Here is a 57,671-nt window from a genome sequence, read left to right on the forward strand (position 1 = left end):
TGAGCGAAGAAGCCGACCCGCGCTCGCTGGAAGGCAAGGCGCACCTGGTGACCCTGGCCGCGCCGCTGATCGACAAGATCCCCGGCAACAACCTGCGCGCCCTGATGCGCCAGCGCCTGAGCGAGATCACCGGCCTTTCCGGTGAAGCACTGAGCCAGGTCGCCAGCGCACCGCGCAGTCATGCGCCGAGCACCACCAGCCAGGCGCCCAGTAGCGATTACCCGGATTACGGCGACATCCCCGACAGCGCCTACTACGACAACCTGCCAGACGTCGGCGGCTACGAGCAGCCCGCCCCGCCTCATCAACAGCACTACGAGCGCAATAACGAAGGCGGCAAAGGCAGCTGGAAGAAAGACGGCGGCGGCAAGTGGAACAAGAAGGGCAAAGGCGATTTCGCGCCACGTGCCCCGCGCACCGCGGTGAGCGTCGAATCACCGCACCTGATCGCCCTGCGCACGCTGCTGCACCATCCGCAGCTGGCGCAAAAAGTCGAAGATGTCAGCCATTTCGCCGACGAAGACGACACCTACGCCCAGCTTCTCGTGGCCTTGGTCGGTGCCCTGCAGAAAACGCCCAACCTGCGTTCACTGCAACTGATCGCCCGCTGGCACGGCACCGAGCAAGGCCGTCTGCTGCGGGCACTGGCAGAGAAGGAATGGCTGATCCAGGGCGACAACCTTGAACAGCAGTTTTTCGACACCATTACTACACTTGCAAACAGTCAATCGCAGAGGCGGCGTGAAAAGGCGCTCCGCAGCATCATTCATAAAAGCCCCAGCGAGCTCACAGACGAGGAAAAGACATTGCTCAGAGAGCACTACAGCCTGGCCTCCTCCTAGAGCAGCAAGTCCCCAACTGGCGCCTAAAGCCAAAACCGAGGTATAATCCTCGGCTTGTTTTCAGCCCGCCAAGACCTTCAGTGGATAGGGTGTTATGTCCGTAAAAGCGCAGCAGCAATCTCGTATCAAAGAGTTGATCACCCTGGGTCGTGAGCAGAAGTATCTGACTTACGCAGAGGTCAACGACCACTTGCCTGAGGACATTTCAGATCCTGAGCAGGTGGAAGACATCATCCGCATGATCAACGACATGGGGATCCCGGTACACGAGAGTGCTCCGGATGCAGACGCCCTGATGCTGGCCGATGCCGACACCGACGAGGCTGCAGCCGAAGAAGCCGCTGCCGCCCTCGCTGCTGTCGAGACCGATATCGGCCGCACCACTGACCCAGTGCGCATGTACATGCGTGAAATGGGCACCGTGGAACTGCTGACCCGCGAAGGCGAGATCGAAATCGCCAAACGCATCGAGGAAGGCATCCGCGAAGTCATGAGCGCCATCGCTCACTTCCCCGGCACCGTCGACGGCATCCTCGCCGAGTACACCCGCGTCACCACCGAGGGCGGTCGTCTGGCCGAAGTCCTCAGTGGTTACATCGACCCGGATGACGGCGGCGTGCCTGACGAAGCCGCCGCCCCCGTACCGGTAAAGGATGGCGCCGCCGCTGAAGAAAGCGACGACGACGAGGAAGACGGCGACAGCGACGACGAGGAAGAAGAAGGCGACGGCGGTCCAGACCCGGAAGAAGCCGCACGCCGCTTTGGCGCCGTCTCCGAGCAACAGGACAAAGTCCAGAAAGCGCTGAAGAAGCACGGCCGTGGCAGCAAGCAGGCCACCGAAGAGCTGGCCACCCTGGCCGAGCTGTTCATGCCGATCAAGCTGGTGCCCAAGCAGTACGACGCCCTGGTAACCCAGGTGCGCGATGCTCTCGACCGTCTGCGTGCACAAGAGCGCGCCATCATGCAGCTGTGCGTACGTGATGCGCGCATGCCGCGTGCCGACTTCCTGCGCCTGTTCCCGGGCAACGAAATCGACATGGACTGGTCCGCCGACCTGGCCAAAGGCAAGGCGAAATACGCCGAAGCCCTGGGCAACCTGCAAGCCGATATCCAGCGCTGCCAGCAGAAACTGGCTGACCTGGAAGCCGAGTGCAGCCTGAGCCTGGCCGAGATCAAGGACATCAACCGTCGCATGTCCATCGGTGAGGCGAAAGCTCGCCGCGCCAAGAAGGAAATGGTCGAGGCCAACCTGCGTCTGGTGATCTCCATCGCCAAGAAGTACACCAACCGCGGCCTGCAATTCCTCGACCTGATCCAGGAAGGCAACATCGGCCTGATGAAGGCGGTGGACAAGTTCGAATACCGTCGCGGCTACAAGTTCTCGACCTACGCTACCTGGTGGATTCGCCAGGCGATCACCCGCTCGATCGCCGACCAGGCGCGCACCATCCGGATTCCGGTACACATGATCGAGACCATCAACAAGCTCAACCGCATCTCCCGTCAGATGCTGCAGGAAATGGGTCGTGAGCCCACTCCGGAAGAGCTGGGTGAGCGCATGGAAATGCCTGAGGACAAGATCCGCAAGGTATTGAAGATCGCCAAAGAGCCGATCTCCATGGAAACCCCGATTGGCGACGACGAAGATTCGCACCTGGGCGACTTCATCGAGGACAGCACCATGCAGTCCCCGATCGACGTAGCCACGGTCGAAAGCCTCAAGGAAGCCACTCGCGAAGTGCTGGCCGGCCTCACTGCCCGTGAAGCCAAGGTTCTGCGCATGCGCTTCGGTATCGACATGAACACCGACCACACCCTCGAGGAAGTGGGCAAACAGTTCGACGTTACCCGTGAGCGTATTCGTCAGATCGAAGCCAAGGCGCTGCGCAAGCTGCGTCACCCGACGCGAAGCGAGCATCTGCGCTCCTTCCTCGACGAGTGATATCAGAACCCCCGGCCCAGGCCGGGGGTTTTGCTTTCTGGGCAGTGTGCCCGAGCACTCGCCAGCCACAGGCAAGCACGGGCACTGCAATCAAACTGCCATCCCGGCAATAGCCGATCTACACTAGAGCGATACTGATCTCGAAACGAGGCTGCTATGCCCCGCTTGCCGGCCATTGTGCTGTTGTGCCTGGCGTATTGGATGACCCCGGCCCTAGCCCTGACACTCAACGAGGACGAGCGCACCTGGCTGGCAGCCCACCCCGAACTACGCCTGGGTGTCGATGCATCCTGGCCACCCTTCGAATTTCGTGACGAACAGGGCAACTACCACGGCCTGACCGCCAACTATGTGCGACTGATCGAAGAACGCCTTGGCGTCGAGCTGCAACCCGTCGAGCCCAGCAACTGGAGCGCGATACTGGAGCGAGCGCGCAGGGGCCAGGTCGACCTGCTTCCCGGTGTGATGTCGACACCCGAACGCCAGGAATACCTGACCTTCACCCGCCCCTACCTGGACTTCCCCATCATCATCCTGGCCCGCACTGGCGGACCTCAGCCCAAGCAGCTCAAAGACCTCTACGGCCTCAAAGTCGCCGTCGTCAGCGATTACGCCCCGCACGAACTGCTGCGCCAGCAACACCCTGACCTCAACCTGCTGCCCCTGCGCAATACCGCCGCTGCGCTGCAGGCGCTGGCGACCAACGAGGCTGATGCCATGGTCGGCGACCTCGCCTCCAGCGTCTGGAGCCTGCGCCAGCTCAAGCTCGACGGCCTCTATATCAGCGGCGAGACGCCCTATCGCTATCAGCTGGCAATGGCCGTACCCCGTGGGCAGACCATGCTGATCGGCATTCTCGACCGCCTCTTCGCCGAACTCAGCGCCGAAGAAATCGCCGACCTGCAGGAACCCTGGGCCGGCAGCGTGCTGGACAAACGCAGCGTCTGGCACGAAACCCTGCTCTACAGCCTGCCCGCTGTGCTTGGCCTGCTGGCGATCATCGCCATCATCCTGCGCATCAATCGCCGCCTGAAACGCGAGATGCGCAACCGCGAAGCGCTGGAGCAGGAGCTGCACAACCGCGAGCAGCACTTTCGCGACATGGTCGAAAGCCTCTCGGCCATCACCTGGGAGACCGAGTCCAGCGGGCTCACCTACACCTACGTCTCGCCCCATGCGGAAAAGCTGCTCGGCTATCCCCTGCACGAATGGCTGGAGCCCGGTTTCTGGCAACGCCATCTGCACCCGGACGATCACCAGCGCACCCTGCGCAACTGCCTGGAACAATGCGCAAGTGGTAACGACCATGCCCTGGAGTACCGCCTGCTGGCCGCCGACGGGCGCACGGTGTGGGTGCGCGATATCGTTACCCTGCTGCAGCGCGACGACCGCCAGGTGATTCGCGGTCTGATGGTCGACATCAGCGACGCCAAACAGACCGAGCAGGCGCTGCGCCTGTCAGAACAGAAGTTCGCCTCGGTGTTCCAGCAATGCCCGGACATCCTGATCATCACCCGCCGTGTCGACGGCGTGCTGCTGGAGGTCAACAGCACCTTCGTCGAGCAAACCGGGTTTAGCGTCGAACAATCCATCGGCAAAACCGCCACCGAACTCGACATGTGGGGCGTGCCCGGCATCGGCCCGAGCCTGCTGCTGCGTCTGCAGGACGAAAGCCTGCGCAACCTGGAGATGCCCTTCCGCCGCGCCGACGGCAGCCTGTTTACCGGGCTGATTTCGGCCAGCCCCTTCGTCCTCGACAACACCCCCGCGCTGGTCGTGGTGGTACGCGACATCAGCCAGCTGAAGACCACCCAGCAAAAGCTGCAGATATCCGAGGAGAAGTTCGCCAAAGCCTTCCACGCGTCGCCTGACGGTCTGCTGATCACCCGCTTGCGTGACGGCCTGCTGGTAGAGGCCAACGAAGGATTCAGCCACATCACCGGCTACAGCCTCGACGAGATAGCCGAACAAAGCACCCTCAGCCTGGGCATCTGGGCCGACCCGAAAGATCGGGAACGCCTGGTGCAACGCATTCGCGAGCAAGGCAGCGTGCGCGACCTGATCGCCCCGGTGCGGAACAAGAGCGGCCACCTGCGCCTCTGCGAACTCTCCGCGCAGCCGCTGCCCATCGGCGGCGACGAATGCCTGCTGACCATCGCCCGCGACATCACCGAACGCCAGCAGATGCAGGAAGAACTGCAGCAAGCCGCCACCGTTTTCGAAAGCACCGCCGAAGGCGTGATGATCACCGACCTCGAGCAGCGCATCACCGCGGTCAACCGTGCGTTCACCCAGATCACCGGCTACAGCGAGGCCGAAGCCCTCGGCCAGCGCCCCAGCCTGCTCGCCTCCGGGCAGCACGACCAGACCTTTTACGCCGCCATGTGGCACAGCCTGGCGGCCGACGGTCACTGGCAGGGGGAAATCTGGAACCGGCGCAAGAACGGCGAACTGTACCCCGAGTGGCTGACCATCAGCGCCGTGCGCAACAGCGATAACCAGACCACCCACTTCGTCGGTGTATTCGCCGATATCTCCAGCCTCAAGCACGCTCAGGCACGCCTCGACCACCAGGCCCACCATGACCCGCTGACCGGCCTGCCCAACCGCCTGCTGTTCGAGAATCGCCTGCGCAGTGCGCTGGATGGCTCACGCGCCGACGACCAACTGGGCGCCGTGCTGTTTCTCGACCTCGACCGCTTCAAGCAGATCAACGACAGCCTCGGCCACCCGGTCGGCGACCAGTTGCTCAAGGCCATCGCCGCGCGCCTGAAACTGCAGCTGCGCGATATCGACACCGTGGCCCGGCTCGGTGGCGACGAATTCATCATCCTGCTGCCCGGCCTGCAACAGCCGCAGGACGCCGAACAGGTCGCGCAGAAACTGCTCGAATGCTTCGGTGCGCCGTTCCAGCTCGACAACCACGAGTTCTTCATCAGCGCCAGCATCGGCATCAGCCTCTACCCCACGGACGGCCTCGACGTCGCCACCCTGGTGAAGAACGCCGACGCGGCCATGTACCAATCCAAAGCCAAGGGCCGTAACCGCAGCGAGTTCTATACCCGCTCGCTGACCTTCCAGGTAAACGAACGCATGGCCATGGAACAGGAACTGCGCCGCGCCCTGGAACGCGACGAACTGTGCCTGTACTACCAACCCAAGTTCTGCCTGCGCAGCCAGAGCCTGGTCGGCGCCGAAGCACTGGTACGCTGGCCGCACCCGGTGTTCGGCGACATCCCGCCGGATCGCTTCATTCCCGTCGCCGAAGAGAGCGGATTGATCCTGCCACTGGGCGACTGGGTGCTGGAACAAGCCTGCCGCCAACTGCAGGACTGGCAGGAAAGCGGCCGCGGCTTCGGTACCCTCTCGGTCAACCTCGCCGGCGCCCAGCTGCATCAGCCAAGCCTGCTGCCGCGCATCAGCGCCCTGCTGCAGCGCTACAACCTGGCGCCGGAGCTGCTGCAACTGGAGATCACCGAAAACTTCATCATGAACCAGGCTGGCGAAGCGCTGGACATCCTCCACCGCCTCAAACAGCTCGGCGTGCAACTGGCCATCGACGATTTCGGCACCGGCTACTCCTCGCTCAGCTACCTCAAGCGCCTGCCGCTGGACGTGCTGAAGATCGACCAGTCCTTCGTCCGTGGCCTGCCGGACGACCCACACGACCTGGCGATCACCCGCGCCATCATCGCCCTGGGCAACAGCATGCAACTGACGGTGATCGCCGAAGGCGTGGAGACCAAGGCCCAGGAACTCTGCCTGGCCGCCGAAGGCTGCCTGCAGATCCAGGGCTACGTGGTCAGCTGCCCGCTTTCTGCCGAGGCCTTCACCCGGAAATTTCTCCCGCCAGGTCAAGCGGTTGGCGCTGGCGAGAACGCGCCGGTATAATCCGCCGGCCTTCTGGGGGCCTATAGCTCAGTTGGTTAGAGCAGAGGACTCATAATCCTTTGGTCCACGGTTCGAGTCCGTGTGGGCCCACCACCTTCAAAGCCGCGCATTGCGCGGCTTTCGTGTTTCTGCACATCTCATATGTAATGCGCCGGCAGCCACCCAGCCCCCGGGAAAGCTGCGAAGCTATTGCCTACATCCCAACATGTAGCCCAAGAGCCACAAAAAACGATTAGTAGGCGTATCTTGTAGCCCAAAAGACACAAAAATGAATCAGGCTGCTTGTATAGCTGTAGCCCACGAGCTACATTTTTCTGCATTACCTGTATTTTTGATGCCCAGGGGCTACAAATGACCTCTCTCCACGACGTTTCCGAAATGCTGAAACAGGCGCGCGGTGACGCAAAACTGAGCCAGGAAGCGCTGGCCAGTCGTGCTGGCGTCTCGCGCACCACCGTAGCCCGTATGGAAACCCTGGCCAAAGGCGATATGAGTGTCTCGGCGCTGGTTCGGCTATTGGAAGCGGCAGGTTACGACCTGAAGCTGGTCAAGGCCGGACACCAACGCACGGTCGAAGACATCCTCGACGAGCAACGCTCAGGGAGTGCTTGAGCATGATCCTCGACGTCCACGTCAGCTCACGGCGGGTGGCCAAGCTCTATCGGGAGCGCGATGAATATGTGCTGAAGTACCTGCCGGGCACAGCAGCGGAAGACTTTGTCAGCCTGACGATGCCGGTACGGGAAGAAGCTTGGCGCTGGCCGCGCGACCTCTTCCCGTTCTTCCGGCAGAACCTGCCCGAGGGGTATCTGCTGGGCGTTATCCGCGAAGAATTTGGCCCGCTGCTCGATGGTACCGACCTGTCCCTGCTGGGCGTGGTGGGCGGCACCGGCATCGGCAGAGTCTCGGTCACGCCAGAGGGTGTTGAGCCCGGCGTCGAAATGGCGCCGCTGGAGATAGAACACCTGCTCAAAGCGGAAAACACCAGCGAACGGTTCGCCGCACTGGTGCGGCAATACGCTCGGGTCGCCGTATCGGGGGTCGTGCCAAAATTCATTGCCACTGACGCCATCGACCCTCGTGAGCCGCTGGGCAAGCCGACCCTGCGCACCGGCTTTCACATCATCAAGGGCTCTGACGAAACCACCCCTTTTCTGGGCTTCAACGAGTTCTACACCATGCGCGTACTGGAGCGACTGAACGTCGTGCCGGTCGCTGCCTGCCGCATGTCTGACGACGGCAAGGTCCTGGTAGTGGATCGCTTCGACGTGGACGAACACGGCATCCCCCGCTATGGCGTTGAGGATGCCTGCGGGCTGCTGGGTTTACCGCCCCATGAAAAGTACGCTCCCACCACCGAGCGGGTTTGGAATGCCACACGCGCCTACATCCCCGCTGACCGCCTGCAAACGCAGCGCGAGCACCTGGGCTTGCATCTGCTCACCAACTACGTGGTACGCAATGCCGACTGCCACGCGAAGAACATCGCGCTGTTCTACTCCTCCCTATCTGACGTGGGCTTCACGCCGGTCTATGACCTGGTGACCACTCAGGCCTACCCGCGCTTTGCCAGCAACCCGCCAGGCCTGTCCGTTGGAGGCAGGCAAACCTGGACACCGGGTCGATCCCTGGAAACTTTCTTCAAGGCCGTACTGGGCATTGCCCCGAGCAAATACGCAGCCATGCTCGAGCAACTCTGCGAGTCCGCCATAGAGGTCGGCAACGAAGTGATCGAAGCCGCGAAGAACGAGCCCGCCTGGCGCGACGTAGCCAAGCATATGGTGCATGCCTGGAACGAAGGCATGGAAACAGTCCGCAGCCCCAAAGCCGCCGCACACTTTCGTGGCCTGGATAGCGCCATCGAAGACGCCGGCTTCTCCGGCCCGCGCAAACCTGAGCGCAGCAGAGAAGTGATTGGCCGCTCCAAATTGCTGGCGAAGAAGCGCTGACCAGCAAGCGACACGGCAGCCCAACGAACGTCAGGTGAGAACACGGTGAGCCAGATAGCCCTTATTCGGCTCACCAAATGAGCCGAATAGGTGCGCTAATCGGCTCATGAACAAAAAGGGCAACTCCCTTGTGGGCCGCGCTCAGCCCTGGGCAATGCCTCCAAACCTGGCGTAACCGCCTAGCGGCCATAGGACAATGGTCGCGATCCTCTTGAGCGATTGAAAGCAATTAGCCATTATCCGGGTGTGCCAGGCATCTGGATTTCGGCACGCCTGCTCGCTCGTACAACGAGCGCCACCCAAGCGGCTCCGCTCACGGAAGAAAATATGGACGTCGGCCTCATTCTTCGCCCGCTTATAGACAGCCTGTTCTGGCTGATCCCAGCAGCCCTGCTGATCGGCCTGCTCAAATCGCCGTGGGCCAAGGGGCAGATCGGTGAGCTGCTGGTGCGCCTGTTCGCCCATTGGCAGCTGGACAAACAGACCTACCGTCGCCTGCATAACGTCACCCTGAACACGCCGGACGGCACCACGCAGATCGACCACGTATTCCTCTCGCCCTACGGCATCTTCGTGCTGGAAACGAAGAACATGAGCGGCTGGATCTTCGGCAGCGAAAAGCAGGCGCAGTGGACGCAGAAGCTCTACAAACGCACCTTCAAGTTCCAGAACCCGCTGCGGCAGAACTACAAACACCTAAAAGCTTTGGAAGCCACCCTTGGCGTCAATCCCGAGCACCTGCACTCGGTCATCACCTTTGTCAGCGGCAGCACCTTCAAAACAGAAGTGCCGGCCAACGTTACCCAGGGCATCGGCTTTATCCGCTATATCCAGTCATTCCAGCAGCCGGTATTCGGCGAGTCTGAAGTCGACGCCATGCTGCAAGCCCTGCAAACCGGCCGCCGCGCACCGACCCTCGCCACACATCGCGAGCATGTGCAGAACCTCAAGCGGCGTAGCGACCCAACAGCCGAGCGACAATGTCCGAAATGCGGCAGTGCGCTGCTGATACGCACCGTGAAATCAGGGGCGAAAGCGGGGCAGCAGTTTTGGGGATGCTCGGCGTTTCCGAAATGCCGAATTCTGCAGAGCCTTTAACAACCACCCATTGATACGCAGGACGCTCATCATGCAATCAATAACGGCTTCATCACACTCTCAGCTCTGCTAGCTGAGCAAAGCCACTAAGCTCGATTCAACATAAGGATGGAGTTGTATGAAGGGCTCGAAACACGGCGCCTCACGCGCGGGGTCGCATGCCGGGCGTGGCTTTCGATACCAGGATGCCGCCGGCGTCTGGCTGGCAACTCAGTGCTGGAGTGAGGAACTGCCTTACGGCGAGGTAGTCCCGGAAGGGCTGGACGACTACGAGCTTCGCGGAGCGACGCGCTCTGCCCTTGTTCAGGTGAAATCACGCCGCGACCACTTGGGACCGTTCTCAGCCAGCGAGGCGGCAAACTTCGTGCGTGAGCTTTGGTATCGAAGCGAGGGCGCATCCTCGCCCCTTACCGGTGATTTGATCTTGCTTGTAGAACAGCCGATCGCAGGTGGCCCCACTACCGATCACAGGCTGGCCGATAACCCGAGCCTGGCCAAGGCCATGGCTAGCGATCCAGGCTGGAGCTCACTCGCACCTCGTACTCTTGTTTGGATTACCCCCGCGCCCTTTGAAGTCGCCCTGAGATCCATCAGTCGAATGATGTCCTGCACTCCCTTGGCTGCACAGGTTCATTACGCTGAGCTACTTAGCCGCATCGGCAACTTGGCCGATGCCAATGGCTTAATCACAGATAACCGCTATGCAGGCCTGGCCGTATCTGACGTGGAGGCTTGTGTGCGCAGGATCGAGCCGATCCTTGACCTAAGTGGCATGGAGGCAGCACTACGCGACGGACTCTGCGAAGCGCTCGATTTCCTGACCCCCACGGATGACCCCGGCTTTTATCAAGGCATCAATACACGCCCCGGACACCTCGCGGCCGGTCTGGTCGCCGAACGCCCGGAGACGCGCAGCATAGTTCTCGACGCTCTGGAAGCCAGTGGTGCCACGTTGATCGTGGGCCAATCGGGCAGCGGCAAATCGGCGCTGATGTGGGAGGCGGCACGTGCGGTCCGGCATACCGTGCGCTGGTTCGAAATCAAGCGAGGCGATGCAGCCGACGCACACCTCTTCATGCGTCTAGCCCAGGCATTAAGAGCATCCCCTAACGCACCGATCGGTTTCATCTTGGACGATGTCGGGCGCGGAGGCGGCAGCCTTTGGGATAGTTTGAGTAAGGAGGTCGGCGGCGGTAGCGGGATTTTGCTGCTCGGCTCAATCCGAGAAGAAGATGTGTTTATGCTGACTGCTCGGGCGCGCGCAAAAGAGGTTCGCCCTCCCGTTGAAGAAGCGGTGGCAGAACGAATTTGGCACCGGCTGCGCGACCAGGACCGGACGTCTTGGATGGGTTGGCGCGAACCCTGGGAGCGAAGCGGCGGACTCCTGCTCGAATTCACACATATCTTGACGCGTGGCGAACGGATCGAGACTGTTCTTGGTGAGCAAGTGGATCGACGGCTGCGCGAATCTCGCGATACCGAGCTGGCCATCCTTCGCGTTACTTCGCTCGCCAGCATGGCGGGCGCCACAATTGATGCTGAACGGCTGTCCACGACGCTGGATATCGCACCTGGTGATCTGAGTCGAAGTCTACGCCGCCTGATTGATGAGCATCTCGTTTCGGCGAAAGAGGATGGACGCATCGGAGGCCTTCATCAGCTACGTTCGGCAATGCTCTTCGACCTTTGCCATGCTTACCCACCACCGCCGCCATCACGAACGGTGACAGAGGCGGTTCATTCCGTGCATAGCGATAGCTTGGAAGCCTTGGCCGCCCACGTGCTGGTGAGTCACCCCAGCGCGACAGGCGCTTTCGTCGCGGCCCTCGCCTCACGGCTGGAGAAAGAGCGCGATCCCGTCGCTCTGGTCACAGCACTGTACGGCATGGGCCAGGCGCACATAGAGGCAACACTACGGGCTTGGGTAGCAGAAGTTCTGTCGGACGGACTGGAACCGTCGCAAATCACCCTAGCCGCCATGTTCGCAGTCGCGAACACTGATATCTCCCCCATGCCAATACCGGATCGCCTGAGGAGTGCCATAGGAACATTACGCCCCAGATCAGCTGCGGACCCACGAACGAATCTACTGTCCGCCCTTTCTCGAACCTCCTTGCAGCAGATTGTAGCCACCACCGACGCCCACCGCCTTCGAGCACTCATAGGAGCGCTAGTCGGCATGGAACTGCCGGAGTCTTTGCGATCGGCACTGCTGGCGGTGAAGCCCGATTTCGAAGCAGTCGATCTTAGCGACGTTGCTGATCTGCTGGGCGCGATCCATCTGATAGATCCACGCATCGCATCAAGCTGGGTGGAGGCACCGGTGCGCAATCGTTTACTGGAGCGCGTCCCATGCGAAATTCCCTGGGCAGGGCCGGTTACAGTCGAAGCAGCACCCGAAGGGCGTCTTCTACGCAGCGTCATTTACTACGTTGCCCCCTCCGTTCAGGCTCGACTCAACGATGAAGTGGCACCACTCTGCGCCACGCTGCTTGGGCTTGACCCCAGTGCAATGGTAGCGGCCGTCGACGCACTGGCGGCCGACGGCCGTCCATCCGGATTACCGGATGCCAGCAAACGTATCCCTCGGGAGAATATCGCGCCCACCGCATTGCCCGCGTGGAACCAACGCTGGATCGCCGCGGCAGCAAGATTGGTTGGCAACGAGAGCTACACCGACTATCTGCATCGCTCGTATGGAATGCTGGAACGCTTGCTACCCGTACTAGAGCGCATAGTGGATACCACTCTGCGCGGTAAGCCGCCTCAAGCGAAGATTCTTGAGCGCTTCGGCAATATTCACGACGCTTCTCGCCAACTGACTCCGCCACGAGACGCAGCCCCCAATTGCAGCGCTCCGACAGAGCACAGCACACCGCTGCAAAATCTGCTTTCCCATTGCTCTGCCGATTTGATTCTACGCTTCATCAAGTTGCCGGATGGCTACGGTGCATTTGTCCTATGGACCGGCTATTTGCTCAAAAACGTGCAAGAGGCGCGCGAGGAACCTTGGGAACTTTTAGGTAAATCGCCTGCAAAGTCGTTGGATCGTTTGGAGAGCCTGATCGCTTCGTTGCGGCTGCTGGCCATTGAAGCTGGCACGCAGGGCGCCAAGCTGACGCAATGGATTTCCATCGCCCGTAGCGCCTTACCGGACGACGCTTTGCGTAGTGTCAAGATGGCCGTTGAGCGCAAGCTGCAGGCAAGCTCAGAGAGCTATCTGCAGGGTATTGAAGCCGAGCTTAGACGACAAGCTATCGAGCTTGAATTGCATACGCGTCCAGATTGGGAAACTCCCCTGCCCTGGCCGAATAGAGTCTTCCTGGCAATCGCGGATATTTCATCACCCAGCGATTGGCCGGCATGGGTTGAAGCACATGCCGCCCAGGTTCAGTCGACCATTGGCGAAGGCCGCCAGGTCTGGTTTGTCCCACGTATCGATCACCTCGCACTATCGTGTCTGACGATAAAAGGACGGTACTCACTATTTGCATCGCCGTACTCTGGGGACGACTGGCTAGATACTCTCCAGCAGCCGCGATTGAACGATATTCTGACCCGAGAGGCGCAACGAAGCATTGAGCTGATTACAGAGCTTGACGGCATGCGCCACTTCAGACTGGGAGAAAAGGATAGATCCCCTGCTGAGCAAGCCGTACGGCAAGACCATGAACGACAGCTCGCAGTGGCTCTCAAGGCATTCGAGGCGCAGGCCGAGGGAACGTCAGTGCAGATGCAGTTGCGGAAATTCAGCGAGGACGTGGCAGCCGGCAATGTCGCCCTGGCGGAGGGCCTAGCAGCACTGCTGCGTAACAGACTGACTTCCGATTGGGCGGCACTGCTCACACTTCAGAACGCTTTGTTGGAACAGGATCTTGCTGCTGTTGGATGTGGGCAAGGTGCAGACAATCCGCACGGAGGGAATCGAACATGAAAACAGTGAGCATCGACCTGGACAACTGCTACGGCATCAAGAAGCTGCAAGCTGAATTCGATTTTTCTAAAGCAAAGGCCTGTGCCGTCTATGCGCCGAACGGATCTATGAAGTCCTCACTCGCGCAGACCTTCCAAGATGTCGCAGACGGTGTCGCCTCCAAGGATCGCATCTTCCCGGCGCGCGTGTGCAGGCGCGAAATCAAGGACGAGGCCGGTGCGGATCTACCCAAGGAAGGTGTACTCGTCGTTCGTCCATATGACGAGGTTCTGGGGCACTCACCGAAGACTTCAACGCTGCTGGTCAACCCTGCGCTACGCCAAGAATACGAAGCCCTCCATGCCGATATCGACGCGGCAAAGGAGACCTTGCTGAAAGCTCTCAAAGAGCAGTCTGGCTCCAGGAGGGACATCGAAAAGGAGTTGTCGTCCACCTTCACAGCACGTGACGACCAGTTCTATGTTGCGCTGAATCGTATCAAGGACGAGATTGCTGCGCTGCCCGACGCCCCGCTCGCGACAGTCGCCTACGATGTCGTGTTCGACGATAAGGTGCTTGCTCTACTCGCCACGGATGAAGCGAAAGCTGCCATTCAGGACTACATCAAGAAGTACAACGAACTGTTGGCCGCATCGACCTACTTCAAGAAAGGCACATTCAACTACTACAACGCAGCGACGGTCGCAAAGCAGTTGGCCGACAACGGCTTCTTTGAGGCGAAGCACTCCGTCACCCTAAATGCCGACGCCAAGCTAGAGATTACCAGCCAGAAGGAACTCGAAGAACTGATCGCCAAAGAGAAGGATGCGATCTCTAATGACGAGGAGCTGAAAAGGAAGTTCGCGAAACTCGACAAGCTAATCCAGAGGAACGTCACGGTCCGCGACTTCGAAGCCTACCTGCTGAACCATGAAGAGTTGCTGGTACGGCTAGGCAACGTACCAGCTTTCAAGGAGGACGTTTGGAAATCCTACCTCAAGGTGCGCCTCGAGCCATTTCAGGATCTGCTGAACAAATACCAAGCAGCCCAGACCAGACGCAAAGAAATCGAAGAGCAGGCAGCGAAAGAGCGCACGCAGTGGGAAGAAGTGATCGACATGTTCAACGATCGCTTCTTCGTACCGTTCAAGCTGGAGGCAGTTAACCGGCTGTCCGTAATCCTCGGTCAGGAGCCGATGCTAAGCCTCGACTTTACGTTTGAAGATGGGACAGATAAGGCCGCTGTTGACCGCAGCTCACTTATGCAGGCCCTCAGCACGGGGGAAAAAAAGGCCTTCTACGTGCTGAACATCCTCTTTGAAATCGAAGTGCGGAAGAAGGCACAACAGGAAACACTCATCATCGTCGATGACATTGCGGACTCGTTCGACTACAAAAACAAGTACGCCATTATTCAGTACCTGATGGACATTGCCGAAGACCCCCACTTCAAGCAGATCATCCTCACCCACAACTTCGACTTCTACCGGACTATTCAGAGCCGGTTTGTTCGGTACCCAGACTGCTTCATGGCGTCAAAAACTGCCGCAGGCTTGGTGCTTGAGCAAGCCGCTGGAATTCAGAACGTATTTGTCAAAGACTGGAAGCCAAATTTCGCTGCCGAGCCGAAGAAAAAGATTGCCTGTATCCCCTTCATGCGCAATCTCATCGAATACACAAAGGATGCGGCCGACCCCGATTTCGTCAAACTGACGTCGCTGCTGCACTGGAAGGCCGACTCCGATCAGATCACCATTTCTGACCTGGATGTGATCTTCAACAGACTGTTCGGACAAAATGTTGCTTCGGCCGAAGGTGCAAAAACTGTGATTGCGCTCATCGAGGATGAGGCCAGTGGGTGCCTAAAGGCTGCCGAAGGTATCAATTTCGAGAACAAGATCGTGCTTGCCATGTCGATCCGTCTCACCGCCGAACGCTTCATGGTCAAGCGCATCAACGACCCGGCCTTCGTCGCGGGAATTGACTCGAACCAAACACCAAAGCTGCTGAAAAAATTCCGGGAGCTGTTCAGTACAGAGCTGAAGACGCTCAGAATCCTTCAACGTGTGGCCCTAATGACCCCCGAGAATATTCACCTGAATTCCTTCATGTATGAGCCCATCCTAGACATGTCCGATGGACATCTGCGGAAACTGTATGGCGAGGTGATCATGCTCGCCTGATGTCGAACCAATAGCTGGTCTTTCAGCCTGAGGCGATACCAACCGTTTAGAAACTGACCGTTTCGCGGTACAAAAAACAGTACACTGGCGGTACAGTGCCTAGCTTCTGCAGGTTTCGCAAAACTATGCTCAAGCCCAGTAACCACGCTACTTTCAGCTTATTTTTCTTACAGTAAGCTGCTCACGATTTTACTGGGTTTGAGGCATTTCTAGGCAACTCATAATCCTTTGGTTCACGGTTCGAGTCCGTGTGGGCCCACCACCTTCAAAGCCGCGCATTGCGCGGCTTTTTGTTTATTGCTTCTCGTCGTAATCGTATCGTCGCCACCCAGCCACTTTCCCTGAACCTTTCCCACCCCATCCAGTCAGCTCTAGAACCGTCGCGCTCCGCGGCGCCAGCAAAGGATGCGTGTTATGCGAGACCGCACCAGCAGGATCGCCGTTTCACCGCCGCACCTCGAACAGCTATGGCAGCGTTATCAGCGGGTGCGTACTGCCAGCGAGCGGCTCTGTGAGCCGCTGGAAGCTGAAGATTATGTGATCCAGAGCATGGCGGACGTCAGCCCGCCGAAATGGCATCTGGCGCATGTCACCTGGTTCTTCGAGGCGTTCGTGCTGCAGCCCTTTCTGCCGGGTTATCGCCCGCTGGATGAGCGCTACGACCATCTGTTCAATTCCTACTACAAGACCCACGGCACGCCCTTCGAGCGGGCGCGGCGTGGGTTGTTGTCGCGGCCGACGGTAAGCGAGGTGTACGCCTATCGCAGCCATGTCGATCTGGCCATGGCGCAGTTGCTCCAATCAGGCAGCGAACTTGCCGACGAGGTGCTGCAGCGGGTCGAGCTGGGGCTGGAGCATGAGCAGCAGCATCAGGAGCTGCTGCTGATGGATATCAAGCACATCCTGGCGCAGAACCCGTTGCGGCCGGTTTACCGGCATGACCTCAAGCCGGTTGGCGCGGCGGCCGGCGACATGCGATGGATCGAATTTCCCGCCGGGCTGCGGCATGTCGGTCATAACGGCGAGAGCTTTGCCTTCGATTGCGAGCGGCCGCGCCATCGGGTGTTCGTCGAGGCCTTTCAGCTCGCCAGCCGGCCGGTGAGCAATGGCGAGTATCTGCAGTTCATCCGCGATGGCGGTTATCGCAGCACGGCGTTGTGGCTGGCGGACGGCTGGGACCACATCCAGCGCGCAGGCTGGCAGGCGCCGCTGTACTGGCAACGCGAGGGCGACGACTGGCTGGAGCTGACCCTGGGCGGCCCGCGCGAACTGGATCTGGATGCGCCGGTTTGCCACCTGAGCTACTTCGAGGCCGAGGCCTTCGCCACCTGGGCGCAGGCACGTTTGCCACGCGAAGAGGAATGGGAAGTGGCCGCGCAGGACGAACCGTTGTGGGGCAACTTCGTCGAGAACGATCACCTGCAGCCGGTGGCTGCGGGCGCGGGTGATGGCCTGCAGCAGCTCTATGGCGATGTCTGGGAATGGACCGCCAGCGCCTACCGCCCCTACCCCGGCTTTCGGCCGCTGGGCGGCAGCCTGGGTGAGTACAACGGCAAGTTCATGTCCGGGCAGATGGTGTTGCGTGGCGGCAGCTGCGCCACGCCTGAAGACCACGTGCGCCCCACCTATCGCAACTTCTTCTACCCCACCATGCGCTGGCAGTTCTCCGGCCTGCGCCTGGCCAAGGAGCTCTGAGCATGGCATTGGCAATCCGTACCCACGAACAATCCCTGAGCCCGGAACAGGAAAGCCTGCGCGAAGAAGCGCTGCGCGGCTTCGCGGCCAGCCCGAAGGCGATGTCACCGAAGTTCTTTTACGATCATCGCGGCTCGCAGCTGTTCGAGCTGATCTGCCAGCAACCGGAGTACTACCCGACGCGCACCGAAGAAACCATCCTGCGCCTGGCAGCCAACGATATCGCCGAGCTGGCTGGGCGCAACGCCAGCCTGGTGGAGCTGGGCAGCGGCGCCAGCCGCAAGATCCGCCTGCTGCTCGAAGCACTGCGCCCGACGCGTTACCTGGGCATCGATATCTCCCGCGAGTTTCTGGATATCTGCACCCGCCGTCTGGCAGCCGACTATCGCTGGCTCGACGTGCATGCCCTGTGTGCCGATTTCAGCCAGCCGCTGAAATTGCCCGCCGAGGCGCTGGGGCAACGGCCCTTGGCGTTCTTCCCCGGTTCCAGCATCGGCAATTTCGATCCGCATGAAGCCCGCGCCTTTTTGCGCAACCTGCACCGGGCGCTGCCGGCCGGCGGTGGCTTGCTGATCGGCGTTGATCTGGTCAAGGACCGCCAGGTGCTGGAGCGCGCCTACAACGACCAGGCCGGGGTGACTGCAATGTTCAACCTCAACCTGCTCGAGCGCATTCGCAACGAGCTGGACAGCGATATCGACCCCCGCCGCTTCCAGCACTGTGCCTTTTACAACGAAGCCGAGTCGCGCATCGAGATGCATCTGGTCAGCCGGCAGGCGCAGCGAGTGCGCATAGAAGATCGCGCGTTCGACTTCGCTGCTGGCGAAACCCTGCACACGGAGAATTCCTATAAGTACACGCCGAGCGGCTTTCGTGAATTGGCGGGTGAATGCGGCTTCGCCTCGGTCGCCATGTGGCGCGACCCGGCGCAGTTGTTCAGCGTGCATTTTTTGCGGCGGGAGTGAGGGGGATTCGTCAGGGAGAAATGGCGAGCCGTCGCCAGGGGCGGGATAAACAAATTGCTGTGCGATCTTCTGCCCTCTCCCCCAACCCCCACCCTGTGCCCCAGCCCTTCGCAGAGCTCAGGTCGCGACAGCGGGCGAAGCAGTGCTTCGCTGTTTCCGCTGTCGCCCCGCAAGCGGGAGAGGGGGGGGCAAAGCGCGTTCGACATTAGTAGGCGAGCGCGCTCGGGACAGGCCTCAGCGTTTGGCGATGATATACACCGCGTGCACGATGCCAGGGATGTAGCCGAGCAAGGTGAGCAGGATGTTGAGCCAGAAGGCGCCGCCGAAACCGACCTGGAGGAACACGCCCAGCGGCGGCAGCAGGATAGCGATGAGGATACGAATAAGGTCCATGCGGTACTCCTTTACATTCCATAACGGGGTACCTGAATAGACTCTGAGCAGCGCCTGGCAGTTCATTCGCGGCGAGCAAGTCAGCGGCAATACTGAGAACCAGACGCTGGCGTCGCCAGGGATATGACTTTAGTCTGGCGCCAAGATGGAAGCGCCCCACATGCCTGAACAATCACAACAAGAACGCATCATCGTCGCCGACGACCACCCGGTTTTCCGCGATGGCCTGTGTCGTATCGCCCAGCGCGTCTTCCCTAAGGCGTGCGTTCTCGAAGCCGGTGACATGGATGAAGTGCTGAGCCTGGCGCAAGTCAGCACGGCGCCAAGCCTGTTCATGCTCGACCTGCTGTTCCCCGGCCAATCACCGCAGGCCATCAGCGCGTTGCGCCAGACCTTTGCGCGCAGCTCGATCGTGATCGTGTCGATGGTCGACAACCGCGAGTTGATCGATGAAGTGATGAGCGCAGGTGCGGACGGTTTCATCGGCAAGGCGACGCCGCCGGATGAAATCGCCGATGCGTTGCTGGCCGTGCGCGCCGGGGAGTTCGTCCTGACCCTTGGCCCATCTGGCGTGCCGGCCTTCGCCGAGGACCGTCATCTGCTGGAGCAACTGACGCCACGCCAACAGGAAGTCTTGCTGCTGGTGGTGCGCGGCCTGTCGAACAAGGAAATCGCCCGCGAGCTGGCGATCTCGCCCTTTACCGTGCGCATCCATGTGTCCTCGCTGCTGCGCACGCTGGATGTCAGTACCCGCGCAGCGGCCGCCGCCAAAGGTGCCAAAGCCGGGCTGGTGTAAGCATCACGCGGCCTTGAGCTTGAGTTTCAAGGCCACCAAAAGCGACCGCAGCTCGGCGGGCTGTACCGGTTTCGACAGGATCGGGATATCGCTGTCACCCACCTGCTCCTGCACGCGACGCACATCGTGCCCGGTCATGATGATCGCCGGCACCTTGCGTCCACTGCTGCGCCGCACGTGCTGGATGCAGTCAGCCCCCGAAGCCTCGGTGCCGAGGTCGAAATCCGTCACCACCAGATCGAAATGCGCAGAGGCATCGGGCAGCGTGCTGAAGGTGGCGACTTCACAGCCCCATTTCTGCAGCAAGGTGGCGGTGGCCAGCAGCACATTCTGGTCATCCTCGATAAGACACACACGCAAGCCATCGAGCATGCGCGGCGCCTGCAGGGTGCTGCGCTTGGCGGAGGACGGCTCGCTCGGCGCCTCGACGCGTTGCAGGCCATCGATCACCGCCCGCGTACCGCGCTTCTCCACGGAGCGAATGCTGACGCGCATGTCCATCAGCGTGCCCAGGCGTCTGACGATGGCCAGGCCCAGGCCCATTCCCTCGACGTCGCTGTCGCGCTGCTGACGCACGCGGTAGAACTCCTCGAAGACGCTGTCGAGATGGCCGGCGGCGATGCCGCGCCCCTTGTCGTAGACCTCGATGGCGACGCCTGGCCCACGACGCCGACAGGCGATCAACAGCGGTTTGCCCGGCGCATATTTCAGGGCGTTGGACAGCAGGTTCTGCAGCATGGTGGTGAGCAGCACCGGGTCGGCACGCACGTACAGCGGCGGGCAGCGCAGGCGCATCTCGACCCCGGCCCAGCGCGCCGCTTCGGCGTTTTGCTGGATGAGCTGCTGCAGCAGGCTGCGCAGCTCCAGCGACTCCAGATGCGGCACCACCTTACCGCTGTCGAGCGAGTACATATCGAGAATGGTGCGGAACAGGCGTGCGACGCTGTGCAGCGATTTGTCGATGTTCTCCACCAGGCGCCGCTGCTCGGTGCCCAGGCTGCTGTCGCGCAGGCAGGCGGTGAACAGGCTGATGGAATGAATGGGTTGCCGCAGGTCGTGGCTGGCCTGGGCGAGAAACTGCGATTTGGCGCGGTTGGCGGCCTGCTCGGCCTCGGCCGCCTGGCGCGAGCGTTTGAGCAGGACATGCATATAGGTCGGCGCCATCAGGGTGGTGAGCAGCAGCGTGACGATCAGGTAGGGCTGGGACTGCCAGTACGCCGACAGGCTGGCGACCAGCGTCAGCGACAGCAACGCCATCAGGGTGGCCAGCAGCAAGTAGCCGGAACCGTAGCGCAAGCCATAGCCGATGGTGATCCACAACAGAATCGCGTAGACCGGCAGCATGGCCGTGCCGCCGCATGTCAGGACCACCGTGATACCGGCATAGTCGGTGAGCATGGTGATCAGCCGACGCCCGCGATAGTTGCCAGGACGCCGCCTGATATCGAACCAGATCAGCGTGGCGACAACGCTGAAGACGCACTCCAGGACAAAGATCTTCCATACCAGCGCCGGGTTGATCAGCGAGAAATGGTAGAGGATCACGATGTAGCAGGCCGCGACCGACATGAAGATCAGCCGCACCCCGGCCTGGGCGCGTTCGGTGTCGTAAGCGGCGGATACGGTCCCAGACATGACGTTTCCCTGCTGATTACAGCTCATGTTGTGCTGCCGGCACCTTAGGCCGGAGCCTGCAGCCAGCGCAAGGAACTGGTTGGCAGGCACAGCGACACTAGTACACCCGCACTATTTCGCACGGCCCCACCCCTTCCTAAAATCCGGGCAACGCCTCGGCACTGGGTCGAGGACCGGTCATTGAAGGGAATATCTGATGAACATCAAAGGAGCCCTGGGCGTCCTCATGAGCGCCACCGTGCTGGCCTCGCTGAGCGGCTGCCTGGCGCAGAACACGCAAACCCAGGGGCTGCAGAACACCCAACTGGCTAACGACCCATGCGCGCCGACCGCCACCAGCAACCTGATCGCCACCGGGCGCAGCCTGCTGGATATGGCCAATACCGTGCTGGAAACTCAGCAGAGCTTCAATGGCAACTCGGCGACCTATGCGAAACGCATGGAAGTGGCTGAGAACGCGCAGAAGGTCAACCAGGGCAACAACGTGCTGAATAATATCGAGAACCTGTCAGGTGCCGGCCAGCAGCCCTGCGTGCCAGCAGCCGCGCCGGCCAGCGCAGCACGCTAGCCGGCACTCAGAGCCGCACGTCGAATTTGTCCAGTAGCAGTTCGGTCGGCATGTCGGTGCTGACCAGTTGATTGCGGCCGCGCTGCTTGCCGCTGTATAGGCGGCGGTCAGCGGCGCGGTAAAGCTCGGCGGCGCTGCGACCGTCTCTGGGCCAGGTGGCCAGACCGAAGGTGGCGGACAGCGTGATCTGCTCGCCGTCGTAGTCCAGCGGCTGTTCGGCAATCTGCTTGCGCAACTTATCCACCAGCGGGTCAGCGCCGGTGTTGTCGGTGTGACTGAGCAGCAGGCCGAACTCTTCCCCACCCAGGCGACCGAGAAAGTCGGTCACGCGCAGACGCTGCTGGAGGATCTGGCAGATGTGTTGCAGCGCCATATCACCCGCCTCGTGCCCCCATTGGTCGTTGACCTGCTTGAAGTGGTCGACATCGAGCAGCACCAGAACCAGATGCCCGCTACTGCGTTCAGCCTCCTGAATGCTGCGTTGCAGCGCGTGCTGAAAGCTGCCGCGGCTGGCCACGCCGGTCAGTGAATCGGTCTGCGCCAGGCGCTCCAGCTCCTCGTAGGCCTGCATGCGCAAGCCGTCGTAGATGTGCACGAACACCAGGATCAGCACGCCGCACAGGGCGGCGTTGCCCAGGTCGATCAGGCCGCGGGTGTCCAGGGTCAGGTGATTGTCGGCGAAGTACAGCAAAAGCCCGGCGAGCATGAACGGCGCGGTGAGCAGGAAGGCGCGCTGCTTGCCTAGCAGCAGGTAAGCCAGCAGCGGGATCATGTACAGCCAGACGAACGCCGCTGATGAGGCATCCGGCATGACGATGATGTAGAGGATGAAGCAGAAGGTCGGGATCAGGTACAGGTAGATCCACAGGTACAGATGGCGGGCGCGTTCGATGCGCCAGGCGCCGAACAGCAGCAAGGCGGTGCACAGCACTTCGAGGATGGCGAAGGGATAGTTGCCGGCCAGGGCCTGCAGCACGGCAAAGCCGCCCAGGGTCAGGCCGGTGGCGAGCAGGATGGTGCGCATCAGCGCACGCTTGCCTGATTCGCGCAGCCCTTCGCAGTGCCCCGCGCCTACGTCCCTGTGATCGTTATAATTGCCGTCGCCCATTTTATTGCCCAGCGCCGCCGCCCTCAGCGGTACGCAGCCCCCCGCTGCGCACCATCAGGCAACTATAGACGGCCTTGCCTGTTTTACACCGCATAACCCAGCACACGCGGCAGCCACAGAGCGATTTCCGGGAAGATCGCCACCAACAGCAGGGCACTGGACATCACCACGACGAACAACGCGGCCCAGCCGACGGTTTGTTCCAAGCGTATCTTGGCGACCTCGGCCGTGACCATCAAGTTGATCGCCACCGGAGGGGTGAACTGGCCGATGGCGATGTTCATCGCCAGCAGGATGCCGAACCACACCGGGTTCCAACCGAAGTGCTGCATGACCGGAATCAGGATCGGCATCAGGATCAGGTAGATGGAGATGGCATCGAGCAGCATGCCGGCCAGCAGCACGGCGAGCATCACCAGCGCCAGCAACACCCAGCCGTTATCCGACAGCGAGATCAGCCATTCGGCCATATGGCGGAAGGTGCCAAGCATGGTGCCGGCCCAGGCGAAGATGCCGGCCAGGGCGATGATCAGCATGACCACGCCGGAGATCACCCCGGCCTCACCGCACAGGCGCCAGAGGCTGCGCCAGTCCAGCTCGCGGGTGACGAACAGGCCGACCAGCACGCCATAGGCCACGCCGACCACAGCGGCTTCCGTGGGAGTGAACAGGCCGCTGCGCAGGCCGCCGAGGATCAGTATCGGAGCGAACAGCGCCGGCAGCGCCTGCTTGAAGCTTTCCCCCAGCGGTGGCCGCTCGCTTGCTTCCGGCGACTCCCAGCCATAGCGGCGCGACAGCAGCCAGGCCGGCAGCAACAGCACCAGGCCGGCGAGAATGCCGGGGAACAGGCCGGCGGCGAACAGCGCGCGCAGATCGACGCCTGGCACCACGATGGAGTAGAGAATCAGCGCGATGGACGGCGGAATCAGGATCGCCGTCGAAGCCGAAGCGGCGATCAGCGTGGCGGAGAACGGCTTGGGATAGCCCGCCTTGGTCATGCTCGGCAGCATAACCATGGCCACGGCAGCGGCATCGGCCGGGCCTGAGCCGCTCATGCCGCCCATGATCAGACAGACCAGCACCGCGACCATGGCCAGGCCACCATGACGCGGCCCGATCAACGCTTGGGCGAAGCGCACCAGCCGCAGCGCCACGCCGGCTTTCTCGAACACCAGGCCGGTCAGGATGAACAGCGGAATGGCGATCAGCGGGTACTTGGCGACGCCGTTGTAGGTGTTGGTGCCAAGGGTCGCGAGCATGTCCGGCGACAGGCCGGCGATGATGCCAATGGCGCCGGACAGGCCGAGGGCGAAGGCCACCGGCACACCGAGCGCGAGCAGCACGACGAAGCTGAAGATCAGCCAGAGATCAGGGCTCATCGCTGATTCTCCCGCGCAGGCGATCCAGGGTGACCTGGGTCAGGCGTACGAATACCAGCAGCGCCAGAATCGGTAGCCAGATCACGTACCACCAATTGGGCAGGCCCAAACCTGGCGACTCGGAATCCCACTGGAATTCCCCCCAGGCGAATTGACCGCCGTACCAGCACACCAGCCCCAGCACCAGCGCACCAGCCAGCCACTGCAGCAGGATCAACGGCGTGCGCAGGCGCGGGAACAGGCGCTCGAGCAGGCCGATACGAATATGTCGGTTGCTGCGCATGGCCACCGAAGCACCGGCGAAGGTGAGAATGACCAGCAGGAACACCGAGATTTCCTCGGTGAAGGCGAAAGAGGCATCGGTGAAATAACGCACCACGACGTTGGCCAGGCTGATCAGGCTGATGATCACCAGGGCCAGGGTGGCGAGCACGCGCTCCAGCGGCGCGTCGACTTGCTTGCTCATAAAAACCTCGAATGACCGACTTGGCGTTGTTCAGCACAAGTGCCGCTGGCCCTCTCCCCCAGCCCCTCTCCCATAAATGGGAGAGGGGAGCTGATGGGTGTATTGCGACAGACTTGCAGCATCACGCCCCGAAACCCTTGGGCTTCCGGTCAGATAAAACGAATCAGGGCTGGGCCACGGCCTTGCGTGCGGCGTCCATCAACTTATCGCCGATGCGCGGTGCCCATTTCTCATGCACGCTGGTAGTGGCCTCGACGAAGGCGGCACGCTCGGCGTCGCTCAGTTCGATCACTTCCACACCGCGCTCACGTACATCGACCAGACGCTGCGCCTGGGCGCCGCGCGACAGTTCGATCTCCCACTTGCCAGCGTCGATAGCGGCCTGGCTGAGCAGCTCGCGATCTTCCTCGGGCAGGGATTGCCATACGCGCTGGTTGACGGCGAAAACCAGCGGGTCGGCCATGTAGTCCCACAGGGTCAGGTATTTCTGGCCGACCTGGTCGACACGCGCTACGTCGAAGACCGACAGCGGGTTCTCCTGACCATCCACCGCGCCGGTGGTCAGCGCCGGCTTGGCGTCGGCCCAGCTCATTTGCGTGGGGTTGGCGCCGAGAGCGTTGAAGGTGTCCTGGAACAACGGCGAACCGACCACACGAATCTTCAGGCCAGCCATGTCAGCCGGGCTGCGCACCGGCTTGGCCGAGTTGGACAGCTGGCGAAAGCCGTTCTCGCCCCAGGCCAGTGGCACGATGCCGCGCTGTTCGATGGCGGCGAAGGCCAGCTTGCCAGCCTCACCCTGGGTGATGGCGTCGAGGTCGGCGTCGTTCTTCATCAAGAACGGCAGGGAGAACAGGTTGAGTTCCGGCACCTGCGGCGACCAGTTGATGGTCGAGCCCACGGCCATGTCGATCAGGCCGGAGCGCATGGCGGAGAACTCCTTGGTCTGGTCGCCAGCGACCAGTTGCGCATTGGGATACACGCGCAGGGTGATGCGCCCTTCGGAGCGTTCGTTGACCAGATCGGCCCACTTCTGCGCGGCCTGGCCCCAGGGAAAGGCGTCCGAAAGTACGGTGGAAACGGAGTATTCACGCGCGTGCGCGGTGGCGCACAGGGCGGTCAGCGCAGCGCCAGCGGCGAGCGCGGAGAAGAGTCGCTTGAGTTTCATCGGGGCGTCCTTGTATGGATCTTGGTCATTGTCGTTGTGGCACCGGCAAAGCGGTGCGGATCCAGCGGCGAGCGGGTGGCTCGCCTGGCGCGCCTGGTCGGCACGCAAAAGGGACACGGCAGGTGTCACGACTGCCGGGCAGGCCTTGTGGGCGATCGGCAGGTGCCGGCGGGTTACGCGCAGCCGCCCAACTATTCCAGAAGCGCGCGGCGAATGCCATTGTCTGATGACTGTTGACGTTGCCCGCCCCGATCCGCGCTGCCCATAATCACCGGCATCTCATTTCCGGACACTCGCCCATGGCCATCTCCCGCGACGACCTCGACCAGCATGGCCTGATCATCGGCGTGTCGCCCGAACGCTTTCGCGCGGTGGCCATGCCGCTGTTGTTCGATCACCTCGATGCGCAGTGCGAGGGCACCATCGCGGTCAATCGCCAGGCGCGTATCGTCTGGATCAACGACAAGTACGCGCAGAAGGTCGGCATCGCCGATGCGCGCACGGCGCTGGGCAAGGAAATCGAGGAGGTGCTGCCAGCCAGCCGCCTGCGCGAGGTAGTGGAAAGCGGCCAGCCGAGCATGCTCGACCTGATGGCCTTCGGCAGCGAGCACTTCGTGGTCACCCGCATTCCGCTGCGTGACGAAGACGGCACCCTGGTCGGCGCGCTGGGCTTCGTCCTGTTCGACCGCGCCCGCCATCTCAAGCCGCTGATGGCCAAGTACAACAACCTGCAGACGCAACTGCTCGCCACCCAGCACGAACTGGCCAAGGCACGCCGCGCGCGCTACACCATCGCCGGCTTCATCGGCGCCAGCGCGGCGGCCAGCGAGGTAAAGCGCAAGGCCCGTCGCGCCGCGCAACTCGATGCCACGGTGCTGATCCGTGGCGAAACCGGCACCGGCAAGGAGCTGCTGGCGCAGGGCATTCACAACCTGTCGCCACGGGCCAACGGGCCATTCGTCGCGGTCAACGTCGCGGCGATTCCGGAGACCCTGGTCGAGGCCGAGCTGTTCGGTACGGCACCCGGCGCCTTTACTGGCGCCGACCGCAAGGCGCGCATCGGCAAGTTCGAAGTGGCCAACGGCGGCACCCTGTTTCTCGATGAAATCGGCGACCTGCCGCTGCCGTTGCAGGCCAAGCTGCTGCGCGTGTTGCAGGAGCAGGAGGTGGAGCCGCTCGGCTCCAACCAGGTCAAGCCGCTCAACGTGCGGGTGATCGCGGCGACCCATATCGACCTGGAAGCCAAGGTGGCCGCCGGGCAGTTCCGCGATGATCTCTACTACCGCCTTAACGTGCTGGCCCTGCGCGTGCCGCCACTACGAGAACGTGCCAACGACATTCCCGCACTGATCGAGCACCTGCTCGATGACCTGGCCAACCGCTCCGGGCTGGCGCCCATGGAGCTGACGGACGATGCCCTCGCCCTGCTCTGCGCGCAGCCGTGGAAGGGTAATGTCCGCGAGCTGCGCAACCTGCTGGAGAGGGCGCAGTTGGCGGTCGATGGGCGATTGGATGGCGAGGCCTTGCGCGGTTTGCTGGTCGACCCGGTCACGCCGAGTGCACCGATGCCCGCCGCGCCAGTGATGATGAGCACGTCGCAGACGCTGGCCGAACAGCTGGCGCAGGCCGAGCGCCAGGCATTGGTGGCGGCACTGGCGGCGTGCGATGGCAATCGCCAATTGGCCGCCGAACGCCTGGGGATTTCCCGCGCCGGATTCTACGCCAAGCTGGCGCAGCATGGGCTGGGGCGAAAGGGCTGAGCGCTGGTCGCTGGTCGCTGGTCGTGGGAACGGCTGGGCGGCATTCCGCTTCAGCCGCGATTATCACCGAACCGGAGATCGCTTCGCGGCTAAAGCCGCTCCTACAGAGAACGTCGCTCACCACAATTGCGTAGCCCGGATGAAATCCGGGGATCAGGCGCCGCAAAACTCCGGATTGCATCCGCGCTACGGTTCGGGCGTAGGGTGGATCACGCTTTATCAATCCACTATCGGCTACACCGCTGAACGCAGCGGTGGAAATGAATAGCGATTTCCATCCTACGAAACGCTCCTGCCGTCTAGAAATATGGACAATTTACCCACCATAAAATCCATATATCTGGATTAATTCCAATTTTATGGACAAACGATTCTCCACCCCAGACTCCACGCCTAACCCAAAACTGGCCTGAAAAGCCCGCCTAGCAAGGCTTCCCGCACTATCGACGAAAGTCTCACCCCAGCCTGGCACGACTCTGGCTCTGTATCTGGCAAAGGCGCGCTGCTGCATTCGCGCCTTCTCGATAAACGGCCCTGAGCCGGTAGAACAACAACAAAAGGAACCACCCATGGGTACCCTCGGTATTCTGATTTCCCTCGCATTGTTGATGTACCTCGCCTATCGCGGCATCAACGTCCTGATCCTCGCCCCGCTGCTGGCCCTGCTGGCGTTGCTGTTCGCCGGCGACATCGCTCTGCTGCTGCCCACCTACACCCAGGTGTTCATGAAGGCCATGGGCGGCTACGTGATCCAGTTCTTCCCGCTGTTCCTGCTCGGCGCCCTGTTCGGCAAGTTAATGGACGACTCAGGATCGGCGCGCGCCATCGCCCACGGCATCGTCGCCAAGGTCGGCAGTGAGCGCGCCATCCTGGCCATTGTGCTGGCCTGCGGCATCCTCACTTACGGCGGCGTATCGCTGTTCGTGGTGGCCTTCGCCGTGTACCCGATCGGCGCCGCGCTGTTCCGCGAGGCGGGCATTCCCAAACGCCTGATCCCCGGTGCCATCGCCCTCGGCTCGTTCACCTTCACCATGACCGCGCTGCCCGGCACTCCGGCGATCCAGAACGCCATCCCCAACCCCTTCTTCGGCACCGACGCCTTCGCGGCGCCGGGCCTGGGGGTGATCGCCGGCCTGATCATGTTCGGCCTCGGCACCTGGTGGCTCACCGCGCAGTCGCGCAAGCTGATGGCCGCGGGTGAAGGCTACGGCGAGCACCGCGACGACCCGGTCGTCGAAGAGCGTCGCGACATTCCCGGCTTCTGGCTGGCGCTGCTGCCGATCTTCGTGGTCATCGCCCTCAATTTCCTGATGGCCAAGCAGATTCTGCCGGCCGTCGACACCAGCTACCTGGCCAAGCCGGAATACGGCGGTCTGCAGGATGCCAAGTCGCTGATCGGCATCTGGTCGATCATCGTCGCCCTCGGCGCCGCCATCGTGCTGCTGATCGCCATGCACTGGAAGCGCTGGATGGACCTGAAGAAGAGCGTCAACGACGGCGCCTTCGGCTCCATGCTGCCGATCCTCAACACCGCCGCCGAGGTGGGTTACGGCACGGTGATCGCCTCGCTGGCCGGCTTCGTCATCATCCGTGACCTGGTGCTGGGCGTCTCCAGCAACCCGCTGATCTCCGAAGCGGTGGCGGTGAACATCCTCGCCGGCATCACCGGTTCCGCCTCCGGCGGTATGTCCATCGCCCTGAAGACCCTCGGCGCGCAGTACCTGGAAATGGCCAACGCCGCCGGCATCAGCCCCGAGCTGCTGCACCGCGTCGCCGCCATGGCCTCGGGCTGCATGGACACCCTGCCGCACAACGGCGCGGTGATCTCGCTGCTGGCGATCTGCAAACTCACTCACCGTGAGTCGTACAAGTTCATCTTCGTCAACACAGTCGCCTTCCCGTTGATGGCACTGGTGGTGGTAATCACCCTGGGCACGATGTTCGGCAGCTTCTGACGTTCTCTTTAGGAGCGGCTTCAGCCGCGATCTTCGCGGCTGAAGCGGAGCCCCGCCCGGCCGCGCCTACAGCCCTCTGCAATTCACGAGTACCCGCAATGAGCAAGATCATGACCGCCGCCGAAGCCGTGGCGCGCATTCCAGACAACGCCAACCTGGCCACCGGCGGCTTCGTCGGCATCGGCTTCGCCGAACAGATCGCCATCGCCCTGGAACAGCGTTTCGTGGCTGAACAAGCGCCGCGCGATCTGACCCTGGTGTATGCCGCCGGCCAAGGCGACGGCAAGGGTCGTGGCCTCAACCACCTGGCCCATGAAGGCTTGGTGCGCCGGGTGATCGGTGGCCACTGGGGGCTGGTGCCGGGGTTGCAGAAGCTGGCGGTGGACAACTGCATCGAGGCCTACAACCTGCCGCAGGGGGTGATTTCCCAGCTGTTTCGCGATATCGCCGCCGGCAAGCCTGGGCAGCTGTCGCGCGTCGGCCTGGGCACCTACGTCGACCCGCGCCATGGCGGCGGCAAGCTCAATGCGCGCACCACTGCCGATCTGGTGCGGCTGATGCCCATCGATGGCGAAGACTACCTGTTCTACCCAACCTTCCCGATCAACGTCGGCATCGTTCGCGCCACCAGCGCCGACCCCGATGGCAACCTCAGTTTCGAGCGCGAGGCGCTGACCATCGAAAGCCTGGCCATCGCCATGGCCGCGCGTAACAGCGGCGGTCTGGTAATTGCCCAGGTTGAGCGCGTGGTCGAGCGCGGCTCGCTCAACCCACGCCAAGTAAAGATTCCCGGCATCCTGGTGGACTGTGTGGTGGTGGCCGAGCCAGCTAACCATCAGCAGACCTTCGCCACCGCCTACAACCCCGCCTTCGCCGCCGAAACCCGCGTACCGGTGGACAGCCTGGCACCGCTGCCGCTGGACGTGCGCAAGCTGATCGCCCGCCGCGCGGCGCTGGAGCTGAAAGCGGACGCGGTGGTAAATCTCGGCATCGGCATGCCCGAGGGCGTGGCAGCGGTGGCCGCCGAAGAAGGTGTGATCGAGCGCCTGACGCTGACCGCCGAACCCGGCGTGATCGGCGGCGTCCCGGCCTCGGGCCTGGACTTCGGCGCGGCGAGCAACCACAGCGCCCTGCTCGATCAGCCTTATCAGTTCGATTTCTACGACGGCGGCGGCCTGGATATCGCGTTTCTTGGCCTGGCCCAGGCCGATGCGGCGGGCAACCTCAACGTGTCCAAGTTCGGCAGTCGTCTGGCCGGGGCTGGCGGTTTCATCAACATCAGCCAGAACGCCAAGCAAGTGGTGTTCGTCGGCACCTTCAGCGCCGGCAAGCAGGACATCCGTATCGAAGACGGCCAGTTGCGCATCATCGAGGATGGCGACGTGCGCAAATTCGTCGCCGAGGTAGAACACCGCACCTTCGCCGGGCGCCTCGCCGCCGAGCGCGGCCAGCCGGTGCTCTATGTCACCGAACGCTGCGTGCTGCGCCTGACTACCGAAGGGCTGGAACTGATCGAAGTGGCGCCGGGCGTGGATATCGAGCGCGACATCCTCGCGCGCATGGACTTCGCCCCCATCGTGCGTGAACCGAAGCTGATGGATGCACGGCTATTCCGCCCCGAACCCATCGGCCTGGCGCAATGCCTGGACTAGCGCCAGGCCACTCTTTGAGCGTGAACTTACGGGCCTGAACAGGCCCGTTTTTTTGCCTGGAACTTAGCGCGAATCGTAGGGTGGACCGCGCTTCACCGATCCACCATGGGTAGCCAACGCGAATACCCCAGGTGGAAATAAACCGCGACTTCCACCCTACGTCTTTTCCCCCAGCTTATGCCGCGCGGCGTACAGGCAGATCATCTCCATCGCCAGGGTGGCGCCGGCCAGCGCGGTGACCTCGGCGTTGTCGTAGGGCGGCGCCACTTCCACCACGTCCATGCCGACCAGGTTGATACCGCGCAGCCCGCGCAGGATCTCCAGCGCCTGATGGCTGGAAAGGCCGCCACACACCGGTGTGCCGGTGCCGGGGGCGAAAGCCGGGTCGAGGCAGTCGATGTCGAAGGTCAGGTACACCGGATGCTCGCCCACCCGCGCACGAATGCGCTCGGCGATCTGCTCCGGCGTGCTGCGATGCACCTCGCGCGCATCGAGTACCTGAAAGCCCATCACATCATCATTGGTGGTGCGCAGGCCGACCTGCACCGAGCGCGCCGGGTCGACCAGGCCCTCGCGCGCGGCGTGGTAGAACATGGTGCCGTGGTCGATACGCTTGCCCTCCTCGTCCGGCCAGGTGTCGCTGTGCGCGTCGAAGTGGATCAGCGACAGGGGGCCGTGTTTTTTCGCATGAGCCTTGAGCAGCGGATAGCTGATGAAGTGGTCGCCGCCCAGGGTCAGCAACGCGCTGCCGGCTTCGAGAATGCGCGTGGCATGCGCCTCGATCACCGCCGGAGTGTCCTGCGGCGTGCCGTGGTCGAACAGGCAATCGCCATAATCGACGCAGGCGAGCACATCGAAGGGGTCGAACTCCCAGGGAAAATGCCGCGCCCAGGCTGACTGGATAGAGGCAGCGCGGATCGCCCTCGGTCCGAATCGGCTGCCCGGGCGATTGGTAGTAGCGGTGTCGAAGGGCACACCGCTGATGGCCAGATCTACACCGGTCAGATCACGGCTGTAACGCCGACGCATAAAGCTGGTGATGCCAGCGTAGGTCGGTTCGGCGGCAGTGCCGTAGAGGCTGGCGCGGGTGATGGCCTGGTCGTTGTCGAAAGCTTGATCCATGGTCGGGTACTCGTTTCGGTGATGTTCGCGAGCAGAGCTCGCTCCTACTGACTCAGTACTGGCTGCGGAAGGCCGTCCACAGGCGGATGCGCTGACGCTGCTCGCGCAGGCTCAGCACTTCCTCGGCGAACAGGCGCTCGCGCACGGCTTCGGGTGGGTAGATATCCGGGTCGCCGCTCACCGCCTCATCCAGCAACGGCGTGGCCGCGTGGTTGGCGTTGGCGAAGAACAGGGTGTTGGTCAGCTCGGCAATGGCCTCTGGCTGCAGCATGAAGTCGATGAACGCGCGGGCATTGCCTGGGTGCGGCGCATCGGCGGGAATGGCCATGGTGTCGAACCAGATCAGCGTGCCTTCGCGCGGAATGCGGTAGAGCACTTCGAAGGGTTGCCCGGCCTCGGCAGCACGCGCAGCGGCCATGCCGGCATCACCGGTGTAGGTCAGCGCCAGGCAGGTTTCGCCCTTGGCCAGATCGTCGATCTGCCGGGCATTGCCGATGTAGCGCAGGTTCGGTTGCAGCGCGGCGAGCAAGGCGCTGGCTGCGTCCAGATCAGCGGCCTTGGCACTGTAGGGCGGCTTGCCCAGGTAATTGAGGGCGATGGCGATCACCTCCTGCGGCGAGTCGAGCACGGAGATGCCGCAGTCCTTCAGCTTGCTGGCGTACTCGGGCTTGAACAGCAGGTCGAGGCTGTCCAGGGCCACGCCGGGTAGGCGCTGCTCGACAGCCTGTTTGTTGATCGCCAGGCCTACGGTGCCCCAGGTGTAGGGCACGCCGTACTGGTTGCCGGGGTCGACGCTGGCCAGCTTGGCCAGCAGCTCGGGGTCGAGGTTGCTGGCGTTTTTTAGCGCCCCCACTGGTTGCAGCGCCTTGGCCTGGATCGCCCGCGACAGGCCGCTGGAAGCGGGAAAGACCACGTCATAACCACTGCCCCCGGTCATCAGCTTGCTCTCCAGCACATCGGTGCTGTCGAAGGTGTCGTATTTGACCCGGATGCCGGTTTCGGTCTGAAAGCGCGCGAGCGCCTGCGGTGCCACGTAGTCGGCCCAGTTGTACAGGTTGAGCTGTTTCGGCTCCGCCATCAGCGGTGTGGCGATAGCCAGAAGCAGCAGGCTTGCAGCAAGACGCATGGTTTTATCCTCGGGCAGGTGCGGTTGGCCGTGCCTCTCTGCTGGAGGCTAGGTTCTGTACGAAAAGTGCCTGCGCTCGGTGATGCTTCGTTAAAAATGGGTTCGGAATGCTCATTTACAGCTCGTAAACTCCGCTTCCTCACCCGTTTTTGCCTCGCCTGACCTTCGCTCGACGACTTTTCGTACAGAACCGGGCATGTCGGCATCCTGCACCCGGCGTTGCTTCGGATAAATTCGAAGTGTTCTACTCCAACATCGACAGTCATCAATGTATGGAGCCCACATGCTCAGCCAATTGCGCGACCTTGATCTGCAACTGCTGCGCCTGTTCGTCACCGTGGTGGAAAGCGGCGGCTTCAGCGCCGCGCAGGGTGAGCTGGGCATCGGCCAGTCGACCATCAGCACACAGATGGCAAAGCTGGAAACCCGCCTGGGCTTTCGCCTGTGCGAGCGCGGCAAGGCCGGCTTTCGCCTGACACCCAAGGGCGAGCAGGTGCTGGCAGCCACACGCAAGCTGTTCGCCGCCATCGAGACCTTCAAGGGCGAAGCCCAGGGCATGGCCGACAAGCTGCTCGGCGAGCTGCGCATCGGTCTATCGGAGGCGCTATCGGACGAGGTGATCGAGCGTATCGGCAAGGCCGTCGGACGTTTTCGCCAGCGCAACCAGGCGGTGCAGATCGAACTGCTCAGCGCCATGCCCGCCGAGCTGGAGCGACGCCTGCTGCAGGATCAACTGCAACTGGCCATCGGCTATTTTTCCGGCAGCCAGACGGCGCTGGATTACCAACCACTGTTCGAGGAGCGCCAGCGCCTGTACTGCAGCAGCCAACATCCGCTGTTCGCGCGTGAAACGCTGAGCGCCGACGACCTGCAGGACTGCGACCGGGTTATGCATCCCTATCGCTTCATCGCCGCCGACGAGCCCTGGCAGGGCGGTACCAGCAGCGCCCGTTGCGAGCAGGTCGAGGGCAGCCTGGCATTCATCCTCTCCGGCGCGCACCTGGGCTATCTGCCCGAGCACATCGCCCAGCCTTGGGTAAACCGCGGCGGGCTGCGCGCGCTGCCCGGCACCTGGGATTTCACCGTGCAGTTTCGCCTGGCCAGTCACCGTGGCCATCCGCCCAGCGAGGCGCAGAAGGCCTTCAGCGAAGATCTACTGGCTGCATTCAGCACCTGCTGAAACATCCGGGGTCTATAGTGGTTGTTCCTTCCTCACCACACCTTCTGGAGTACACATGAGCAAGACCTACAACGTCGCCGTACTGGTCGGTAGCCTGCGCAAGGCCTCCATCAACCGCAAACTGGCCCTGGCGCTGGCCGACCTGGCACCCGCCTCGCTGAACTTGGAAATCCTCGAGATCGGTGACCTGCCCCTGTACAACGAAGACGCCGACGGTGACAGCGCTCCGGCCTCCTACGCGCCGTTCCGCAGCAAGCTCAAGGCGGCCGACGCGGTGCTGTTCATCACCCCCGAGTACAACCGCTCGATCCCCGGCGCGATGAAGAACGCCATCGACGTAGGCTCGCGCCCTTATGGCCAGAGCGGCTTCAGCGGCAAGCCGGGCGCCGTGCTCAGCGCCTCGCCCGGTGCTATCGGCGGCTTCGGCGCCAACCACCATCTGCGCCAGTGCCTGGTGTTCCTCGACGTGCACGTGTTGCAACAGCCGGAAGCCTATCTTGGCGGCGCTGGCAACTTCTTCGACGAGAACGACGTACTCAGCGACGGCATCAAGCCGTTCCTGCAGAAGTTCATCGACGCCTATGCCGCCTGGGTGGCCAAGCAGGCCTGATACCTCGCGCCGCCCACTGGGCGGCGCTCCACTGTACCGATATGCCTTCATTTGCGGCCTGAATGACACTGGCAACTAGACCGACCGGTCTACATAATCCAGGCCATGACCAAGACCACTCGCGACAAACTGATCGATACCATGATCGACGCCCTGCAACGCAAGGGCCTGCATGGTATCGGCCTGACCGAGCTGCTGGCCGCCGCAGCAGCGCCCAAGGGCAGCCTCTACCACCATTTCCCAGGCGGCAAGACCGAGCTGGCCGTAGCCGCCATCGAGCGTGTCGGTCAGCGCGCCGAGCAGGCGTTCGCTGCGCTCTTCGAGCGTCAGTCCGATCCACTCGATGCGTTGACCACCTGGCTGCAGGGCGCGCTTGGCCACTTGCAGGAAAGCGCCTTCGAGCGCGGCTGCCCACTGGCCGCCGTCGCCCTGGAGAGCGGCCCGGACGATCATGAAATTCGTGCAGCCCTGGCCAATGCCTTCACCGCCATTCGCCAGGCCCTGCAACAGCAGTTGCAACATCATGGTTACCCACAACCGGAAGGGCTTGCGGCCTTGTTCGTCGCGCTCTACGAAGGCGGTTTGCTACAAGCCCGCGTCGCTGGCAGCAGCGAGCCGCTGAAACAGGCCGTCGCCACTCTGCTCCACCTGGCCCGCCAGCACCGCACGGAGTACCCGCCAGCATGACTAACGCCATTAGCAGCGAAACCCTACCCCTGCTCGCCCTCGACGACTATCAGCTGGCCGCCACGCGCTACCACGCCGAGCGCCCCCAGGCGCAGTTGCTGATCGCCGGCGCCACCGGGGTGCCACAAGGTTTCTATCGGCGATTCGCCGAACACGCCGCCAGCCGTGGTTTCAATACCATGACCCTGGACTACCGCGGCATCGGCCAATCCAAGCCAGACAGCCTGCGCGGCTTCGAGATGGAGTATCTGGACTGGGCGAACCTCGATCTGGCCGCCGCGGTGGATCAACATCGGCACGCCGAGCGCCCGCTGTTCATGATCGGCCACTCCTTCGGCGGCCATGCCTTCGGCCTGCTGCCCAATCATGATCAGGTCGCCGGCTTCTACACCTTCGGCACCGGCGCCGGCTGGCACGGCTGGATGCCCAGGGCCGAGCAAGTGCGCGTGCTGGCCATGTGGCGGGTGATCGGCCCGCTGATGACCCGCTACAAGGGCTATCTGGCCTGGAGCAAGCTGGGCATGGGCGAGGATCTGCCACTGGGCGTCTATCGCCAGTGGAAACGCTGGTGCCGCTTCCCCCGCTACTTCTTCGACGACCCACAGATGCTGGGACTGGCCGAGCGCTTCGCCCAGGTGAACACGCCGATGGTGGCGCTCAACAGCCTGGACGACCTGTGGGCTCCCCCTGCCTCACGCGATGCCTTCATGGCGGCGTACGTCAACGCGCCCTACCAGGCGCGCACGCTCGACTCACAGGCGGAAGGCCTGGGCACCATTGGTCATATGGGGTATTTCCGCCCGGCGGCGCAGCGTCTCTGGGACGAAACCCTGGATTGGTTCGAGCAATTGCGCATCGAACAACGCGCGGCGTAAGCAGGCTGCTGAAAATTTCTAGGCCAGAAAAAAAGAAAACCCCGCGATAGCGGGGCCTTGCAGACTGTTGTCCTGACATCCTTGATCTGCTCACCATCCTGGCGGCTGTCCAGCGTGTCCCTGTTTGTCTAGGCGCTTCCTGCGCTGAATCCATGTGTGGCAGAGTACGCCCGTACCTGATCAATCAACAGTGGCGATAATCGGCACATCGTGTAAGCCATGGCTTACACGAAACCGCTTCCTGTCAGCCATCTCGCTTCGCCCCGACCCTCCCGTGTTGGCAGAACGCATTTGCCATGTTTTTTGTGACGTACGTCTTGCTAGACTGCAGTTTGTCCTACAAAAACAACAGACCCCGACAACGGTGGTCACAGGGGCTCGAGTATGCGCGCAGTCACCTTGCTTCTTGGTTGCCTGGCAACCGGCATCAGCACCTTCTCCCTGGCCAGTGGCCAGACTCGACTGGACGATGCCAAACAGGCCATCGATCAGGCGTTCTGGCAGGAGCTCTACGGCAGTGGCGGCACCACGCTCTTCTGCGGTCAGACCTTCGCCCGCGAAAGCGGCACCCTGACTGCCAGCCCGATCTACAGCAGCAAGCAGCTCAAGAGCGCGATGCGCTGCGTCACCGACCGCCAATGCACCATCATGAACCCGCGCTATCCGTACATCGTCGCCGACCTGCACAACTACTACCCAGCGCTGACCCGCGTCGAGCTGGTGCGGCGCAACGCCCAGTTCGCCGAACTGGCCGATGACGTGCCGAGCAAATTCGCCGACATCGGCTGCGACCTGAAAACCAGCTTCCAACTGGTGGAGCCGCGGGACGAAGCCAAGGGCAATATCGCCCGCGCGATCTTCTACATGCATGTCGAGTACGGCCTGCCCATCGTCGGCCTGGTGCCGATGTACAAGGCCTGGCACCGCATGGACCCGCCGGATGCCGAGGAGAAGGCGCGCAACGACAAGATCGAGGTACTGCAGGGCACGCGCAATCGCTTTATCGACGATCCGTCGCTGGTGGATCAGCTGATCAGCGACTGACTTCGATCACTGTTGGAGGGGCTTTAGCAGCGACGAAACCACTGCGGATCGCCGGCAAGCCGGCTCCTGCGGTTGGTGGACAGCCTACGCTCTGCGCTTGTGCAGCGAGCGCAGCTTGTAGCGGTCACCGGGATGAATCAGTCGTGCGTAGCTGATCAGGTGATCGTCCGACCAGGTACGGCGGATAACGCTCAGACAGGGCATTGCCGGGTCGATCTGCAGCAATTCGGCCGTGCGCTCATCCACCAGCACCGCTTCGACCACATGCTCGACATCCGAGATCGGGCAACTGGCGACCAGCACCTCGTTGGGCGTCACCTGGGTGAAGTCGCTTTGCAGGTAATGCGGCACCCAGCGCGGGTTGACGAAACGATCCTCGAGTTGGATCGGCAGGCCATCCTGCAAGTGCACGAGGATGCTGTGAAAGACCTCCCCACCCAGGCGCAGCCCCAGACGCAGGGCCACCTCGTCATCGGCGGCGATGGCTTCGCAGCGCACCACTTCGTTGCTGTATTCGTGACCGCGACCGCGCACTTCACTGGCGATGTTCATCACCTCGTGCAGCGGCGACTCGGCCTTGCGGTCGGTGACGAAGGTACCGAGCCCGGCCTGACGCACCAGATAGCCCTTTTGCACCAGGTTCTGGATCGCCTTGTTGGCGGTCATGCGGCTGACGGAGAAATCCCGCGCCAGTTGCTCCTCGGGCGGGATCTGGTGATTGACCGGATAGGCGCCGCCGTGAATGCGCTCGAGGAGGAAATCCTCGATGGCCTTGTAGCGCGGGGTGGGACTGGTCACGGCTGCTCCTTGGGTATGCCCGGTGCGCGGATGATAGCGGAGCTTGCGCCACGCTCCCACTTGCGGGAGCGGGCGCAAGCCAGGCGCATCAGCCTACCGACGGCAACATGCCGGCCGGCAGCAGCGGCGTCAGCACGCGCTCGGCGAGCAACGCGTCAGCGGCGGCGATGTCCGGAGCGAAGAAGCGGTCCTCGACGTAGTACGGTACCTTGGCGCGCAGCGCCTGGCGCGCCTGTTCCAGCGCCGGCGTGCTCTTCAGGCCTTCACGGAAGTCCAGGCCCTGGCAGGCGCCCAGCCATTCCACGGCCAGCACGCCGCGGGTGTTGGCAGCCATGTCCCATAGGCGTTTGCCGGCAGCCGGGGCCATGGACACGTGGTCTTCCTGGTTGGCCGACGTCGGCAGGCTGTCGACGCTGTGCGGATGCGCCAGGGCCTTGTTCTCGCTGGCCAATGCCGCAGCAGTAACCTGAGCGATCATGAAGCCGGAGTTCACCCCGCCATTGGCCACCAAAAACGGCGGTAGCTGCGACATGTGCTTGTCCATCATCAGCGAGATACGGCGCTCGGACAGCGCGCCGATCTCGGCGATGGCCAGGGCGATATTGTCGGCGGCCATGGCCACCGGCTCGGCGTGGAAGTTGCCACCGGAAATCACCTCGCCTTCGGCGGCGAATACCAGCGGGTTGTCCGACACCGCGTTGGCCTCCACGGCCAGCACCTCGGCGGCCTGACGCAGTTGGGTCAGGCAGGCGCCCATGACCTGTGGCTGGCAGCGCAGCGAGTACGGGTCCTGCACCTTGTCGCAGGCGGCGTGGGAACGGCCGATCTCGCTGCTGTCGCCGAGCAGATGACGGAAGGCTGCCGCCGCGTCGATCTGCCCGCGCTGGCCGCGTGCGGCATGGATGCGCGCATCGAAGGGCGAACGCGAACCCAGCAGCGCCTCGACGCTGAGCGCGCCACAAACGCTGGCGGCGGCGTACAGGTCTTCGGCCTCGAACAGACCGCGCAGGGCGTAGGCGGTGGACACCTGGGTGCCGTTGAGCAGGGCCAGTCCTTCCTTGGCGGCCAGGGTCATCGGCTCCAGGCCGGCGATGGCCAGCGCCTCGCTGGCCGGCAGCCATTGGCCCTTGTGGCGCGCCTGGCTTTCGCCGAGCAATACCAGCGACATATGGGCCAGCGGCGCCAGGTCACCGGAGGCGCCGACCGAGCCTTTCAGCGGGATATGCGGATAGACCTCGGCGTTGACCAGAGCGATCAGCGCCTCGATCACCTGACGGCGGATGCCGGAGAAGCCACGCGCCAGGCTGTTGATCTTCAGCAGCATGATCAGGCGCACCATGGCATCGCTCAGCGGCTCGCCGATGCCGGCGGCGTGCGACAGCACCAGCGAGCGCTGCAGCTTTTCCAGGTCGTCGTTGGCGATGCGGGTCGAGGCCAGCAGGCCGAAACCGGTGTTGATGCCGTAGGCGGTGCGGCCCTCGGCGATGATCTGGTTGACGCAGGCGACACTGGCGTCGATGACCTGGTGGGCGCTGGCGTCCAGGGTCAGGTGCACGGGAGCCTGGTAGGCGGCGCGCAGATCGGCCAGGGTCAGTTGGCCGGGTTTCAGGTTCAGGGTGGTCATGTTCTGTTCTTCCACGATGTGAGTTCGCGCCTGGCGAATCAGAGCCGGATAATGGCTGAAGTCGCGATACGTGCAGTAATTGATGCGCCGGCCCATCGGGCCGGCGCCGAACGTGTCTTAACCGATCATCGGCAGGTTCAAGCCCTGCTCCTTGGCGCAATCGATGGCGATCTGGTAACCGGCATCGGCATGACGCATCACGCCGGTGCCCGGGTCGTTGGTCAGCACGCGGGCAATGCGCGCGGCAGCTTCGTCGGTGCCATCACAGACGATGACCATACCCGAATGCTGGGAGAAGCCCATGCCCACACCGCCGCCGTGGTGCAGCGAGACCCAGGTGGCGCCGCTAGCAGTGTTGAGCAGGGCGTTGAGCAGCGGCCAGTCGGACACGGCATCGGAGCCGTCCTGCATGGCCTCGGTCTCGCGGTTGGGGCTGGACACCGAGCCGCTGTCCAGGTGGTCGCGGCCGATGACGATGGGCGCACTCAGCTCACCCGAACGCACCATCTCGTTGAAGGCCAGGCCGAGCTTGGCGCGCTGGCCCAGGCCGACCCAGCAGATACGCGCCGGCAGGCCTTGGAAGGCGATGCGCTCGCGGGCCATGTCCAGCCAGCGGTGCAGGTGGGCGTCGTCCGGGATCAGTTCTTTGACCTTGGCGTCGGTCTTGTAGATATCCTCGGGGTTGCCGGACAGCGCCGCCCAGCGGAACGGGCCAATGCCACGGCAGAACAGCGGGCGGATGTAGGCCGGGACGAAACCGGGGAAATCGAAGGCATTGCTCACGCCTTCTTCCTTGGCCATCTGGCGGATGTTGTTGCCGTAGTCGAAGGTCGGCACGCCCATCTTCTGGAAGTCGAGCATGGCCTGCACGTGCACGGCCATGGACTGCTTGGCGGCCTTGACCACGCCAGCCGGGTCGGTGGCTGCACGATCCTTGTACTCGGCCCAGCTCCAGCCGATCGGCAGGTAGCCATTGAGGGGGTCGTGGGCGCTGGTCTGGTCGGTGACCATATCCGGGCGTACGCCACGGCGTACCAACTCCGGCAGGATCTCGGCGGCATTGCCCAGCAGGGCGACGGAGATAGCCTTGCCTTCGGCGCAGTACTTGGCGATGCGCGCCAGGGCATCGTCCAGATCAGTGGCCTGCTCGTCGACGTAACGGCTGCGCAGGCGGAAATCGATGCTGCTCTGCTGGCATTCGATGTTCAGCGAGCAGGCGCCGGCCAGGGTGGCGGCTAGCGGCTGGGCACCGCCCATGCCACCCAGGCCTGCGGTCAGCACCCAGCGGCCCTTGAGGTTGCCTGCGTAGTGCTGGCGACCGGCTTCGACGAAGGTCTCGTAGGTGCCCTGGACGATGCCCTGGCTGCCGATGTAGATCCACGAACCGGCGGTCATCTGGCCGTACATGGCCAGGCCCTTGGCATCCAGCTCGTTGAAGTGTTCCCAGCTCGCCCAGTGCGGTACCAGGTTGGAGTTGGCGATCAGCACACGCGGGGCGTTGCTATGGGTCTTGAACACGCCGACCGGCTTGCCGGACTGCACCAGCAGGGTCTCGTCGTCGTTCAGGTTGGTCAGGCTCTCGACGATCTTGTCATAGCACTCCCAGTTGCGCGCAGCGCGGCCGATGCCGCCATACACCACCAGCTCCTTGGGGTTCTCGGCCACGTCCGGGTCGAGGTTGTTCATCAGCATGCGCAGCGGCGCTTCGGTCAGCCAGCTCTTGGCGGTGAGCGTGGTGCCGCGCGGGGCGCGGATTTCGGTGTCGCGGAACTTGGTCATGTTGCGGGCTCCTGTGGGAACGGGTCAGTGGTGGGCGGTCAGAGCCAACCCAGAAATTGGGCGAGGTAGGCCAGCGGAATGGCCAGCAGCAGGCTGAGCAGGGTGCGCTGCAGCCAGATCAGCAGCAGGTGGCCCAGGCTCAGCGGAATTCGCGTGGCCAGCACGCAGGGAATCGAGGCGGAGAGAAACAGCACGCTGCTGACCGAAACGATGGCGGTGACGAACCTCACCAGCACGTCGGCATCCTTTAGCAGCATCGCCGGCAGGAACATCTCGGCCAGCCCGGCGGACATGGCGCGGGCCACCTGCATGGGTTCTTCCAGGCCGAACAGCCAGGTCAGCGGGTAGAGCAGCACGCCGAGGGCGTCGAACAGCGGGGTGTACTTGGCGGCGAGCAAGCCGAGCAGGCCGACGGCGAGAATGCTCGGCAGGATGGCGGCGGTCATGCGCAGGCCATCGACGAAGGTTTCGCGCAGCGCCGAGCCCAGCGAGGGCGCCACGCTGGCCTGCTGCATGCCGGCACGCCAGGCGCTGCCCAGGCGGCTTTCACCGGGTTGCAGCTGCGCCTCGGGCGTGGATTCGGACGGCAGCCGCGACAGCGGATAGATGCGCGCGCTGATCGCGGTGACGGCGAAGGTCACCGCCATGGCGCCCCAGAAATACAGGTTCCACTGGCCCATCAGGCCCAGGGTCTTGGCGATGATCACCATGAACGGCGCCGACACGGTGGAGAAACCGGTGGCGATGATCGCCGCCTCGCGCACGCTGTAATGGCCTTGCTGGTACATGCGGTCGGTGATCAGCAGGCCCACCGAGTAGCTGCCGACGAAAGACGCTACGGCATCGATGGCCGACTTGCCCGGCGTGCGCCAGATCGGCCGCATCACCGGCTGCATCAGCACGCCGATCAGCTCCAGCAGGCCGAAGCCGATCAGAAACACCAAGGCCAGCGAGCCCAGCGGCACGATCAGCGCCAGGCTGAGCACCAGCTTCTCGAACAGAAACGGCAGCATGTCCGGCTGGTACAGCGCCTGCGGGCCGAGCTGCAGCAGGTAGGCGGCGCCGATCAGCAGGCCGAACACCTTGAGCACGCTGAATACCGTGTGGGTCAGGCTGCGCCGCCAACTGCCATCGAGCCAGGGCGCGACAGCGCCGTAGAGTATGAACAGCAGCGCCACGCCGATCACCAGCGGCCGCGCGTGCAGTTGCAGGGCGCTGGCGGCGTGGTCGAGGAGGATGGTCGAGCGCCCTGCGATCTCGAACGGCACGAAGAACAGCAGCAGGCCGATCAGGCTGTAGCCCAGCAGACGCGCCAGCGCGCGCGGGCGCGATACGCCGCCGCTCAAGGACAGGGATTCAGACATGACGCGGCTCCTGGCCACGGCGGGCGGTGATGAACATCGGTGTTTCCTCGTGATTGTTGTTGTGCGGGAAAGCGTCGGGCGTTCGGCTCAGAGGCTGAGCAGATGGATCAGCCGCGCCGCCACCTTGGCGGTGCGGTTGTCGATGTCGTATTCGGGGTTGATCTCGGCCAGGTCGGCCAGGCGCAGCTTGCCGCTGGCCTTGAGCCGTTCGAGCAGCGGCTCCAGCAGTTCCAGGCGCACGCCACGGGCGGCCGGGGCGCTGACGCCCGGCGCTTCGCAGGCCGGCAGCACGTCGATGTCGATGGTCAGGTAAAGCGCATCGCACTCGGCGGCGAAGGCGTCCAGCTCGGCGCCGATGGCATCGAGGGTCGACTCGCGAATCTCATGATCCTCGCGCACCAGCACGTTCAGCTCGGTGGCGCGGGCAAACAGCGCACGGGTGTTGCTGGCGCGGCTGACACCGAGGCAGGCGTAGCGGAACGGCCAGCCACGGGCGGCGCACTGCTCGGCGATCTGCGCGAAGGGCGTGCCGGAGGAATGCACATGGGCCGGGTCGCGCAGGTCGAAATGGGCGTCGAAATTGACGATGCCAATACGTGGGGCAGCTTGGCCGCTCAGGTGCTCGGCCAGGCCAGACCAGCTACCGAAGGCCACTTCATGCCCACCACCGATCACCAGCGGCAGATGGCCAGCGTCCAACAGCGCGCAGACGTTATGGCCCAGGCGAGCCTGGGCGGCTTCCAGATCGCCGTCCTCGCAGGTCACGTCACCGGCGTCATAGGCCGGCGCCTGGCGATGCCAGGCCAGGTTGGCCAGGGCCTTGCGCACGCTCTGCGGCGCAGCGGTGGCGCCGACGCGGCCATGGTTGCGGCGCACACCTTCGTCGCAGGCGAAGCCGAGCAGGGCCAGGCCCGGCTGGCTGTTTTCTGCCAGCGCCTGGATGCGCTGGTGCCAGCGCGCGCTATCGGTTTCCGGATCGGTACGGCCGCTCCAGGCGGCCATCGAGTGACGATCAGCGTGCATAGGTAATGGCTCCATTGAACACGCGCTGGCGCAGACGCCCGGCCTGCACCGCGTAGGCCAGTTCGGCCGGTTGCTGGATATCCCACAGGCACAGATCCGCTGGCGCGCCGACAGCAATGCGGCCGAGATCTGGCAGGCCGAGGGCTCGGGCGCCGTGGGCAGTCATGCCGGCCAGGGCTTCGCGCGGGGTCAGGCGAAACAACGTGCAGGCCAGGTTGGCCATCAGCGTCGGCATGCAGATCGGTGAAGTGCCGGGATTAGCGTCGCTGGCCACCGCCATCGGCACGCCGTACTGGCGCAGCAACTCAATGGGCGGCAGCTGGGTTTCGCGCAGCACGTGGAAGGCGCCAGGCAGCAACACGGCAACGGTGCCGGCTTCGGCCATGGCGCGCACGCCGGGCTCATCCAGGTATTCGATATGGTCGGCAGACAGCGCGCCGTAGCGTGCGGCCAGGGCACTGCCGCCCAGGTTGGACAGTTGCTCGGCATGGGCCTTGATCGCCAGGCCGTGGGCCTGGGCTGCCTGGTAGATGCGCTCGCACTGCGCCGGGGAAAAGCCGATGCCTTCGCAGAACACGTCCACCGCATCGGCCAGCCCTTCACGGGCAGCAGCCGGGATCATCTCGTCGCAGACCTGGCTGACATAGTCGTCGGCGCGGCCGGCATATTCCGGCGGAAGAGCGTGGGCACCCAGCAGCGTGGTGAGAACCCGTACCGGGCGCAGTTCGCCGAGACGACGGGCCACGCGCAGCATCTTCAACTCGTCGGCAACGGTCAGCCCGTAGCCGGACTTGATCTCTAGCGTGGTCACGCCATCGGCCAACAGCGCATCGAGACGCGGCAGGCTGGCAGCGATCAGCTCGTCTTCGCCGGCAGCCCGGGTAGCGCGCACGCTGCTGAGAATGCCGCCACCGTTGCGGGCGATGGTTTCGTAGCTGACGCCTTCCAGGCGCTGCTCGAATTCACCGGCACGATCACCGGCGTACACCAGATGGGTGTGGCAATCGACCAGACCGGGTGTCATCACGCCGCCACGCCCAGCTTCGACTGCGCCTTGCGCCAGCGTCTCGTCAAAGGTGCGCGACGGCCACAGGCCGGCGATGCAACCGTCCTCGACCAGCAGGTTCATCGCCTCGTCCAACTGCGCCAGGCCATCGAAGACCTGCACATCGCGCCAGAGCTGTTTCGAGGTGGAATGCATCGGCATGGGATTCTCCCGGCTTGTTTTGTATATACAATATGAGTGGATTCAATCGGCGTCAAGCCAGCACAATCCGCTTAAGTCCTTGATCATGGGCGTTAGAGAAGCGCTTCATGTCTATGCAAATAGCTCATGAGCCAGCTAAATGCCTCTATTCATAGACTCCATCATCAGCTGCTTGATCAAAGTCGTTCGTCGCCTTAGCCATTATGTATATACATTTTGAGACCTCATGCCTTTCACCCTGCTCGATCCCACAACGGCCCTCGCCATGCCCTGGAAGAACGGCGGCGGTACGACACTGCAGCTGGCCATCTCGCCAGCGGGCGCGGGCCTGGAAGATTTCGCCTGGCGCATCAGCAGTGCTCAGGTGGCGGCGGACGGTGCCTTTTCCAGCTTCCCTGGCATCGACCGCAGCCTGGCCGTGCTCGCCGGCAATGGCTTGCGCCTGCAACGCGAGGACGGCCATGTCGAGACGCTGCATAGCGCTGGCGCCATAGCGGCTTTTGCAGGCGAAGAGGCAATCGACGCGCAATTGCTGGACGGCCCGATCACCGACCTCAATCTGATGACCCGACGAGGCCTCTGGACGCATCAGGTGCAGTTGCTGAAATGGCAGGGAACCCGAAGGCTGGAGAACGATGCGGCGGTGATGCTGCTGTGGAATGGGGGCCAGACCGCAGTCGACGTGAATGCTGGCGGGGCGATGCACCCGCTAACGGCGGGCAATGGCCTGCTGATCGAGAACGAACCCGGCCAATTACACCTGCACGCACACCGCCCCGCCCTGCTCTACGTGGCCTGGCTGAACCCGTGCGCACACTGAAATAAAAAGCCCCGGCGCGCGGGCCGGGGCTCATTTGTGCGCACCACACTGAATCAGAACTGCGCAGCGTCCAGCAGGTACAGCGATTCGCTACCTGCCTTGACCGATGCGCTCAGCGAGTGAATGCGCGGCAGCAGGCGGGCGAAGTAGAAGCGCGCAGTGCCCAGCTTGCTGGCGTAGAACTCGTCCTGCCCTTCCTTGCCGATCGCAGCCCGTGCCATCAATGCCCACATGTAGGCATAGGCGGTGTAGCCGAACACGTGCAGATACTCGACCGAAGCAGCGCCGATTTCGTTGGGGTTGCTCTTGGCACGGTCCAGCACCCAGGCGGTCAGCTCATCGAGGTTCTGCACGGCAGCCGCCAGCGGCTTGGTGAACTCGGCGAGGTTGGCGTCAGCGGAGGCGACGAAGCCCTTGATCTCGTCGGCCAGGTGCTTGTAGAAGCTGCCGCCGCTGCCAACGATCTTGCGCCCCATCAGGTCCAGCGACTGGATGCCGTTGGTGCCTTCGTAGATCTGGGTGATGCGGCAGTCGCGCACCAGCTGCTCCTGGCCCCACTCGCGAATGAAACCGTGGCCGCCGAAGATCTGCTGACCATGCACGGTGGTTTCCAGCGCCATGTCGGTGAGGAAGGCCTTGGCCACCGGCGTCAGTAGCGCCACCAGCTCGTCGGCGCGCTGGGCGGTGGCCTTGTCCTCGCTGTATTTGGCGGTGTCGAGCTGCATGGCAACGTAGCTGGAGAAGGCGCGACCGCCCTCGTTCAGCGCTTTCATGGTCAGCAGCATGCGACGCACGTCCGGATGCACGATGATCGGGTCGGCGGCTTTGTCCTTGGCCACCGGGCCGGTCGGCGCGCGGCTCTGAATACGCTCGCGGGCGTACTCGATGGCGCTCTGGTAGCTGCGCTCGCCCAGGGCCAGACCCTGGATACCAACGCCCAGGCGCTCGTAGTTCATCATGGTGAACATGGCATTGAGGCCCTTGTTCACTTCACCGACCAGGTAACCGGTGGCACCGTCGAAGTTCATCACGCAGGTGGCCGAGGCCTTGATGCCCATCTTGTGCTCGATGGAGCCGCAACCCAGCGAGTTGTTCTCTCCAAGGGAGCCGTCGGCATTGACCATCACCTTGGGCACGATGAACAGCGAGATGCCTTTCGGGCCAGCCGGTGCGTCCGGCAGCTTGGCCAGCACCAGATGGATGATGTTTTCGGTCAGGTCGTGCTCGCCACCAGTGATGAAGATCTTGGTACCGCTGATCTTGTAACTGCCATCCGCCTGGGGCTCGGCCTTGGTGCGGATGATGCCCAGGTCGGTACCGGCATGCGGCTCGGTCAGGCACATGGAACCGGCCCAGACGCCGGCGTACATGTTCGGCAGGTACTGCGCCTTCAGCTCTTCGCTGGCGTGGTTGAGGATCGACAGGCAGGCGCCGGCGGTCAGCATCGGGTACAGGCCGAAGGACAGGTTGGCCGAGTTGACCATTTCCTCGACCTGGGCGCCGATCACCTTGGGCATGCCCATGCCGCCGAACTCCGGCGAGCCGCCAACACCGACCCAGCCACCCTCGGCGTAGGTCTGGTAGGCCTCGGGGAAACCGGCAGGGGTTTTCACCGCGCCGTTGTCCCAGGAGCAGCCTTCTTCGTCACCGCTGCGGTTCAGCGGGGCAATGCTGCCCGCCGTGACCTTGCCAGCTTCTTCCAGGATGGCGCTGGCGGTCTCGGCATCGACCACCTCGGCCAGGGCCGGCAGCTCGGCCCAGAGCTTGGAGACTTCGAATACTTCATTGAGCACGAAGCGCATGTCGCGCAGGGGGGCTTTGTAATCGGCCATGACACATCCTCGAAAACGGACTTACGTGAGAGGACCGAGTTTACTTGAACAACTTTATAGACACATAGGGTCGTGTTGTGACCAATTGTTCACAAGAGGTCACTAACTCCCTGATGTGAAAACCGCTCTACAACGGGCTGAGAAATGGGCGTGACCGTTCGTCTGCCGGACGACTACTCTCGATCCGCTGCCAGCTTCACAGCACCGCGACGCTGTCCGGCGCTACGGATGCAATTGCGCCCGGCGGCCTTGGCGCTGTAAAGCGCCTTGTCCGCCTCCTTGATCACTTCCTGCGGAGTGCGCTGCTCGGCCTGACGCTCGGCGACGCCCATGCTCACGGTCACCGATACCTCGCTGGCGGTCTTGCCGGCCCGGCGCTGCTTGCCTTCACGATCATCGCGCGGCCGGCTTTGCGAGTCGCGCAGTTGCATGCGGTACTGCTCGATGCCTATACGCACCGCTTCCATGTGCGGCATGCATTGCTCCACGGTCTTGCCAGGAAACAGCAAGGTGAACTCCTCACCGCCATAGCGGTAGGCCTTGCCACCGCCACCGACCTTGCGCATCTGGCTGGCGACCAGACGCAACACCTGATCCCCCACATCATGGCCGTGGGTATCGTTGAATTTCTTGAAGTGATCGACATCGACCATGGCAATCACGTAATCACGCCCCAGGCGCTGCAGACGCTCGTTGAGCGCGCGCCGCCCCGGCAGCCCGGTGAGCTCGTCACGAAAGGCCATCTGGTAGGCCTCGTGCGCTACCGCCGCGACCAGCATGAGCATCACCATGCTGATCATCACCTGCAGCGCATTGGCCAGGATGAACACCTGCGGCAGCATCCACAGCAAACCGCACAGCCCCATCAGTTGCGCCGCGTGCAACGGCCTTGGCCGACGCAGGTACTGCACCAGCAGTACGATGAAGGCGACCAGGAACGCCACGTAAACCAACTGCGCCAGGCTCATCCAAGCGCCATGCAACGACGGCCAGTGAATCTTAGCCAACCAGTCGGCAATACCCTGCGGATAACGGCGCGCCAAACCAAAGGCCACCGCGCTGACTGCCAGCAAGATCAGGGCGCGGGCGAACATGTCCTGCAGCAGGTGCGAACGCTCCTCCCAGCAGCCGTAGAGGGCATAGAGCAGCGGTAGCAACAGGCAGATCAGATGGAAGACCAGAACCGCATCGTCGCGGATCTGGCCATTGTCACGAAAGTGATCGGCCTGGATATCCAGTAGGAAGTAGCCGACATACAGCACCAGCAGCAGGAAAATTTCCCGCTGACGGCCATAGACCAGACAGAACGCGCCGCCGAGCAGCAACAGTAACGTCGGCAATACATTGAACAGGGAGATGAAGAACTCGCTCAGCACCGGCAAGCGTGCAGCCACCAACCCGCCGACCAGCAAGGGCAACGACGAATAGAAGTGACTGAGGCGCAAATTGGCCAGACGGATCACGCTGACATCCTGAGCGAGAGATGCAGGCATTCTGCCTGCTTCGACTCTTGAAAACAGCGACAGGATGCGACATTCCCTTCAGTGTCCGGCGCAAAAACGACAACGCCGCCCCAGGGGGCGGCGTTGTGGTTCAACCGATCAGGTCTTAGAAGCCGAGCGCGAAGTGCTCTTCATCCATTTCCATCAGGTTGCTGGCGCCCGACAGCATGGCTTCGACATGCGTGCGGGTACGCGGCAGGATGCGCGCGAAGTAGAAGCGAGCGGTCTGCAGCTTGGCTTTGTAGAAAGCCTCGTCGCCAGTGCCAGCTGCCAGCTTCTCGGCAGCCAGGCGTGCCATGTCGGCCCAGAAGTAGGCCAGGCAGGCGTAGCCGGAGTACATCAGGTAGTCCACGGAGGCGGCACCGACTTCTTCGCGATCTTTCATCGCAGCCATGCCGACTTTCATGGTGATGTCGCCCCACTCCTTGTTCAGCTTGGCCAGCGGCTCGACGAATTCCTTGACGGAATCGTTGCCTTCGTTGGCCTGGCAGAACTTGTGGACGATCTTGGTGAAGTTCTTCAGGGCACCGCCCTGAGTCATCAACACCTTGCGGCCCAGCAGGTCGAGCGCCTGAACGCCGGTGGTGCCTTCGTACATCATGGAGATGCGGCAGTCACGCAGGTTCTGCTCCATGCCCCACTCGCTGATGAAGCCGTGGCCACCATAGATCTGCATGCCGTGAGAAGCGGACTCGAAGCCCACTTCGGTCATGAAGGCCTTGGCGATCGGGGTCAGGAAAGCCAGCAGTTCGTCGGCAGCTTTCTTCTCTTCTTCGTCCTGGCTGTGCTGAACGATGTCCACCTGCTTGGCGGTGAAGTAGACCATGGCGCGGTTGCCTTCGGCGAACGCCTTCATGGTCAGCAGCATGCGGCGTACGTCCGGGTGCACGATGATCGGGTCAGCGGCTTTTTCCGGCGCTTTCGGGCCAGTCAGCGAACGCATCTGCAGACGCTCGCGAGCGTACTTGATGCCACCCTGGAAGCCGACTTCGGCGTGGGCCAGGCCTTGCAGCGCGGTACCCAGGCGAGCGGTGTTCATGAAGGTGAACATGCAGTTCAGGCCCTTGTTGGCCGGGCCAATCAGGTAGCCAGTGGCGCCGTCGAAGTTCATCACGCAGGTGGCGTTACCGTGGATGCCCATCTTGTGCTCGATGGAGCCACAGGAAACGGCGTTGCGCTCGCCTACGCCGCCTTCGGCGTTCGGCAGGAACTTCGGCACGATGAACAGCGAGATACCCTTGGTACCGGCCGGCGCATCGGGCAGACGGGCCAGAACGATATGGACGATGTTATCGGCCATGTCGTGCTCACCCGCGGAGATGAAGATCTTGGTACCGGAGACTTTGTAGCTGCCGTCGGCCTGCGGTTCGGCCTTGGTGCGCAGCATGCCCAGGTCGGTACCGCAATGCGGCTCGGTCAGGCACATGGTGCCGGTCCACTCGCCGGAAACCAGTTTGGTCAGGTAGGTGTGCTTCTGCTCGTCGGTGCCGTGAGCGCTCAGGGTGTTCATCGCGCCGTGGGAGAGGCCCGGGTACATGCCCCAGGACCAGTTGGCCGAACCGACCATCTCGCTGACAGCCAGACCGAGCGACTCAGGCAGACCTTGGCCGCCATGCTCGACGTCATGCGCCAGGCTCGGCCAGCCGCCTTCAACGAACTGCTGATAGGCCTCTTTGAAGCCAGTCGGGGTTTTCACACCGGATTCGCTCCAGGTGCAGCCCTCGGTGTCACCCACACGGTTCAGCGGAGCCAGAACCTGCTCGCAGAACTTGGCGCCTTCTTCGAGGATGGCGTCGACCATGTCTGGAGTGGCGTCCTGGCAGCCAGGCAGGCTCTGGTAGTGCGCTTCATAACCCAGCAGTTCGTCGCGAACGAAACGAATGTCACGCAAGGGGGCCTTGTAGTCAGGCATAACGGTAAACCTCTGCGGTGGATTCCTAGTAGTTGGGGTGACCGTCTTGGCGGTCGCTCTCGGGATCACTCCCGGCTGCCTGGCCACGAGGCTGCGGCCGAAGCAATCAAACAGGCGTTTGAAACATACGTTTACGCCAACCCCTTGTCAAGCGCTGCCAATCGGCCGACTACGCGACCAGATCGATGCGGGGCTCCGGCGCAGGCAATTCACCCAGTCGCCGATACAGATCAAGATTAGGCGCTGGCGGCGAAGCCTGCTGCGACTGCTCGGCGGACTGTTCATCGGCGGGTCGAGCCGTGTCATCCGGCTTGCCCTCCGCGTCGGTACCGCTGGCCTCGTCACGCCGCAACTCGGCCAGTTCGACGCGCGCCTGCGCCGCTTGCGCCTGGGCCAGAGCGGCTACACGCAAGTCTTGCGGGGAGGGTTCGATGGGCGCGAGCGCTGCGCGCAGGACGATCTCCATCTTGCGCAAAGTCGCTTCGGGGTCATTGGGGACGGGGGCGGTGTCGATGCTGACTTCACCGGAAACGGCGTAACGCTGCCCATCAGGGCCGCGCTTGAAACTGTAGGTCGGTGCTCCCGCGTATTGCCCGCCAACGGCAGCATGCGCCTGCTCGTGGGTACGGACCTCACGATCACGCTGCACGAGGTCGGCGATTTCCAGCTGTTGCTGGCGCTGCTCCTGGGGGCTTGGCTCGGTTTTGTCTGCGCGGCTCGATGGGCTGGCCTCGCGATCCGCTTCCTCTCGACCAGATGCCGCGGAGTCGGCTTGCTGCTCCTGCGGCGCCGCAACAGGTGCCTGGTCGGCACGGGCAATGTCAGGGGAAACGTCGGACGACAGAGGTCTTGCCGAACTGACGGACGGCGCGGGAGTGAACGGTGGCAGGCTGCTGCCAATCTGCATGAGCGTCCTCCTGCCCCGCTGCTGGCCGCATCCGCGCGGCCGGGGTGAGACGACTTAAGCGCGGGTATCGATCAGGGTGCCCAGCACCTCGTCGGCGGTGTCGACGACACGTGCATTGGCGCGCACTTCGTTTTCACCGACACGCAGCGCCACGAGGCTTTCGGTCAAGTCAGGGCGGTTACGCTCGGATACCTGCGAACTCGGATTGACCTGGTTTTGCGGTGGGGTCTGAGTCGTCTGCTGCGACGGGTTGATGGTGTTGCTGGCGATATCACCGGCGGCCTGTTCGACACGGCGTTGCCCGGCCTGAATACCGTTCAAACCCGAATTGAATGCGTTGGCGGAGATTTCCATCGGCAGCCCCCTGAGGGATGTAGAACCTGATAACGGTATTGAAGCAGAAACCGGCTAAAAAACGTACAGGCAAAAGGCTATGGTCAGTTTGCTGTTTATTACCAGTCAGCCAGCAACTCGAGTTTGAGGTGTTCCGCCACCGCAGCGGCCGTCGCCTTGTCCAGGTTTGGCACACGCCCCAGGCAAGGCGCTGGCAGGCGCTCGGTGAGGGTGGCGAGATTTTCCTCCAGACGTGAGGTCTTCGGCTCGACGATATTGGCCACCCAGCCGGCCAGTTTCAGCCCATCACGCTCGATCGCCTCTGCGCTCAACAGCGCGTGGTTGATACAACCCAGGCGTACACCTACCACCAGAATGACCGGGATGCCCAATGCCACGGCCAGGTCCGACAGGTTTTCCTCACCGGCCAGCGGTACGCGCCAGCCGCCTGCGCCTTCCACCAGCGAGAAGTCCGCACCCTTGGCCAGGATCGCCCGCACCGGCGGCAGCAGGCTGGCGACATCCAATTTGATACCCACTTCGCGAGCCGCCAGGTGCGGGGCAATGGCGGGTTCGAAGGCCAGCGGGTTGACCTCTTCATAGTGCACCGGCAATGAACACTGGGCGAGCAAGGCCAGTGCGTCGTCGTTGCGCAGGCCATCGGCGGTTCGTATGCAACCGGAAGCGACCGGCTTGGCCGCTGCGGTGCTCAGGCCCTGCTGGCGTGCCGCATGGAGCAGTCCAGCGGCGATAGTCGTCTTGCCGATTTCGGTATCCGTGCCGGTGACGAAGTAGGCTTGGGTCATCTGATCCTCGTGGGAGCGAGCTCTGCTCGCGAAGCGGGTTGGCGAGCGAGGTTCGTGCCTAGGAAGGCTTCTGCAGCACGCCGTACACCACCTGATAGGTGGCCGGCAGTCCCTGCGGCTGACGGAAGTGCTCGTAAGCCTCGATCAGTGCACGAATGCGCGAGCGCCCCGTCAGCCCACCCGGACGCCCCGGGTTGAGATTGTGCGCACCGAGGTCCTTGAGCGAGGTGGTCAGGCTGCGCAGATCAGGAAAGTGCAGAACCTGCGCCTCGCGTTGCAGCGCCAGCACCTGCAGACCACTGACCTTACACATGTGCTGATAGGCCTCGAAATGACGGAAGCGATTGACGTGGACCAGGCCGTCAACCGCCAGCCAGCTGTCACGCAGTTCCTGCAGCGTACCCACGCACAGGCTGGAGAACGCCAGCACGCCACCGGGACGCAACACCCGCTGCGCTTCGCTCAGCACGCGCGGGAAATCGGCACACCATTGCAGCGCCAGGCTGGAGAACAGCAGATCGACGCTGGCGCTTTGCAGCGGTAGCGCTTCGGCATCACCGGCGATGAAATACGCAGCACCGCCCTGAGGCCTGGCGTGGCGCAACATGCCCTCGGCGATATCCACCGCCAGGCCCTCGCTCGGTGCATAACGTTCGGCCAGGGCGCGGGTGAAATGGCCCGTGCCACTACCCAGGTCCAGCCAGCGATGCGGCTGTAGCGAAGCAGGCAAACGCGCCAGCAACTGGTTGCCGACACTGCGCTGCAGCTCGGCCACCGAGTCGTAACTGGCTGCCGCACGGGAAAACGACGCGGCGACCTGACGCTTGTCCGGCAACACCACATCTCCGTAGGGTGCGCCGTGCGCACCAGAGAACTCCTGAGGCGCCACACGCAGCTCAGACATCGCTGGCCTCACGGATGAAATCGAGCATCAAGACCGCCAAGGCATCTGCCTGCTCGCGCACGAAGGCATGGCCGCATTCTTCCAGCACGTCCACCTCACCCGCTGGCAACAGCGCCAGCAGTGCGTCGCCTGCCGCTGCTGGCACCAGCGCATCCTGCTCGGCCAGCAGGTGCAATTGCGGCCCGTTATACGCGGCCAGCGCAGCGCGATTGTCCAGGCTCGCCAGTAGGCGCAGCCCGGCCAGCAGAGCGGACTCGTCGCTGGTCGACAGATGGCTTTGCAACTGCCGTGACAGGCCGCGCGCGTCAGCACCACCCTGGGCACAGAGCATGGCGAAACGTTTGAGCGTAGCGCCGGCGTTCTCCTGGCAGCCCTCGTAGAAGGCTGCGTAGGTCTGTGCCTGCATGGCAGTCGGCCAGGTATCGCTGGCGACGAAACAGGCATTGCTGGCCAAGGTGATCAAGCCACGGCAGCGCTTGCCACGACGCGCAGCCAGGGCGGCGGCCAACATGCCACCGAGTGACCAGCCGGCCAGCCAGCAATCATGCGGCAGACGCGTATCCAGCTCGTCGAGCCAATCGGCAGCGGCCGCACTGCTCAGTCGCGGCAGGGCTGGCACCTGCACCTGTATATCGCCACCCAACGCCTTGGCCAGCGGTTGCAGCAAGGCGCCGTCCAGGCCCCAGCCCGGCAATAGAATCAGCGTCTCACGCATCGGTCTGCACCTGCGGCCAGCACTCGGCCAGCACCTCGAGTAGCAGTTCGAGCTGCGCATCGCTGTGCGCAGCAGACAAGGTCACGCGTAAACGGGCGCTGCCAGCCGGTACGGTCGGTGGGCGGATGGCGCCGACCAGCAGGCCGCGATCCTTGAGCAGCGCAGACAGCTTGAGCGCACGCGCACTGTCGCCGACCAGAATCGGCTGAATCGGGGTGGGACTATCCATCAGGCTAAGGCCGATCTCGGCGGCGCCCTGACGGAAGCGGGCGATCAACCGCTGCAAGTGTTCGCGACGCCAGCTTTCGCTGCGCAGAAGCTCCAGGCTCTTCAACGTGGCGCAGGCCACCGCCGGCGGTTGGCTCGTGGTGTAGATGTAGGGCCGGGCGAACTGAATCAGCGTCTCGATCAGCTCCTCGCTGCCGGCGACGAAGGCGCCAGCGGTACCAAAGGCCTTGCCCAGTGTGCCGACCAGCACCTGCACGTCATCCTGGCCAAGACCGAAGTGCTCGACGATACCGCCGCCGGTGGCGCCCAGCGGGCCGAAGCCATGGGCATCATCGACCATCACCCAGGCCTGCGCGGCGCGCGCCTCGGCGCACAATGCCGGTAGATCGGCCAGGTCGCCGTCCATGCTGAACACACCATCGGTGACCACTAGGCAGTTTCCAGTGACCTTGCGCAGGCGGTTGGCCAGGCTCACTGCGTCGTTGTGCAGGTAGCGAGAGAATCGCGCCCCGCAGAGCAGGCCGGCATCGAGTAGCGAGGCGTGGTTGAGACGATCCTGCAGTACGCTGTCGCCCTGCCCGAGCAAGGCGGTGACGACCGCCAGGTTGGCCATGTAACCGGTGGAGAACAGCAGCGCACGCGGCCTGCCGGTGAACGCGGCCAGGGCCTCCTCCAGCTCATGGTGCGGGGTGCTGTGGCCGATCACCAGATGCGATGCGCCGCCGCCGACGCCCCATTTTTCCGCGCCCTGCTGCATGGCGCGGATCACCTCGGGGTGATTCGCCAGGCCGAGATAGTCATTGGAACAGAAGGCCAGTAGCTCCTGATCGTCCGCGCGCACCTGCGGCCCCTGCGGGGTCTGCAACAACGGGCGTTGGCGGAACAGATCGGCGGCCTGGCGCTCGGCCAGGCGCGTAGCAAGATCGAAGCTCATGCACGTTTTCCGTAGGAGCGAGCGTCGCGAGCGAAAGACCAGGACAGGAGGTCATTCGCGAGCAGAGCTCGCTCCCACATAAAAGGAATCAGGCCGAAGCGGCGTTGTAGAACAGCTTGGAATCGCGCTGCTCGACCAGCGCCTGCTCGATGGCCGCCTGGTGCACCTCGTCGGCGTGCTCTTCGCGCTCCTCAGGCTTTATGCCGAGGCGCTTGAACAGGGCCATGTCCTTATCCGCCTGCGGGTTGGCGGTGGTCAGCAGCTTCTCGCCGTAGAAAATCGAGTTGGCGCCCGCCATGAAGGCCAGGGCCTGCATCTGCTCGTTCATCGCCTCGCGGCCGGCAGACAGGCGCACGTGGGATTTCGGCATCATGATCCGCGCCACGGCCAGGGTACGGATGAAGTCGAATGGGTCGACGTCCTTCTCCTCGGCCAGCGGCGTGCCCTTGACCTTGACCAGCATGTTGATCGGCACGCTCTCCGGATGCTCAGGCAGGTTGGCCAACTGGATCAGCAACCCGGCGCGGTCATCCACCGACTCGCCCATGCCGAGAATGCCGCCCGAGCAGATCTTCATCCCCGCCTCGCGCACGTAAGCCAGGGTCTGCAGGCGCTCGCCGTAGGTGCGAGTAGTGATGATGCTGCCGTAGAACTCCGGCGAGGTGTCGAGGTTGTGGTTGTAGTAGTCCAGGCCCGCGTCAGCCAGCGCCTGGGTCTGCTCCTGATCAAGGCGACCAAGGGTCATGCAGGTTTCCAGGCCGAGCTTCTTCACGCCCTTCACCATTTCCAGCACGTAAGGCATGTCCTTGGCGGACGGATGCTTCCAGGCCGCGCCCATGCAGAAACGCGTGGAGCCGATGGCCTTGGCCTCGGCGGCCGCCTCCAGCACCTTCTGCACTTCCATCAGCTTTTCCTTGTCCAGGCCGGTGTTGTAGTGGCCGGACTGCGGGCAGTACTTGCAGTCTTCGGGGCAGGCGCCGGTCT

The 57,671-nt window shown here is 63.1% G+C and carries 45 protein-coding genes and 1 tRNA gene (2 of these 46 cut by a window edge); 22 read left to right on the top strand and 24 right to left on the bottom strand.

Translation table 11 applies throughout. The annotated features are described in order from the left end of the window. The 11 genes from dnaG to egtD all read left to right on the top strand — a co-directional run. Nucleotides 1-842 carry the final stretch of a DNA primase gene (dnaG, locus tag CDO35_RS16870; protein ID WP_099525842.1) on the top strand. Its footprint begins 1,135 nt before the window's first position, so 842 of the gene's 1,977 nt are visible here — the last part of the coding sequence; its start codon lies beyond the left edge, outside the window; the stop codon is at nucleotides 840-842. Between the two features lie 94 nt (nucleotides 843-936). Then, on the top strand, nucleotides 937-2,784 hold the full coding sequence (gene rpoD / locus CDO35_RS16875) for an RNA polymerase sigma factor RpoD (protein WP_099525843.1): 1,848 nt from the start codon (nucleotides 937-939) through the stop codon (nucleotides 2,782-2,784). A gap of 156 nt (nucleotides 2,785-2,940) precedes the next feature. After that, on the top strand, nucleotides 2,941-6,675 hold the full coding sequence (locus CDO35_RS16880; RefSeq protein WP_099525844.1) for an EAL domain-containing protein: 3,735 nt from the start codon (nucleotides 2,941-2,943) through the stop codon (nucleotides 6,673-6,675). 16 nt (nucleotides 6,676-6,691) lie between these two features. Next, a tRNA-Ile gene (locus CDO35_RS16885) sits at nucleotides 6,692-6,768 on the top strand. Nucleotides 6,769-7,026: 258 nt separating this feature from the next. Further along, nucleotides 7,027-7,287: a helix-turn-helix transcriptional regulator gene (locus CDO35_RS16890; protein WP_099525845.1), complete on the top strand. Its 261-nt coding sequence runs from the start codon at nucleotides 7,027-7,029 to the stop codon at nucleotides 7,285-7,287. A 2-nt stretch (nucleotides 7,288-7,289) separates the two neighbouring features. After that, the gene (locus CDO35_RS16895) at nucleotides 7,290-8,624 is read left to right on the top strand and encodes a type II toxin-antitoxin system HipA family toxin (protein WP_099525846.1); all 1,335 of its coding nucleotides are present in this window, start codon (nucleotides 7,290-7,292) and stop codon (nucleotides 8,622-8,624) included. Between the two features lie 327 nt (nucleotides 8,625-8,951). After that, nucleotides 8,952-9,722, top strand: a complete 771-nt coding sequence (locus CDO35_RS16900; RefSeq protein ID WP_099525847.1) for a nuclease-related domain-containing protein — start codon at nucleotides 8,952-8,954, stop codon at nucleotides 9,720-9,722. A gap of 118 nt (nucleotides 9,723-9,840) precedes the next feature. After that, complete coding sequence (locus CDO35_RS16905) at nucleotides 9,841-13,656, top strand: hypothetical protein (protein ID WP_099525848.1); 3,816 nt, start codon at nucleotides 9,841-9,843, stop codon at nucleotides 13,654-13,656. Then, complete coding sequence (locus CDO35_RS16910; protein WP_099525849.1) at nucleotides 13,653-15,818, top strand: ATP-binding protein; 2,166 nt, start codon at nucleotides 13,653-13,655, stop codon at nucleotides 15,816-15,818. Before CDO35_RS16905 ends, CDO35_RS16910 begins: the two co-directional genes overlap by 4 nt. A gap of 414 nt (nucleotides 15,819-16,232) precedes the next feature. Then, the gene (gene egtB / locus CDO35_RS16915) at nucleotides 16,233-17,513 is read left to right on the top strand and encodes an ergothioneine biosynthesis protein EgtB (RefSeq protein WP_099525850.1); all 1,281 of its coding nucleotides are present in this window, start codon (nucleotides 16,233-16,235) and stop codon (nucleotides 17,511-17,513) included. Between the two features lie 2 nt (nucleotides 17,514-17,515). After that, nucleotides 17,516-18,478 carry an L-histidine N(alpha)-methyltransferase gene (gene egtD, locus CDO35_RS16920; protein ID WP_099525851.1) on the top strand — a complete coding sequence of 321 codons (963 nt, stop codon included), beginning with the start codon at nucleotides 17,516-17,518 and terminating at the stop codon, nucleotides 18,476-18,478. A 234-nt stretch (nucleotides 18,479-18,712) separates the two neighbouring features. On the opposite strand, the gene CDO35_RS16925 is transcribed toward egtD, so the two are convergent. Continuing rightward, a complete protein-coding gene (locus tag CDO35_RS16925) occupies nucleotides 18,713-18,871 on the bottom strand; it encodes a YqaE/Pmp3 family membrane protein (RefSeq protein WP_003084988.1) in 159 nt (52 codons plus the stop codon). A gap of 160 nt (nucleotides 18,872-19,031) precedes the next feature. Here CDO35_RS16925 and CDO35_RS16930 point away from each other — a divergent pair, with 160 nt between their 5' ends. After that, nucleotides 19,032-19,667, top strand: a complete 636-nt coding sequence (locus tag CDO35_RS16930; protein WP_099525852.1) for a LuxR C-terminal-related transcriptional regulator — start codon at nucleotides 19,032-19,034, stop codon at nucleotides 19,665-19,667. 3 nt (nucleotides 19,668-19,670) lie between these two features. Here the strand turns inward: CDO35_RS16930 and CDO35_RS16935 are convergent, their stop codons facing one another. Then, the gene (locus tag CDO35_RS16935) at nucleotides 19,671-21,302 is read right to left on the bottom strand and encodes a hybrid sensor histidine kinase/response regulator (RefSeq protein WP_099525853.1); all 1,632 of its coding nucleotides are present in this window, start codon (nucleotides 21,300-21,302) and stop codon (nucleotides 19,671-19,673) included. Nucleotides 21,303-21,498: 196 nt separating this feature from the next. Between CDO35_RS16935 and CDO35_RS16940 the strand changes: the two genes are divergently transcribed. Continuing rightward, complete coding sequence (locus CDO35_RS16940; RefSeq protein WP_099525854.1) at nucleotides 21,499-21,870, top strand: hypothetical protein; 372 nt, start codon at nucleotides 21,499-21,501, stop codon at nucleotides 21,868-21,870. A gap of 7 nt (nucleotides 21,871-21,877) precedes the next feature. On the opposite strand, the gene CDO35_RS16945 is transcribed toward CDO35_RS16940, so the two are convergent. From CDO35_RS16945 to CDO35_RS16960, 4 genes are all read right to left on the bottom strand, one after another. Next, nucleotides 21,878-22,978, bottom strand: coding sequence for a GGDEF domain-containing protein (locus tag CDO35_RS16945; protein WP_099525855.1), 1,101 nt, complete (start codon nucleotides 22,976-22,978; stop codon nucleotides 21,878-21,880). A gap of 83 nt (nucleotides 22,979-23,061) precedes the next feature. Beyond that, nucleotides 23,062-24,357 carry a TRAP transporter large permease gene (locus CDO35_RS16950; RefSeq protein ID WP_099525856.1) on the bottom strand — a complete coding sequence of 432 codons (1,296 nt, stop codon included), beginning with the start codon at nucleotides 24,355-24,357 and terminating at the stop codon, nucleotides 23,062-23,064. Then, complete coding sequence (locus CDO35_RS16955; RefSeq protein ID WP_099525857.1) at nucleotides 24,347-24,823, bottom strand: TRAP transporter small permease; 477 nt, start codon at nucleotides 24,821-24,823, stop codon at nucleotides 24,347-24,349. The genes CDO35_RS16950 and CDO35_RS16955 overlap by 11 nt, the downstream gene beginning before the upstream one ends. 163 nt (nucleotides 24,824-24,986) lie before the next feature. Continuing rightward, nucleotides 24,987-25,988: a DctP family TRAP transporter solute-binding subunit gene (locus CDO35_RS16960; RefSeq protein WP_099525858.1), complete on the bottom strand. Its 1,002-nt coding sequence runs from the start codon at nucleotides 25,986-25,988 to the stop codon at nucleotides 24,987-24,989. A 299-nt stretch (nucleotides 25,989-26,287) separates the two neighbouring features. Here CDO35_RS16960 and CDO35_RS16965 point away from each other — a divergent pair, with 299 nt between their 5' ends. The 3 genes from CDO35_RS16965 (at nucleotide 26,288) to CDO35_RS16975 (ending at nucleotide 31,355) form a co-directional block, all read left to right on the top strand. Further along, the gene (locus tag CDO35_RS16965) at nucleotides 26,288-27,748 is read left to right on the top strand and encodes a sigma-54 interaction domain-containing protein (protein ID WP_099525859.1); all 1,461 of its coding nucleotides are present in this window, start codon (nucleotides 26,288-26,290) and stop codon (nucleotides 27,746-27,748) included. 569 nt (nucleotides 27,749-28,317) lie between these two features. Further along, nucleotides 28,318-29,703: a GntP family permease gene (locus CDO35_RS16970; RefSeq protein ID WP_099525860.1), complete on the top strand. Its 1,386-nt coding sequence runs from the start codon at nucleotides 28,318-28,320 to the stop codon at nucleotides 29,701-29,703. A gap of 98 nt (nucleotides 29,704-29,801) precedes the next feature. Then, complete coding sequence (locus CDO35_RS16975) at nucleotides 29,802-31,355, top strand: acyl CoA:acetate/3-ketoacid CoA transferase (RefSeq protein ID WP_099525861.1); 1,554 nt, start codon at nucleotides 29,802-29,804, stop codon at nucleotides 31,353-31,355. A gap of 156 nt (nucleotides 31,356-31,511) precedes the next feature. On the opposite strand, the gene speB is transcribed toward CDO35_RS16975, so the two are convergent. Together speB and CDO35_RS16985 are read right to left on the bottom strand one after the other, a co-directional pair. Continuing rightward, the gene (gene speB, locus CDO35_RS16980) at nucleotides 31,512-32,477 is read right to left on the bottom strand and encodes an agmatinase (protein ID WP_099525862.1); all 966 of its coding nucleotides are present in this window, start codon (nucleotides 32,475-32,477) and stop codon (nucleotides 31,512-31,514) included. 52 nt (nucleotides 32,478-32,529) lie between these two features. After that, the gene (locus tag CDO35_RS16985) at nucleotides 32,530-33,603 is read right to left on the bottom strand and encodes an extracellular solute-binding protein (RefSeq protein WP_099525863.1); all 1,074 of its coding nucleotides are present in this window, start codon (nucleotides 33,601-33,603) and stop codon (nucleotides 32,530-32,532) included. 283 nt (nucleotides 33,604-33,886) lie between these two features. On the opposite strand from CDO35_RS16985, the gene CDO35_RS16990 reads away from it, so the two are divergent. From CDO35_RS16990 to CDO35_RS17010, 5 genes are all read left to right on the top strand, one after another. After that, nucleotides 33,887-34,783 (top strand): LysR family transcriptional regulator, encoded by an 897-nt coding sequence (locus CDO35_RS16990; RefSeq protein WP_099525864.1) that lies wholly within the window; start codon nucleotides 33,887-33,889, stop codon nucleotides 34,781-34,783. Nucleotides 34,784-34,838: 55 nt separating this feature from the next. Further along, a complete protein-coding gene (locus CDO35_RS16995) occupies nucleotides 34,839-35,393 on the top strand; it encodes an NADPH-dependent FMN reductase (protein WP_099525865.1) in 555 nt (184 codons plus the stop codon). Nucleotides 35,394-35,498: 105 nt separating this feature from the next. Then, nucleotides 35,499-36,080, top strand: coding sequence for a TetR/AcrR family transcriptional regulator (locus CDO35_RS17000; RefSeq protein ID WP_099525866.1), 582 nt, complete (start codon nucleotides 35,499-35,501; stop codon nucleotides 36,078-36,080). Continuing rightward, nucleotides 36,077-36,955: an alpha/beta hydrolase family protein gene (locus CDO35_RS17005; protein WP_099525867.1), complete on the top strand. Its 879-nt coding sequence runs from the start codon at nucleotides 36,077-36,079 to the stop codon at nucleotides 36,953-36,955. The genes CDO35_RS17000 and CDO35_RS17005 overlap by 4 nt, the downstream gene beginning before the upstream one ends. Before the next feature lie 384 nt (nucleotides 36,956-37,339). Continuing rightward, complete coding sequence (locus CDO35_RS17010) at nucleotides 37,340-37,999, top strand: endonuclease (protein ID WP_099525868.1); 660 nt, start codon at nucleotides 37,340-37,342, stop codon at nucleotides 37,997-37,999. Between the two features lie 84 nt (nucleotides 38,000-38,083). Here the strand turns inward: CDO35_RS17010 and hutC are convergent, their stop codons facing one another. From hutC to hutI, 6 genes are all read right to left on the bottom strand, one after another. Continuing rightward, nucleotides 38,084-38,797, bottom strand: a complete 714-nt coding sequence (hutC, locus tag CDO35_RS17015; RefSeq protein ID WP_099525869.1) for a histidine utilization repressor — start codon at nucleotides 38,795-38,797, stop codon at nucleotides 38,084-38,086. 88 nt (nucleotides 38,798-38,885) lie between these two features. Next, entirely contained in the window at nucleotides 38,886-40,421 is a 1,536-nt protein-coding gene (hutH, locus tag CDO35_RS17020) for a histidine ammonia-lyase (RefSeq protein WP_099526052.1), read from the bottom strand. Between the two features lie 117 nt (nucleotides 40,422-40,538). Further along, complete coding sequence (gene hutU, locus CDO35_RS17025; protein WP_074939898.1) at nucleotides 40,539-42,200, bottom strand: urocanate hydratase; 1,662 nt, start codon at nucleotides 42,198-42,200, stop codon at nucleotides 40,539-40,541. 38 nt (nucleotides 42,201-42,238) lie between these two features. Then, on the bottom strand, nucleotides 42,239-43,564 hold the full coding sequence (locus CDO35_RS17030) for a YjiH family protein (RefSeq protein WP_099525870.1): 1,326 nt from the start codon (nucleotides 43,562-43,564) through the stop codon (nucleotides 42,239-42,241). An 87-nt stretch (nucleotides 43,565-43,651) separates the two neighbouring features. Beyond that, the gene (gene hutG / locus CDO35_RS17035; RefSeq protein WP_099525871.1) at nucleotides 43,652-44,587 is read right to left on the bottom strand and encodes a formimidoylglutamase; all 936 of its coding nucleotides are present in this window, start codon (nucleotides 44,585-44,587) and stop codon (nucleotides 43,652-43,654) included. Continuing rightward, nucleotides 44,577-45,794: an imidazolonepropionase gene (gene hutI, locus CDO35_RS17040; protein ID WP_099525872.1), complete on the bottom strand. Its 1,218-nt coding sequence runs from the start codon at nucleotides 45,792-45,794 to the stop codon at nucleotides 44,577-44,579. The genes hutG and hutI overlap by 11 nt, the downstream gene beginning before the upstream one ends. A gap of 226 nt (nucleotides 45,795-46,020) precedes the next feature. On the opposite strand from hutI, the gene CDO35_RS17045 reads away from it, so the two are divergent. Further along, a complete protein-coding gene (locus CDO35_RS17045; RefSeq protein WP_099525873.1) occupies nucleotides 46,021-46,614 on the top strand; it encodes a HutD/Ves family protein in 594 nt (197 codons plus the stop codon). Between the two features lie 53 nt (nucleotides 46,615-46,667). On the opposite strand, the gene CDO35_RS17050 is transcribed toward CDO35_RS17045, so the two are convergent. The 10 genes from CDO35_RS17050 to bioB all read right to left on the bottom strand — a co-directional run. After that, nucleotides 46,668-48,446 (bottom strand): acyl-CoA dehydrogenase C-terminal domain-containing protein, encoded by a 1,779-nt coding sequence (locus CDO35_RS17050; protein WP_099525874.1) that lies wholly within the window; start codon nucleotides 48,444-48,446, stop codon nucleotides 46,668-46,670. Nucleotides 48,447-48,619: 173 nt separating this feature from the next. Continuing rightward, nucleotides 48,620-49,939 carry a GGDEF domain-containing protein gene (locus tag CDO35_RS17055; protein WP_425048544.1) on the bottom strand — a complete coding sequence of 440 codons (1,320 nt, stop codon included), beginning with the start codon at nucleotides 49,937-49,939 and terminating at the stop codon, nucleotides 48,620-48,622. Between the two features lie 115 nt (nucleotides 49,940-50,054). After that, on the bottom strand, nucleotides 50,055-51,860 hold the full coding sequence (locus CDO35_RS17060) for a phenylacyl-CoA dehydrogenase (RefSeq protein ID WP_099525876.1): 1,806 nt from the start codon (nucleotides 51,858-51,860) through the stop codon (nucleotides 50,055-50,057). Between the two features lie 169 nt (nucleotides 51,861-52,029). After that, nucleotides 52,030-52,767, bottom strand: a complete 738-nt coding sequence (locus CDO35_RS17065; protein ID WP_099525877.1) for a putative metalloprotease CJM1_0395 family protein — start codon at nucleotides 52,765-52,767, stop codon at nucleotides 52,030-52,032. Nucleotides 52,768-52,821: 54 nt separating this feature from the next. Beyond that, the gene (locus CDO35_RS17070) at nucleotides 52,822-53,121 is read right to left on the bottom strand and encodes a hypothetical protein (RefSeq protein WP_099525878.1); all 300 of its coding nucleotides are present in this window, start codon (nucleotides 53,119-53,121) and stop codon (nucleotides 52,822-52,824) included. Between the two features lie 98 nt (nucleotides 53,122-53,219). After that, nucleotides 53,220-53,906 carry a dethiobiotin synthase gene (gene bioD, locus CDO35_RS17075; protein ID WP_099525879.1) on the bottom strand — a complete coding sequence of 229 codons (687 nt, stop codon included), beginning with the start codon at nucleotides 53,904-53,906 and terminating at the stop codon, nucleotides 53,220-53,222. A gap of 58 nt (nucleotides 53,907-53,964) precedes the next feature. Then, nucleotides 53,965-54,810: a malonyl-ACP O-methyltransferase BioC gene (gene bioC, locus CDO35_RS17080; protein WP_243699103.1), complete on the bottom strand. Its 846-nt coding sequence runs from the start codon at nucleotides 54,808-54,810 to the stop codon at nucleotides 53,965-53,967. Then, nucleotides 54,803-55,525 carry an alpha/beta fold hydrolase gene (locus CDO35_RS17085; RefSeq protein ID WP_099525880.1) on the bottom strand — a complete coding sequence of 241 codons (723 nt, stop codon included), beginning with the start codon at nucleotides 55,523-55,525 and terminating at the stop codon, nucleotides 54,803-54,805. The genes bioC and CDO35_RS17085 overlap by 8 nt, the downstream gene beginning before the upstream one ends. After that, nucleotides 55,518-56,687 (bottom strand): 8-amino-7-oxononanoate synthase, encoded by a 1,170-nt coding sequence (gene bioF / locus CDO35_RS17090; protein ID WP_099525881.1) that lies wholly within the window; start codon nucleotides 56,685-56,687, stop codon nucleotides 55,518-55,520. The genes CDO35_RS17085 and bioF overlap by 8 nt, the downstream gene beginning before the upstream one ends. An 88-nt stretch (nucleotides 56,688-56,775) precedes the next feature. Beyond that, on the bottom strand, nucleotides 56,776-57,671 hold the 3' portion of the coding sequence (gene bioB / locus CDO35_RS17095; RefSeq protein WP_074855420.1) for a biotin synthase BioB. It continues 163 nt past the right edge of the window; only the last 896 of its 1,059 coding nucleotides appear in the window; its start codon lies off the right edge, out of view; the stop codon is at nucleotides 56,776-56,778.

Source organism: Pseudomonas sediminis (assembly GCF_002741105.1).
In the GTDB taxonomy this organism is placed as follows: domain Bacteria; phylum Pseudomonadota; class Gammaproteobacteria; order Pseudomonadales; family Pseudomonadaceae; genus Aquipseudomonas; species Aquipseudomonas sediminis.

Coding starts and splice junctions, on each gene's coding strand:
- rpoD (WP_099525843.1), top strand. CDS start 937: ATGTCCGTAAAAGCGCAGCAGCAATCTCGTATCAAAGAGTTGATCACC.
- CDO35_RS16880 (WP_099525844.1), top strand. CDS start 2,941: ATGCCCCGCTTGCCGGCCATTGTGCTGTTGTGCCTGGCGTATTGGATG.
- CDO35_RS16890 (WP_099525845.1), top strand. CDS start 7,027: ATGACCTCTCTCCACGACGTTTCCGAAATGCTGAAACAGGCGCGCGGT.
- CDO35_RS16895 (WP_099525846.1), top strand. CDS start 7,290: ATGATCCTCGACGTCCACGTCAGCTCACGGCGGGTGGCCAAGCTCTAT.
- CDO35_RS16900 (WP_099525847.1), top strand. CDS start 8,952: ATGGACGTCGGCCTCATTCTTCGCCCGCTTATAGACAGCCTGTTCTGG.
- CDO35_RS16905 (WP_099525848.1), top strand. CDS start 9,841: ATGAAGGGCTCGAAACACGGCGCCTCACGCGCGGGGTCGCATGCCGGG.
- CDO35_RS16910 (WP_099525849.1), top strand. CDS start 13,653: ATGAAAACAGTGAGCATCGACCTGGACAACTGCTACGGCATCAAGAAG.
- egtB (WP_099525850.1), top strand. CDS start 16,233: ATGCGAGACCGCACCAGCAGGATCGCCGTTTCACCGCCGCACCTCGAA.
- egtD (WP_099525851.1), top strand. CDS start 17,516: ATGGCATTGGCAATCCGTACCCACGAACAATCCCTGAGCCCGGAACAG.
- CDO35_RS16925 (WP_003084988.1), bottom strand. CDS start 18,871: ATGGACCTTATTCGTATCCTCATCGCTATCCTGCTGCCGCCGCTGGGC.
- CDO35_RS16930 (WP_099525852.1), top strand. CDS start 19,032: ATGCCTGAACAATCACAACAAGAACGCATCATCGTCGCCGACGACCAC.
- CDO35_RS16935 (WP_099525853.1), bottom strand. CDS start 21,302: ATGTCTGGGACCGTATCCGCCGCTTACGACACCGAACGCGCCCAGGCC.
- CDO35_RS16940 (WP_099525854.1), top strand. CDS start 21,499: ATGAACATCAAAGGAGCCCTGGGCGTCCTCATGAGCGCCACCGTGCTG.
- CDO35_RS16945 (WP_099525855.1), bottom strand. CDS start 22,978: ATGGGCGACGGCAATTATAACGATCACAGGGACGTAGGCGCGGGGCAC.
- CDO35_RS16950 (WP_099525856.1), bottom strand. CDS start 24,357: ATGAGCCCTGATCTCTGGCTGATCTTCAGCTTCGTCGTGCTGCTCGCG.
- CDO35_RS16955 (WP_099525857.1), bottom strand. CDS start 24,823: ATGAGCAAGCAAGTCGACGCGCCGCTGGAGCGCGTGCTCGCCACCCTG.
- CDO35_RS16960 (WP_099525858.1), bottom strand. CDS start 25,988: ATGAAACTCAAGCGACTCTTCTCCGCGCTCGCCGCTGGCGCTGCGCTG.
- CDO35_RS16965 (WP_099525859.1), top strand. CDS start 26,288: ATGGCCATCTCCCGCGACGACCTCGACCAGCATGGCCTGATCATCGGC.
- CDO35_RS16970 (WP_099525860.1), top strand. CDS start 28,318: ATGGGTACCCTCGGTATTCTGATTTCCCTCGCATTGTTGATGTACCTC.
- CDO35_RS16975 (WP_099525861.1), top strand. CDS start 29,802: ATGAGCAAGATCATGACCGCCGCCGAAGCCGTGGCGCGCATTCCAGAC.
- speB (WP_099525862.1), bottom strand. CDS start 32,477: ATGGATCAAGCTTTCGACAACGACCAGGCCATCACCCGCGCCAGCCTC.
- CDO35_RS16985 (WP_099525863.1), bottom strand. CDS start 33,603: ATGCGTCTTGCTGCAAGCCTGCTGCTTCTGGCTATCGCCACACCGCTG.
- CDO35_RS16990 (WP_099525864.1), top strand. CDS start 33,887: ATGCTCAGCCAATTGCGCGACCTTGATCTGCAACTGCTGCGCCTGTTC.
- CDO35_RS16995 (WP_099525865.1), top strand. CDS start 34,839: ATGAGCAAGACCTACAACGTCGCCGTACTGGTCGGTAGCCTGCGCAAG.
- CDO35_RS17000 (WP_099525866.1), top strand. CDS start 35,499: ATGACCAAGACCACTCGCGACAAACTGATCGATACCATGATCGACGCC.
- CDO35_RS17005 (WP_099525867.1), top strand. CDS start 36,077: ATGACTAACGCCATTAGCAGCGAAACCCTACCCCTGCTCGCCCTCGAC.
- CDO35_RS17010 (WP_099525868.1), top strand. CDS start 37,340: ATGCGCGCAGTCACCTTGCTTCTTGGTTGCCTGGCAACCGGCATCAGC.
- hutH (WP_099526052.1), bottom strand. CDS start 40,421: ATGACCACCCTGAACCTGAAACCCGGCCAACTGACCCTGGCCGATCTG.
- hutU (WP_074939898.1), bottom strand. CDS start 42,200: ATGACCAAGTTCCGCGACACCGAAATCCGCGCCCCGCGCGGCACCACG.
- CDO35_RS17030 (WP_099525870.1), bottom strand. CDS start 43,564: ATGTCTGAATCCCTGTCCTTGAGCGGCGGCGTATCGCGCCCGCGCGCG.
- hutG (WP_099525871.1), bottom strand. CDS start 44,587: ATGCACGCTGATCGTCACTCGATGGCCGCCTGGAGCGGCCGTACCGAT.
- hutI (WP_099525872.1), bottom strand. CDS start 45,794: ATGCCGATGCATTCCACCTCGAAACAGCTCTGGCGCGATGTGCAGGTC.
- CDO35_RS17045 (WP_099525873.1), top strand. CDS start 46,021: ATGCCTTTCACCCTGCTCGATCCCACAACGGCCCTCGCCATGCCCTGG.
- CDO35_RS17050 (WP_099525874.1), bottom strand. CDS start 48,446: ATGGCCGATTACAAAGCCCCCCTGCGCGACATGCGCTTCGTGCTCAAT.
- CDO35_RS17055 (WP_425048544.1), bottom strand. CDS start 49,939: ATGCCTGCATCTCTCGCTCAGGATGTCAGCGTGATCCGTCTGGCCAAT.
- CDO35_RS17060 (WP_099525876.1), bottom strand. CDS start 51,860: ATGCCTGACTACAAGGCCCCCTTGCGTGACATTCGTTTCGTTCGCGAC.
- CDO35_RS17065 (WP_099525877.1), bottom strand. CDS start 52,767: ATGCAGATTGGCAGCAGCCTGCCACCGTTCACTCCCGCGCCGTCCGTC.
- CDO35_RS17070 (WP_099525878.1), bottom strand. CDS start 53,121: ATGGAAATCTCCGCCAACGCATTCAATTCGGGTTTGAACGGTATTCAG.
- bioD (WP_099525879.1), bottom strand. CDS start 53,906: ATGACCCAAGCCTACTTCGTCACCGGCACGGATACCGAAATCGGCAAG.
- bioC (WP_243699103.1), bottom strand. CDS start 54,810: ATGTCTGAGCTGCGTGTGGCGCCTCAGGAGTTCTCTGGTGCGCACGGC.
- CDO35_RS17085 (WP_099525880.1), bottom strand. CDS start 55,525: ATGCGTGAGACGCTGATTCTATTGCCGGGCTGGGGCCTGGACGGCGCC.
- bioF (WP_099525881.1), bottom strand. CDS start 56,687: ATGAGCTTCGATCTTGCTACGCGCCTGGCCGAGCGCCAGGCCGCCGAT.